Source organism: Mobiluncus curtisii ATCC 43063, assembly GCF_000196535.1.
Taxonomy (GTDB): domain Bacteria; phylum Actinomycetota; class Actinomycetes; order Actinomycetales; family Actinomycetaceae; genus Mobiluncus; species Mobiluncus curtisii.
This window is the reverse complement of record NC_014246.1, coordinates 287,839-345,509: the sequence shown is the minus strand read 5'-3', so window position 1 is coordinate 345,509 and position 57,671 is coordinate 287,839. Positions and strand designations below refer to the sequence as shown.

The window sequence follows — 57,671 nt, the reverse complement described above, 5'->3', positions numbered from 1 at the left end:
CCCAGCTGCGTCACATCGCCGCCACTGCCGGGATTATTTGGTATCCCGAGAGTCACTATGACCTGGTCAGGGTGGGGATTTCGGGATACGGTTTGAGCCCGAATCCTGAAATCGCGTCATCGTGGCAGCTGGGGGTGCGTCCGGTGATGCGACTGGAAACGAACGTGGTTCAGGTGAAAAGGGTTGAAAAGGGCGCCGCAGTTTCCTACGGCGGGGAATGGGTGGCGCCGGGACCGCGCTGGTTAGGGCTGTTGCCGGTCGGATATGCCGATGGTTTGCACCGCCTGGCAAAGAATCGCGGCGAAACCTGGATTAAAGGTCGGCGCGCCCCGATTGTGGGACGGATTCCTATGGATCAAATCGTGGTTGACCTGGGTCCGGCGGTGGACGATACGGGGACTTCCGTGCCGTGTCCGGTTGAACCCGGCGAGTTGGCGATTATTTTTGGCGACCCGAAGGATCGCCTGCTGGGGGGAATTCCGGGAGTTCCCGCGCTTCCAACTGCCGATGACTGGGCGGAATGGACGGATACCATCAACTATGAAGTCATTACCAGCATTTCCCCCAATGTGCCGCGGGTTTATGTTAAAGACGAACCGGAGCGCTGAATACAGAGAGCTGACGCCGGGGCTGTTGAATTACTGAGGAGGAACGATGAGTCACGAGGGAAACCTGTTGCTGGAAGTCGAAACGAGGTCCGCAGCTGACACCCGTCTGTTGGGGCAAGCGCTGGCACCATTTCTGCAAGCTGGCGATTTGGTGATTCTGGAAGGGGATTTAGGAGCTGGAAAAACCACTTTGACCCAAGGTCTTGGTGTGGGATTGCAGGTCAACCAGCGGGTCACCTCCCCGACCTTCATCCTGGCTCGCAATCACACCAAGTCCCCCGACGCGCCGGGACCGAACTTGGTTCACGTGGATGCCTATCGTTTAGCCGGTAGCGACGATGTAGAAACTCTGGATTTGGAATCGGCACTTGAAACCGCGGTGGTGGTGGTGGAATGGGGGACCGGTAAGGTGGAGGACTTGAGTGCGCACACTCTGAAACTCTCCCTGAGCCGTCCTGAAACCGCCGAAGGTCCCATTACGGGAACCATCGTGGATTTGCCCGAAGATACGACTTGTCGAGTTGTTTTTCACGGTCTGGAGGGAACTTGGGACCTGTCAGGTTTGGTGCAAAAGTGGGAGGCTCTGCGGGCACAGGAAAACGCGAGTCTCGAACCAGGTGCGTCCGCTGAAGTTTGCCATGCTGAGGTGGAATCGTAAAAAGCCTGATAGGAATTCTATGCTAAGCGTTCTTCCGGTGCGTCGCGGGCATAAGTCCGTACTGGTCGGGATCATCGTGTTGCTGAGCGCGGTGGTGATGAGTTTTGCTGCGCCAGGTACCGGGCAGGCAGTAGCTGATACCGCGCCCAGGTTTTCGGTCGGTAGTGCAACTGTGAGGGCAACTCCGGACGGTGAGATTCTGGAGGGGCTGGCGTCGCGGGACTTCCGGAGCGACCTCCCTGATGATGTCCGGGTTTGGTTTAACAGCAAGGCCGCTACTCTAGGGCAATCCTTGCGGGGATACCTCCCGGATAACGCGAAAGTTTCTCCAGATGCTCAGATTGAAGTGGGAATTCCGACCCAAGTGGCGACCTGGTCTGCTCGATTGCTGCGGGGCACCTACAATTCGGAAAGCGCGGTAACCCCGATTGATATGTGGGTCGCCCCGGTGAGCATCGAGAACCGCGAACTTGGGGTGGTGGTCTATACGGAGGAAGAAAAAGACCTGTATCCCCTGCGGCTACCATCACGCGCTGACGCTTTGGCTCCCAAAACCACTGCCGGGGTTCCGGAACCGACATTGAGTTCACGTGAAAATAATCCGCAGGTTATGAGCGGGGTTGTTTTGGAACCAAAAAATTCTCATCTTCCTGTCCGGCTTGACGAGCCGGGTGCCAGCTATGCGCTGCCTGAGTTGGCGCATGAACTATTGACCACAGCGCCGGATGCTGCTCATCACAATCGTCCTGTGTATGACCCAATCATTCACGGTTGGTTCATGTTAGATGAGGAACGTTTGTTGCCGGTTTCTAACGCAGCGCGTGCCCGCGTGGTCGGTGCCGTGACTTTGGCGCAGGTCCAAGAAGCCGTGCAATCTTGGTGGGGGACTGTCAACCCCACTCCCACGCCAACAACGGAAGCCTTGCCGACCAGCAGTAATACTCTGGTGTGGGTGGTAGTCTTGGCGGTCGCCATTGTGGGTATCGCATTGTTGGTGGTGTGGTTGAGTTTTCGGTGGCAATCCCGCACCGAGGAATCGGCAGAGGTGCTCTCTCTGCCGGATCTGGAACTGATTTTGGTGCCGATGTCTCCACCTACTTCCGCCGTCCCGACTTTAGCTGTGAATGGTTCTGCGGGAGAAGCGCATTAGGATTGTCTCTGTGAGTTACCTGTTTATCGATACCTGTGCCGGGGCGGGGGTTGCCCTGGTGAATCCCGAAGACCCCAGCGAGACGCTGGTGAAAGTTAATCCTGATGGAAAAGCTCAGGTAGAAGCCCTTTCATCGCTGGTTGCTGACGTAGTCCAGGAGGGGGGCAGACCGGAAAAAATTGTGGTTTCGCGCGGACCTGCTCCGTTTACCGGGTTGCGGGTCGGTCTGGTTACAGCTCGTACCTTGGGCTTTGCTTGGGACGTCCCGGTCTTGGGGGTGGATGAGCTTTTGCTGCAGGCTCAGGCAGCCGCTGGCGTGCTGTCCGGCGCTGATTGCCCCTCTCGGGCACGGGGGGAGACTCCACGCTGGATAGTTTCCCTAATGGATGCCCGCCGACACGAAGTCTATGCTGGGCTGTTCAGACCGAATCCGGCGGGCGGACCGGTGTCGCAATGCGGGACCGACTGGGTTGGTTCGGCGGGACTTCTCAAGGATATTACCCAAGGGTGGGACCGCGACTTTACGGGGTTTGCTGACGGGAGAGTGTTCTTGGTCGGCAACGCTGCCACCCAAATCACGGGGCAGACCGTAGACGTAAGGTTTGCTGACCTGGCTCGAGCGGCAACCTCCCTTGTGAATGGGGCAGCAGGGGATACCGAAGCCCCACAGGAACTGGCTTTGCAGAGCACCGAGCCGCAGTACCTGCGCCGCCCGGACATTCAACAAAAGTCATAGCCGAAGCCAAAATCACTGGTGAGCCATGCTTCGTGACGGGGTAATTGCAGATGCAGTATGCCTGGAGGGAGCCGAACGGGAGTGCTTCGGGGCAGACGCCTGGGAACGGGAGGCGGTGGCGTCCCTGCTGGTGCATCCGGATGTCAGTGTTAGGTTGAGTTTTAGCGAGTCTGGGGATCTGGCAGCGTGGGCGGTGTGGGGTCTGGGAGAGATGAGCGTTCCGCTACGGGACCTCCCTCCCGCTGACCGCAATCAGGCGATTCCAACTGAAGCTCGTGGAGACAGATTGATACGAGTCTTATCATTGGCGACCCGCCCGAATTGGCAACGAAAAGGCTACGCTACGCAGCTGTTAACAGATGGTCTGCGCCGGGGGCGAGATTGGGGATACGTCGGAGCTGTGTTAGAGGTTCGATCTGGCAACAAGGCAGCTCAGAGTCTCTATATAAGTCAAGGATTCCAGGTGCGGGCACAGTTGCCGTTCTGGTTTCAAAACCCGGCAGAGAACGGTCTCATCATGGTGAAAATGTTTTTCTAAACTCAAATGTTTCGAAAAAATTTTATCCCCGTTGCTTACGTGCTGACATGCGCAACTGGATAAATAGGGACTTTCGACCTGAGCATACAGGTAAATTTGCAGTTCAAGACCATTTTAAGGGTTGTAAAACGAAACTTTTGACCTGATTCAGCCAAGCCGCCCTCAGAAAATCTTATAGGCTCGACATCGTGGCCAATACAACATTAACTACAGATAACAAAGCAATCAAGACCACCGTTATCATCAAACAAGCCATGGCGATTACTGGCGCGTTTTTTGTGGGGTTCGTGATTTTGCATGCCTACGGGAATCTCAAAGTGTTCTTCGGGGCGACCGTGTATAACGATTATGCGCTGCATTTGCGCACATTTCTCATGCCCATACTGCCCTATGAAGGGTTGCTGTGGATTCTCCGGGGCTTGCTGGTAGTTTGCGCCCTGGTGCACGTTATTTCCGCTATTGTCCTGTGGCGTCGCGCCAGACTCGCGCGCGGTTCTCGCTACATGGTTAAAAAGTCGTTGGCGACTGCTTACGCGGGACGCACCGTCAGATGGGGTGGCATCATCCTGTTGCTGTTCTTAATTTTTCACTTGGCGCACTTCACCATGAAGTTTGCCAAGGTTGGCGACGCGGCAGCCTACGCATCGCACCAGGTATTCCTGGATCCGATGGGAAATGTCGTTGATGCTGCCGGACCGGGGATTATCTCCGTGATGGAAGGTAATCCCTACGCCATGATGTACACAACCTTCTCGAATTGGTGGATGGTGTTGGTTTACGCCATCGCGATAGGCGCGCTGTGCTTGCACATCGCTCACGGCGTTTGGTCCGCGTTGCAATCTATGGGCTGGTTGCGTCGCAACACCCAGTACACGGTTCAGATTATTTCAGGCTTGATTGGTCTGCTGGTGTTCGCAATGTTCCTGGCTCCGCCGGTGGCTATTCTCGCCGGAATGCCGATGCTGGCGTGAGGAAGGTAAGGAAAGACAATGACTGAACTGATTGACGGTTACTACACCGAAGGCGATAAAATCGCCGATACTCGGGCACCGATGGACGTTCCTATCTCCGAGCGCTGGTCCACCCGCAAGTTCCGTGGCGGTCTGGTGAACCCCACAAACCGGCGTAAGCTGCACATTATTGTGGTCGGTACTGGTCTGGCAGGCGGCGCCGCAGCTGCTTCCTTGGGTGAACTTGGCTACCACGTGGACGCATTTTTCTATCAAGACTCGGCGCGACGGGCTCACTCGATTGCCGCTCAGGGCGGTATCAACGCTGCTAAGGGCTATCGCAACGACAACGACTCGGTCTTTCGACTGTTCTATGACACGGTAAAGGGCGGTGACTATCGTAGCCGGGAAAATAACGTTTACCGTTTGGCGGAAGTCTCTGCCGACATCATTGACCAATGTGTTGCTCAGGGTGTGCCTTTCGCTCGCGAATACGGCGGCTTGCTTGACAACCGTTCTTTCGGTGGCGTGCAGGTCGCGCGGACGTTCTATGCGCGTGGTCAGACCGGTCAGCAGCTGCTGATTGGCGCCTACCAGGCATTGAGCCGCCAGGTTAAAGCCGGCACGGTCATCGCGCATGAACGTCACGAAATGATGGACCTCATCATCAAGGACGGTAAAGCCCGCGGCATCGTGACCCGTGACATGACCAACGGACAGGTCGAGACGTGGATTGCTGACGCGGTGGTGCTGGCCAGCGGCGGCTATGGCAACGTGTTCTTCCTGTCTACCAACGCGATGGGTTGCAACGTTTCTGCCGCGTGGATGGCATATAAACATGGCGCTTACATGGCAAACCCGTGTTACACCCAAATCCACCCGACTTGCATCCCACAGCATGGCAACTTCCAGTCCAAGCTGACGCTGATGAGTGAGTCGCTGCGTAACGACGGACGTATCTGGGTGCCAAAGAAAGCGGAGGATTGTTCCAAGGATCCTCGTGAAATCCCCGAGGAAGATCGTGACTACTACCTGGAACGTATCTACCCCTCCTTTGGAAACCTGGTGCCTCGCGACATTGCGTCTCGGCAAGCCAAAAACATGTGTGATGAAGGTCGTGGTGTCGGACCCAAGATTAACGGGGTGGCTCGCGGTGTCTATTTGGACTTCAGCGAGGCCATCGAGCGCATGGGGCGGGATAAGGTTTCGGAAAAGTACGGCAACCTTTTCGACATGTACCAGCGTATTACCGGAGACAATCCTTACGAAGTACCGATGCGTATCTACCCCGCAGTGCACTACACGATGGGTGGCTTGTGGGTCGATTACGACCTGATGAGCAACATCGAAGGTCTGTACGTGGCAGGGGAAGCGAACTTCTCGGATCACGGCGCGAACCGTTTGGGCGCCTCTGCTTTGATGCAAGGTTTGTCTGACGGTTACTTCGTGTTGCCGGCGACGATTTCGGACTACCTGTCTCACGGCGCGATGCCGAAGTTGAACCAGGATGACCCGGTCGTTCAGGAAGCTCGGGAGCGTGTCACCAGCAAGGTGGAACGGTTGATGTCCATTCAAGGCACCCAGTCGGTTGATTCTTTCCATAAGCGTTTGGGTCAAATTATGTGGGAAAAGTGTGGCATGGAACGTACCGATGCGGGCTTGCGTGAAGCTATTACCGAGATTCGCGAGCTGCGCGAGGAGTTCTGGAAGGACCTGCGCATCCCTGGACGTGCCGACGAGCTAAACCAATCCTTAGAAAAGGCCTGCCGCCTGGCAGACTTCCTGGAACTCGGTGAGCTCATGTGTATTGATGCCCTGCACCGCAAGGAATCCTGTGGTGGTCACTTCCGTGCTGAATCTCAAACGGAGGAAGGCGAAGCGCTGCGTCACGATGACGAGTTCCTTTATGTGGCGGCTTGGGAATACGGCGGGTCTGATGAGGCTGCGCCTATCCTGCACAAAGAGGACCTCATTTACAAAGATATTCAGCTGAAGCAACGGAGTTACAAGTGAACATTACATTACGAGTTTGGCGTCAAAAGGGTCCGTCCGACAAGGGCGCGCTCCATGAGTATCATCTCACTGACATATCCGAGGATGCTTCCTTCTTGGAAATGCTGGATATTCTCAACGAGCAGCTGTTCGCTCAAGGTGAGGAACCGGTGGCTTTCGATTCGGACTGCCGCGAAGGCATCTGCGGGATGTGCGGTATTGTCATCAACGGCGTGCCTCACGGTCCGCACAAGAACCGCACCACAACTTGCCAGCTGCACATGCGTACCTTTAAGGATGGCGACACGATTACGGTAGAGCCTTACCGTTCGCGGGCTTTCCCGATTCTGCGCGACTTGGTGGTGAGCCGTGCCGCGCTGGATCGCATCATCCAAGCCGGCGGTTATATCTCGGTCAATACGGGTTCTGCCCCTGAAGCTCACTCGGTGCCGGTGCCGAAGCCCGATGCGGATCGAGCATTTGAAGCTGCGGTCTGTATCGGCTGTGGCTCGTGTGTGGCGGCTTGCCCGAATGGCTCGGCTATGCTGTTCACTTCTGCCAAGGTCACTCATCTGGGGTTGCTCCCGCAAGGCAAGGTGGAGAACTACGAGCGTGTGGTGGCGATGTTGAACCAGCACGATGCAGAAGGCTTCGGCGCTTGCCAGAATATCGGCGAGTGTGCGGCGGCGTGTCCGAAGCAGATTCCCATGGATTGCATTAGTTTCTTGAACCGTCAGCTGGGCAAGGCCTTCTTAAAAGGCAGATAAAACCAGCGCGGTGAAGTAATCGAGAAATGTGGCGCCCCGGATTCTGGGGCGCCACATTTGGCTTAGAATCGCGTTTTCACGGGCAAATTAAGCAATTAGGATTTTTTTAAAAATATCTCTGTACATTCTGAGTGAAAGACTGTACACTTGTACCATCAGGTGATGGAGAGATGCCTTGGCACCGCTACAGAGCCCCTCATTGGGTTCCAATGGGGATAAATACCAAAGTTGGCAATCCAACTTTGCATTTCGTGAATTTTGCACGGAATGAACGCCGGGAGCAAGCCGAAGATGGTCAACTTCCAGCGAAATATTGAACAACAACAAAGCAGATGCGCGAGGCAGCGCATCGTAGCAAAAGGAGACAGATATGGCGAAAATCGTTAGTTCTTGGAACGATTTTGATCCTTTGAAGCGCGTGATTGTCGGTCGTGCCGACAACTCCATGATTCCCCCGGAGGAACCGGCGACCTCCGAGAAGGTTCCTGTCGATTCCGAGATGCGCGGTATGTGGGGTATGCGCCCGCTCGAGACCGTGGAAAAGGCTAATGCTCAGCTCGACAACTTGGCAAAGATTCTGGAAGATCACGGCGTTATCGTTGACCGTCCCACCCCGTTGCAGTGGAACCAGGCCATCGGCACTCCGGATTTCCGCAACGACTCCATGATGACCTGCATGCCTCCTCGCGACATCTTGCTCACCATTGGTAACGAAATCATGTCGGCTGCGAACTCCTTCCGTTGCCGTTACTTCGAGTACTTGGCATACTGGCCCTTGATGAACCAGTACTTCGAGGAAGATCCTGAGTTCAAGTGGACCCAGGCTCCTCGTCCTCGTTTGACCGACAAGTCCTACAAGCACAACTACTATGATGAGAGGATTTCTCTGGAGGAGCGCTTGGAGCGCACCGCCGCTAAAGACTTCGTGACCACCGAAGTTGAGCCCTTGTGGGATGCTGCTGATGTGATGCGTCTGGGCAAGGACCTGTTCATTCAGCATGGTTTGACCACCAACCGCAAGGCTATGGAATGGTTCAAGCGCTACTACCCCGAATTGCGCGTTCACGCCGTGAACTTCCCCGGCGACCCCTACCCGATTCACATCGACGCGACCTTCGTGCCGCTGCGTCCGGGTCTCATCATCAACAACCCGCACCGTCGCCTGCCCGAAGAACAGCGCAAGATCTTCGAAGCGAACGATTGGCAGATTGTGGATGCGGCTCAGCCGTCTCACACCACCCCGCCGCCTCTGTGCTACTCCTCCGTGTGGTTGTCCATGAACTGCTTGGTTCTGGATCACAAGACGGTTATCGTCGAGGCTTCCGAGACCAACCAGCTCGAGCAGATGGACAAGCTGGGCATGAACGTGATTCCGGTTGCGTTCCGCGACGCTTACCCGTTCGGCGGCGGTCTGCACTGCTCCACCGCGGACGTTTACCGCGAGGGCACCTGCGAGGATTACTTCCCGAACCAGGTTGCTGATCCGACTCTCGTCTAACTCGAGTTAGATTCAATCTAGAATTAACACGATGACAGTTCATGTTGGGGCTGCGGAAAGATTTTTCGCAGCCCCAATGTGATATAAGCGTGAAGTAGCGCTGATTATTCTTTTCTACTAAATACACATATTGTGAGCTCCTCAAAGAAGAGGAGGACGAGTTGATAATTCGCAAAGGTCGTGATGACAATGAGCACTGAAAATAACTATGTAATGAACACAAAATTGGGTGTCATTACCATGCTGATTTCCGCAACAGGCATGGGGTTGGTACCACTGTTTAGCCGGTGGGCTACGCGTACAGATATGTTTGACGGAACTAAAGGCTTAAACGCCGGGAACAGTGTCGGTGCCCTCATGGCAGCCGGCCGTATGACTATGGGCATTATCTTTTTCGTGTGCATAGTCCTGTTAACAAAAAAGGTTCAAGTCTGGAAAGAACTAAAAGTTTCCCCTGCCATCATCATGGGTGGCGTGATGATTGGTCTGTCCTTGGGCTGCTATGTAACCTCGACTTTGCTGACCACTGTGGCTAACGCCGTGCTGCTCATCTATATCGGACCGGTCGTCTGTATTGTGTTGGCTCGGATATTCCGTAAAGAGCCCATGGGCGCGGTTCAATACATTTGTCTGGTGGCGGTGTTCACCGGTATGTTGTTCGGTAACCAGCTGATTGGCTTTGGTGACAAAGGATTCTTCGTCGATTTCAACTTGGCAGCCTCCACTCCTGAATTTCCTCTTGCCGGTTTGGGTAACATTTTTGGTTTCTTGTCTGGTATTTTCTATGGCGCATCGATGTTCTTTAATGGCTACCGCAAAGATGCAGACACAGCAGCCCGCGGTGTGTGGAACTTCATTGCTGCCACAGTAGCGTCTGGTAGCTTGGCGCTGATACTGCACCTAGTCGGCACTATCGGTCACGTTCCCGGTTGGGCGCTAGACCTCCATTTGACCCCCTTTAACTGGGTGGGCACGGTTCTGCTGTGGATTATTTGTGGACCTATCGCATTAGGGTTCCTTTTGGTTGCGGGTCGTAACTTGCCGGCTGCAGATTACGGCATTATTGCCTACTGGGAAGTACCCGTTGCTTTGTTCATTGGTTTGCTGATATTTGGCGAAGCTCTGACCATTAACACGGTTCTAGGCTTTATACTGGTAGTAGGAGGAGGAATGTACCCGAGCATCAGTATGCTGCGCCAGAGCCGAAAGAACCGCAAGCAGAGTCGTTTATCGGGCGCGGATCAACCAACAGAGGTTGTGGACGCGACCGTATCCTGACCTTGGGATTCGGATTTAATCCAATAACCAGTTCGGGATTGATATGTCAGATAATAACCAAACCGAAAAAATGGAAACAGACGATACGATAGTACGTCGAGTACTATCGTCATCGTTCCTGGGAAACTTTGCGGAATGGATGGATTACGGTTCCTATTCGTATCTTGCTACTGTAATCGCTGTAGTATTCTTTCCAGATGGGGATGCTAGCGTCAAACTCCTAGCGACTTACGCTGTTTTTGCGCTCTCCTTCTTGGCACGCCCCATAGGGGCATTCTTCTGGGGTTACATGGGTGATAAGAAGGGGCGCAAGTGGTCCCTGACGGCTTCAATCTTGGTGATGACGGGTTCTACCAGTCTCATTGGTTTGATTCCAAGCTACGCAACCATTGGGATAGCCGCTCCACTGCTGCTGCTGTTGTTGCGGCTTACCCAAGGGTTCTCCGCATCTGGTGAGTACGCCGGAGCGGCCATCTTTATCGCAGAATATGCACCGGTTAATCGTCGAGGCTTCTATTGTTCCATGGTTCCGGCATCTACTGCTGTCGGACTCATGTGCGGTTCATTCCTGGCAACGATTCTCACGTTGACCATGTCGGACTCGATGATGCAGTCAATAGGGTGGCGAATACCGTTCTTGCTGGCTTTCCCACTCGGGGTAGTGGTACTGACTCTCCGGCTCCGCCTGGAGGACTCCGAGGTGTATTTGCGGATGCTTGATAATCTCAAGGAATCCGGCAAAAAGATGTCTTCACCGCTGCGGCTGCTGTTCACTAAGCACCTGAAGGAAACTCTGATTTGTTTCGGGGTTTCCTCCCTCAATGCCATCGGCTTCTACATGGTGTTCACGTACCTGCCGGTCTACATTGAAACTGAAGTGAAGCTCGGCACAGTTGAAAGTAATATCATCACCAACATCACGTTGATTGCCTACGTGTTGATGATATTTTCATCAGGAAAGCTATCGGACAAATTTGGACGAAAGAAACTGATGATTGCGGCATCGGTATCTTTCATACTGCTTACCGTGCCGGCTTTCCATATTCTCAATACAGGTCAAGCTGTTGTTATTCTGATTATTGAGCTGATTTTGGCATATTGCCTCACGCTTAATGACGGAACTCTCTCATCCTTCCTTTCGGAGACTCTCCCTACGGAAGTGAGATACAGCGGTTTTGCCATTTCGTTCAACCTGGCTAACACGATTTTCGGCGGCACGGTTGGTTTCATCTCCACCCTGCTGATAAAAACCACCGGAAATTCTATCTCGCCAGCATACTATATGTGTGTTATCGCAATCTTCGCTCTCATCTGTATGATTTTCGCCAAGGAATACAAGGATAAAGAGCTGAAGTGACGCGTAACATTATTTCGGCTTTGTCCCATCATCAACTCGATGATGGGACAAAGCCGAAATTTTTTTGGGACACAGCGGATGTCTCGCCATTGCTCTCTGATTCAGCTAGGAGGTAATCATGTCGAGTAGCCATGCTTCGAGCAACCCTGGCGGTCAGACCAGTGAGCCACAGCGCTTGGAAAACCAGAACACCTTGCTGGCTTCTGCACTGACGCAGGCTCAAAGTGAGTTGAAGAACCTGCGGAAAGAGATTCAGCGGTTACAAGAACCGCCTCTCACTCACGGAACTGTCGTTAAACTCGTCGATTCTGCCCAGCGACTCGTGGATGTTTCTGTCATGGGACGGCGGTTTCGTGTCACTCTGGGCAACACGATTACTTGGGGGAGACTCCAACTCGGAGACACCATTTTGTTGAACGACAAAATGGTCGGCATCGGAAGAGAAACTGCTGCCGATACCGGAGTGAGCGCGGTCATCCTCGAACACGTGGACGAAGACCGCATCCTGGTTACGGTCAATAACGATAGTGTTCGTTTGCTGCGACTGAGCGACCAGCTCCGTGGCACGAGGATTCGTCCCGGCGACACTCTGCTGGTGGACCTCCAATCGGGATTCGCTCAGGAATATCTGGCACGCCCCGAGATTGAGGGACTGGAGCTTGATGACGATCCAGGTGTGAACTGGAATCAAATTGGCGGATTGGAATCCGTCTTGACGCTCATTCGGGAGACCATCGAACTGCCGATGACCCACCCCGAGCTTTACGAAAGCTATCAGCTGCGTCCGCCTAAGGGCATTTTGCTTTACGGTCCACCGGGCGTCGGGAAAACCATGATTGCTAAAGCAATCGCCACCTCTCTGAGCGAGATGCTTGGCAAAAAAGCCCACTTCCTCAACATTAAGGGTCCGGAGCTGCTTGATAAATACGTGGGGGAAACCGAGCGCCGAGTCCGTGCCGTGTTTTCCCGGGCTCGGGACAAATCCGCAAACGGGGTTCCGGTTATCGTGTTCTTCGATGAGATGGAGGCTCTGTTCCGGACCCGCGGTACGGGCGTCTCAAGTGACGTCGAGACGACCGTCGTTCCGCAACTTCTCGCCGAGATTGACGGGGTGGAAGAGCTGCGCAATGTGGTGATAATTGGCGCTTCTAACCGTGAAGACCTCATTGATCCGGCAATTGTTCGTCCTGGTCGGCTGGACATGCATATTCGCATCCCGCGCCCCAATAAAGAAGCTTGCGCCGAAATTCTCGGAAAATATCTACGTGAGAATCTGCCCTATGCATCCGGAGCTCAGCCTGCTGCCTTGCGGGATGAGGTCATCGACAGAGTCTTTACTCGCGACGACACCACTGCCATCCTGCGAGTGACACGCAGATCTGGTAAGGAAGAGACCTGGTATCTCTCTGATTTAGTCTCCGGGGCAATGTTGGCTTCGATAGTTGAAAAAGCTAAGGCACGGGCGGTTCAACAAGCACTCCGGGGCGAGCCGGGGATTCGTCTCGAACACCTGGTGGCGGCAATACGGGATGAAACTGCAGCTCACCAAGACCTGCCGGGAGTTTCAGACCCCGAAGAATGGGCCCGGATTGTGGGGCGTTCGAAACGGTTAGACCCCATTGTAGACATCACCCCGATTCAACAGGACTAAAATCACCGCGGGAGACCGCACAAAGGAGGAGACACATGCTGAGTGTAAAACGCATCATGTCGATAGAAACTGAATATGCCTTGAGCGATTTTCCCGGCAGTGAAGCGCCGGCAGCTGCTGAGACCCAAGCGGCAGAGCAAGCCGAAGTTTTGGCACAACGTTTGTTGCGTTCTTGGGCACTGGAAGAAGCGAAAACACCGGGAGTGCCGGTGACTAATCACGTACCCGACCCGGCAGGTGCAGCTGTCTCATGGCGGATGCTCCCCGGAGCCGGTACCCGTTTCGACTATTCAGGAGAACATCCGGAACTCGATGCCGAAGGCAAAGAACACCGGAACTTACCTCCTGAAGCAAGGACGAACGAGGAACTCGGTGCCGTCCTGACCGGCGTGAAAACGCGCTGGATTACGAAAGTCGATGCGTTTGGTCAACACTACTACCGCGGCAATTCCACTATTGCACCCAACGGAGCGAGACTTTACGTCGACCACGGTCACCCCGAGTATTCTGCCCCGGAATGTCTCGGACCTCTCCAAACCGCGCTTTACGACCGCGCTGGAGATGAGATTATGGTTCGTGCCGCTCAGGCTCTGCGTGACAATACTTCCCCTGACGAGGCTGGGGCGAGGGCTTTAATCTTAAAAAACAACGCCGATGCGCACGGTTCGGCTTGGGGGGCACACGAAAATTACCTGGTAGAACGCAGCGTGGAGTGGCAACTGCTGGTCGACCTCTTCATGCCGTTCTTGGTGTCTCGCCCGATTTTTTGCGGCACGGGACGTCTCGGGCTGGGGCAAAACAGCGAAACCGCGGGATTCCAAATCTTTCAACGTGCGGATTTCATCGAAACCGAAGTTTCCCTCATGACGACACGGGAACGTCCTATCGTCAATACCCGTGATGAACCCCACGCGACTCGCCGCTATCGGAGGTTCCACGTCATCACCGCGGATTCCTCGATGTTCCCCTATTCCACGGCGTTACGCACCGGGACTGCCGCGCTGCTGTTGAGCCTGGCAGAAAACTTCCCCGAACAGGCTCGTGAACTCGCTGACAGATGGGCGCTAGCGGATTCAGTGGCGGCAATCAAGGCTTTTTCACGCGATGTTACGTTGCAACAAACCTGTCCTCTGAAGGCGGGGGGAGCTGCCACCGCGTTAGAAATTCAGCAAGGGTATCTGGAGTTCATTCGTGAAGTTGGGTTCGAGGCGGGCTCGGGAGGATACCAGCAGGCAGACAGCGAAACCAAGTGGGTTATCGAGAACTGGGAACGGGTCTTGAAATCCCTCAAGACAGGCTGGCATGAAGCCACTGCCCTCGTGGAGTGGTGTGCGAAACTCGCTCTCTTGGACCGTAAGCGGAATCAACTCGATTGCGGCTGGGATGACCCCAGATTAGCCTTGTTGAATCTGAGATTTTCTATGGTCGATGAGGGCATGTCTCTGGCTCGTGCTCTGGAAAAAGGCGGCTTCGAGTCTCTGTTTGCCCTTGATGAGATTCAGCAGGCATCTCGGGAAGCCCCGGCAGAAACCCGTGCTGGAGGTCGCGCTGAGCTGCTCCGGCGGTTCCCTGACCAGCTCTGGGCGGCTTCTTGGATGGCGATTTTGGTTGACATCGGGAAACCACAGTTGGTGCGGGTGCAATTCCCCGATCCGCACCATCCCACCCGCCATGAAGTCCAGAAAGCCGTGGAAATGTGCGAAGCCAAGCTGGGCTCCGAAAGCGAGAATCGGGAGAAACTCGTTACGGAAGTCCTGCAGGCCCTGGGGGTAGAATTGCCCGCGGATTTGAAATATTACTCTTGGGACGAGGGCTACTACGCCAGCGAAAGTTTTAAAGAACAATTTGAGAAAGGGAAATGAGATGGCGAAACAGATTCAAGAGAGCCACTCCACCAGCGAGAACGAATCGGTCGAAGAAGTCGAACTGGCTCCTCAGAATAAAATCTCAGAAGACAAACTAGACGCGTTAATCGAAGACATCGAAGATGTCTTAAACGTCAACGCCTTGAGCTTTGTCCAAAACTTCAAACAGCAGGGCGGACAATGACACGTCTCGGAAGGGTCTGTGGACTCGAAACTGAATATGGCGTTACCAGCGTCTATGTTTCTGATGACTCCAACACAGAGGAATCGCCCCTCGGTGTAGAAGAAGCAGTGAGAGAGATTTTTGCCAGTACGGAACGATCTGTGCGGGTTCCTCACGGGTTTCTCTCCAACGGGGCGAGGCTCTATGTCGATATTGGAGAGCACCCCGAATATGCCGGTCCCGAATGCCTTGATCTCGAAGACGTCGTGGCTCAAGACCTGGCGGGTGACGCGATTATCCAAGATTTAGTCGATATTGCCAATAATAATTTGCGGAATCGCGGTATCCGGATTCACGTCTTAAAAACGAATGCCGACTCTTGGGGAAACAGCTTTGGCTGCCACGAAAACTATCAATATGGGGCGCACACCCCGATTTCTCTGCCGGCTTTCGTGTCATTCCTGGCGGCTCGACAGATTCTGTGCGGAAGTGGCTGCATAGACGAGGAAGGGAAATACTGCTTTAGCGCGCGAGCGCAATACATTACCGAGGCGACTTCGGCTGACCCTACGCATCACAAGGCTTTCATCAACACGAAAGAGGAACCGCACGCGGATGCTTCCCACTGGCGTCGTTTGCATGTGACCTGCGTGGATTCAGCCATGCTGCCGGTGACGGTTGCCCTGCGAGCTTTTTTGGCGGATCGATTTTTGAGCCTTTTGGAGAGCGGAAAAGAGGAGGAATTTATCGTCCTCGACGATCCCGTGACAGCGGTGAAAACCTGGAATTACGACCCAAATGTGCGGATGTCGGCACACCGTGGGGACAGCGCAGTCGAGGTGAGCTGCCCAGACCTTTTGCGAGAAAGCATAGAGTTATTACCGGAGGAAGACGACGAATTCGGTTTGCGGGATGTGGCTACCCGTGGCTTAGCAGCCCTGAGTGAAGGCGATTTCGCGGCTCTGAGCAGTGAGCTTGATTGGTCACTGAAATATCAGTTACTTTCCCACGTGTCCGCTGGCGAGACGAATTTTGGTGGGGTCAGAGCCCGGCGCGCCGATTTAGTATTCCACGATTTATCGAGGCAATACGGGCTGCGTGAGAAACTCTTGAAATCGGGAAATGTGAAGTTACTGGTAAATGAGAGTAGCATTAACCGCGCTAAGACAATTCCTCCTGCCAATACGCGCGCATTTTTGCGTGGAAAGGTGGTAGAAGCTTGTGACCTAGCTGGTAGGACAGCGTCGATTGGATGGTCTCACGTCCGGTTGGACGACCCGCCCAGCCCGCAGATTGACCTGCTGAATCCGCTGGAGACTGAATCTGCGGAGGTCTCGCAATTGCTTGAAAGAATTGAAAAATTGGGACGAAAATAGACCGACCTGACTAAACGACCGGAAAATTTATTTCACTAGCAGACTAGGGGAGGACATCGCGCGCTTGAGTACTGTCAACGATTCTAAAAAACCAGATACCAGGACCAGAATCTTGAAAGCAGCTTCGCAGATGCTGCGCCAGTCCTCTCCTAGCGCACTGACCTATCGCGCTCTGGGGAAACAAGCCGGATTGCCCCATTCCACGATTGAATACCATTTCCCCACGCGCGATGACTTGTTGATGGAAGCAGCGAGCCTGAACGTGGAGGTCTGGGTGGGACGGGCTCGTAAAATCCGTGACGACGCGGTGCAGCTCTCCTCAGCAGAATTGCGTGACAAGTTGCCTGAGGTTTTAGTAGCCGCGGTACTTCCGCAGACTACTGACACTCAGTACATCCGTACCTACTTTCTGCACGCACTAGTTTTGGCTGAGCATCAGGTAATTGTGGAAAAGAATCGCGAGGGACGTGCTCGGTTTGATGAATATGTCGCGGATATTTTAAAAGCCGCTGACTGTTCATGTTCGCCTAGTGTCGTAATCTCTACTATCGACGGTTTGGCTGTTGAAGTGGTCTCCGAGGGGGGCGTGTTTCCGAAAGATGTGGTGGAAAAGCTCCGCTGTTTCTTGTGTTCCTGTCCCGCGCTGTCCGCGTGTCTTCAAGCCTTGGCTTCACCCCAGGCTTGCACCTGATAAGTCTCGAGCTTGATTTCCGGTCCGAATTTAGCCCCGCCCAGCCCGGCTTTATACATTAGCTGCGAGATAAAGTCATGCACATCGGGCAGCTCGCTCCAGACCTGGGGTAGGAAAGTCGCCCGGTGAAAATCACGACGCAAAATGACCCCGTCTATACCGGGACGCAGCCGGGACAGGTAGGATTCATTGCTTTCCCCTTCGAAACGTTCGAGCGGCTTGGGCTCGGTGAGGACAGAAACCTCAATCTGAATCTGGTCGAGTTCTGAGGCCTGCAAAGGCGGAAAACGTGGGTCTTCAAAAGCGGCAGCCAAAGTATTTGCGGCGATGTCCTCGCCGAGCATTCGGTGCGGGGCAAGTGAACCTATGCATCCGCGCAGTTGCCCGTGATTCGTCAGGGTTACGAAGGAAGCGCCGATGGAGCGCAACAGCAGTTGCAACGCGCGATCTGACGCGCTAACTTTACTGATGGCGTTGATTGAACCAATCTGATTATCGTCCTGGAAAGCGTCGGTCAAAATCTCACGGGCTATCTGGGGCAGCAAAGCTCCGTAACGATCCGGAATTCCGGATTCGTCCTCAGGTGAGTTGTATTTCCAAAAAGCCACGGAGGAATAACCAACGACTCGTGATTTATCCCCGGCGGTGTCTCCGGAACTGGCATTCATCAACAGTTGAGGATGCCACTGCACCCGACGTGCCAAACGAATCAGCCCGGACCAGGCATAAGCTCCGCAGGCTTGGCGCGGGTCGAGGGGGTACTCCAACGACATGACTTGAGACAAAGTCGCGGTGTCGAGTTTGCGTGCCTCATCGTAGCCCAGGTAGTGGGACAAATCCGAGGATACGATAATCAAAGTATCGTCAGGATTTTCCCCCGGAATCGAAAGTAGTGTTTGTAAACTGTCACAAACATCTTCGGGGGTGCAATCTCCAACTGCCATGGGGACGATGGCAAAATCTACGTCTCGGAAAACGGTCTGCAGGAAAGGCAACTGAACTTCCAAGGCATGTTCATCCACATGGGAGGGCTCGAAAAACTTCGCGACGGAACTATGCTCCACCAGGTATTGCTGGGCGACTTGATCCACCGGAACTTCCCCCAAGGGGGTGACAAAAGCAGTAGCTTCGCTCAGCGCGATACCGTGACATCCAACACGGTGAGTGGGACCGGCGATGATGACGCGTCGGGGACGTAAAGTTGAGACGAGCTGGAACCCGACCGCGGCGATGAGACCGGAATAGATGTATCCGGCATGAGGAACCTGTACCCCCATTAGCTGACGGAGAGGTCTGCCTTGTGAGTTTCGCGAAACATCGTTGGTGATGAGGGCAGTGGCTTTTTTCAGCAGTTCGTCTACCGTTCTTTGCAGCTCACCAGGATCCTGGGGGTAAAAAGATCCTGCTACTGCCGGCTTACGTACGAAACTCATGATTCCATTATTCCCAAAAATAGCAGGCGAGGGGGCAAAACTCGCCCCTTTTTATCGGTCGAGTAAAAACGGGGGCTCCAACCCCAGGCAGGGGCTAATTATTGTAGGTTGTTTTTTAGCTTAAGGGCGGGAAAGTTCACGTTTAACACCCAAAAGGGTGAATAATTCGAGAGAATAAAACCGGGTCGGGCTACCGGCACAGAACCGAGGGGAGAAATACAGATGGGCGGGTCCGCAAAGACGGCAAAAACTGGAAAATCTAGCGCGAAACCGAAATCGACGCAGTCGGGTCAGGAAAAACGCATCGGCATTCTCACTTCGGGAGGGGACGCACAGGGCATGAACGCAGCGGTACGTTCCGCGGTGCGTTCCGCCATAGTTTTGGGAGCCAAGCCGTTCGCGATACGCGAAGGCTGGATGGGTGCAGTCCAGGGTGGCTCCTGCATTCACGAACTGAGTTGGGGGGATGTCTCCAATACGATTTCCAAGGGCGGTACCATCATCGGTACAGCTCGTTGCCCGGAGTTCCGGGACTGGGAAGGGCGGCTGAAAGCCTGCGAAAACCTGGTTAAAAACGGCATTGACCGGCTCGTTTCTATCGGCGGTGACGGGTCGTTGCGGGGGACGGAGGAACTGCGCCAAGACTGGCCCAAGCTCTTGGCACAGCTGGTAGAGGAAAAACGTCTCAGCCCTGAGGAAGCCAAAGCTCACTCGTCCTTGCGAATTGTCGGCTTAGTCGGGTCTATTGACAATGACATGGCGGGCACAGATATGACTATCGGCACTGATTCTGCCTTGAACCGAATCTTGGCAGCGCTGGATCAACTCTCGTCCACTGCCGCTTCGCATCAACGCACCTTCGTGGTGGAAGTCATGGGACGAAACTGCGGTTATTTAGCTTTGATGAGCGCTGTAGCGGGTGGTTCTGACTATGTCTTGTTTCCCGAAAATCCTCCGGCTCCCGGCTGGGAGGAAGACATGTGTACGGTACTCAGCGAAGGTCGCAAGCACGGGCGGCGCGACTCCATCGTGGTCGTGGCGGAAGGGGCAAAAGACCGGGATGGTCAGCCCATCACTGCGCACTATGTTGCTGAGGCCATAGAGCAGCGCACTGGAGAGTCCGCGCGAGTTACCATTTTGGGACACATTCAGCGGGGCGGGACGCCCTCGGTTTACGACCGGTGGATGCCCACCCTGCTGGGGTACGCTGCGGTACAGGACGTCATCGAGGCACAACCGGGAGATCCTGCCAAAGTCATGGGGGTGCGTTACAACCGAATTGCCCGACTCGACCTGACTCAGACCGTGGCGGCGACCTCAAATGTTCACGAACTGATTAAGTCCGGAGAATACGACCAAGCTATCGCCTCACGGGGGACTTCCTTTACCGATATGGTAGAGATTTTCCGGGTTCTGTCCACCCCGCCCTCACTGCTGAAACCTCTGCTTCGCAAGGCGAAAAAAGTTGCGGTGATGCACGTTGGTGGCTTGGCTCCGGGGATGAACATGGCGGCTCGAGCCGCAGTTCGATTCGGACTGCAGCGCGGCTTGGAAGTCTTAGGGATAGAGGGTTCCTGGCAGGGACTCATCGACGGCAAAGTCCACAAACTGCGGTGGAAAGATGTAGAGGGCTGGGACTTCCGAGGCGGAGCCGAGCTGGGAACCAAACGGGAAGTGCCCACGGTAGAACAGTTCTATGCTATCGGTCGCTCGATTGAAAACCACCATATTGATGCGCTGGTGCTGATCGGGGGATATAACGCGTACCTGTCTGCCCAAGCCATCAGCGAGGAACTGAAACATTATCCAGCTCTACAAATACCTATGGTCATCGTCCCGGCCTCCATTGATAACAACCTTCCGGGAGCCGAAATTTCTATCGGGACTGACACCGCGCTAAACAACGCAGTATGGTCCATGGATTTGATGAAAGAATCAGCAGCCGCTTCAAAGCGTTGTTTCATCACTGAAACTATGGGTCGCCACTGTGGCTATCTGGCCCTGATGAGTGGCATTGCTGCCGGGGCAGAGCGGGTTTACCTGGAAGAAGAAAACATCAGCCTAGAGACGCTGGGCAAACACGCCACTGAAATGCGTGAAGCTTTTGCAAAAGGTCGTCGCCTCGCCCTGGTGGTTCGCAACGAACTGGCTGGGGGACATTATGACCTGAAGTTTATGGCCAACGTGTTCAAGCAGGAATCCCTGGGACACTTCGACGTTCGTATAGATTCGGTGGGGTATCTGCAGCAAGGCGGGGCGCCCTCGCCTTTTGACCGGCTTCTCGCGGTACGTCTGATGTGGGAGACTATGCGTCACATTGATGTTGCCCTAGATTCTGGACAGTGCGCCATTGAATATATCGGCGAAGAAAATGGTCAGATGTCATACCACGACATTTCTCAAATGGAGAAACAAGTCAATCCAGAGAAACGTCGCCCTATCAATCAATGGTGGATGGGGTTGCGACCGCTGATTGAAGTGATGGCCAGTTCGAATCCGCCAATCAAAGACTTCCCCCTGCCGGTCATCGACATGAGCGGACCGAGGTCGTAACTTTAGTGTTTTGCACAGAATCGCAACACAAACCGTAAAAACAGGAACATAACCCCCGGGGAACAACCCCAGGCAGACTATTGAACAGAAGGGAAACCTTAATGGAAACGAAAGATCCGACCACTCTGGCAGCATGGAAAGACCTCACCACGATGGCTGCGGGATTCCACCTGGATTTGCGGAAAGCCTTTGCCGCAGACCCCGCCAGGGCAGAGAACCTGTCTTTTGCGGCGGCAGATTTGCACGTGGACTTGTCAAAGAACCTGATTACCGGGGCAGTTTTTGAAAAGCTTTTAGAGCTTTCTGCCCAAGCCGGGGTGCGTGACTTGAGCGAAGCCATGTTTAATGGTGAACACATCAATAACACGGAAAACCGGGCTGTGCTGCACACCGCGTTGCGGGCTCCCGCGGGGACTCAGTTGATGGTAGACGGCAAGGATGTCATCGCTGAAGTACACGAGGTCTTGAGACGGATTTATGATTTTGCTGACTCGGTGCGTGACGGGTCTTGGGTCGGGGTTAGCTCCAAACGCATCCAGACCGTAGTTAATATTGGTATCGGCGGGTCTGATTTGGGTCCGTACATGGCTTATGAGGCGTTGCGACCTTTTGTGAAGCCCGGTCTGGAATGCCGTTTTGTGTCCAACATTGACCCCACCGATATTTCGGAAAAAACCCGCGACTTGGACCCGGAAACGACCCTGTTCATCATCGCTTCCAAGACCTTTACCACCTTGGAAACCATCACTAACGCAAAAGCCGCCCGCGCCTGGCTGCTGCGTGGTCTGCAGGAACGCGGTGTTATTGATGAAACTGATGCCGCCGCAAAAGACGCCATCTCCAAGCATTTCGTGGCGGTGTCCACCGCTCTGGAAAAGGTCGCAGCCTTTGGTATTGACCCTCGCAATGCTTTTGGTTTTTGGAACTGGGTGGGGGGACGTTATTCCGTGGATTCCGCGGTGGGAACGTCGCTTGCGGTAGCTATCGGTCGGGAAGGATTCGAAGAATTTTTGGCTGGTTTCCGTGCTATCGATGAGCATTTCCGCAACACCCCGCCAGCGTCGAACGTGCCGTTGCTGATGGGCTTGCTTAACGTGTGGTACTCCAACTTCCTGCATGCCCAAACTCATGCGGTGTTGCCGTATTCCCAATATCTGCACCGTTTCCCCGCCTATCTGCAGCAGCTCACGATGGAATCCAACGGGAAACGGGTGCGTCGAGATGGTACGCTGGTCAGCTACGATACCGGTGAAGTGTTCTGGGGAGAACCCGGCACGAACGGTCAGCACGCCTTTTATCAGCTGATCCACCAGGGAACTCGGCTGATTCCGGTGGACTTTATTGCGTTTGCCCGTCCGACTTGGGATCTCACTGACAGCGAGACGGGGAAACGTCAGCACGAGCTGTTCTTGGGTAATTTCTTTGCCCAGAGTGCGGCGTTGGCTTTTGGGAAGACTCCCGACGAGGTGCGGGCGGAAGGTACACCGGAAGAATTGGTAGCGCACCGAACTTTCCCCGGAGACCGTCCGTCTACTTCCATCATGGCACCTGCCCTCACTCCAAAAGTGCTGGGGGAGCTTATCGCTCTGTACGAGATGATTACGCTGGTTCAAGGCGCAGTCTGGGGTATTGACTCTTTCGACCAGTGGGGCGTGGAACTGGGCAAAGCGATGGCGATTAATCTGGGACCAGCCATTAGCGGGGATGCCGAGGCGTTGGCACAGGCGGATGCGTCGACCCGAGAGCTGCTGGAATACTATTTCGCACACAAGTAAGCCGGTGAAATTCTGCGTTTTTTCAAGGGCTTTGGTTTACCCTCAGCGTGGCTTTTTGCGCTAAAGTAATGAATGCTGACGCTCAGAGTGGAAGCGTTTAACACAATGCAAAGGAGTTAAATCAATGGCTAAAAGTCCTGTAAATGTTACCGTCACCGGTGCTGCTGGCAATATTGGGTACTCGCTGGTATTCCGTATCGCCTCCGGTGAAATGCTTGGTCCGGATCAGCCGGTTCGAATCAAAATGTTGGAAATCACTCCGGCTTTGAAGGCTGCCGAGGGCACTGCCATGGAACTGAATGACTGCGCTTTCCCTCTGTTGGATGGTATCGATATTACCGATGACCCGAATGTGGCGTTCTCAGGCTGCAACTTTGGTCTGTTGGTAGGTTCGATGCCGCGTAAGCAGGGCATGGAACGCGCAGATTTGATTAGCGCCAACGGCGGTATTTTTGGTCCGCAAGGTAAAGCCATCAACGATAACGCCGCTGATGATGTACGTATTTTGGTGGTGGGTAACCCGGCGAACACCAACGCGGTCATTGCTGCGGCCTCCGCTCCGGATGTTCCCGCTTCTCGCTTTAACGCCATGATGCGCCTGGATCACAACCGCGCTCTGAGCCAGCTGGCAGAAAAGCTCAACGTGCCGGTGTCCAGTGTCAAAAAGATGATTGTCTGGGGCAACCACTCAGCTGACCAGTACCCGGATATTTCTTTCTGTGAGGTTGACGGCAAGCCGGCATGTGGCTTGGTTGACGAAGCTTGGCTGGATGATTACTTCGTCCCGACCGTGGCAAAGCGCGGAGCTGCCATTATTGAGGCCCGGGGCAAGTCCTCCGCGGCTTCAGCGGCTGCTGCGGCAATCGATCACATGCATTCTTGGGCTTGCGGTACCCCCGCGGGCGACTGGGTCACCGCCGCTATTCCTTCAGCTGGTCAGTACGGCGTTCCCGAGGGTCTTTCCTACGGTTTCCCCGTGACCTCCGACGGCAAGGAATGGAAGGTTGTGGAAGGTCTGGAAATTTCAGAAAAGACTCAGTCCAAGATTAAGTTCAATGCGGACAAGGCGGCTGCGGAAATCGACACCGTAAAGTCCCTGGGCATTATGTAAATCTCCGATAAAACATCTCGGTGTGGGAGCCAGATTCTGGCTCCCACACCGATTTAACACCATTGCGGATGCGGTTAGCCTGCCATCCGGGGGCAGGATTGCTTTACAAAATCGCGAAACTCTGGGGTCCCATCCGTAGCGTGGTCCCCGTCAACTGGGCGGAGCCGATACTGAAACGCACCGAACGCTCTTGTGACAAATCGTATTCCGCGTCAGTGTGTGCGGGATTGACCGCCACAATCAGGCTTTGCGCGGCATTTTCCCGTTTGAAAACGAACAGACGTTGATTTGGCTCCGCAGAGAGGACGCTGAAGCCACTGTCGGCTGCCAAAGCCGGGAGTTCTCGTTTGCATTCCAACACGCGCGTCACCGTGTGCCACAAAGAATCCGGCTGGGCGCGCTGTGCCGCCACGGTGGGAGCATCCGCGCTAGCATCGACCGGCAGATAGAGATCCGTTGCTGGAGCAGTGGAAAATCCCAGGTTGTCAGTACTATCCCACTGCATCGGGGTGCGGGCTCCGGTACGCACGTAACCGCCCTCTTTGGTGGGGAGCAGCTGGTGACGCAAACCAATTTCGTCTCCGTAATAAATAAATGGCACTCCCGGCAGGGTCAGTATTGTCGCCCACGACAGACTGAGTTCGCGTTCGCTCAGACGAGGCGCAGCCCGCCAGGTGTCGTGATTGCAGGTAATGAGGCTAAAGAATGCTTCGGCTTTCTCAGAGTCACGCAGTTGTGGCTCGTATTGCTCCAAGAAACCACAGATGTCGGTGGGTGCGTCCGCGTTGAAGTAGCTCAGGTCGTTTTCCCGCACATACGGGGTGTTCGTGTTGCGTAGCAGGATGTTGTAGCCGTTCGGGTGATTGTCCCACCGCCAATCTAGATAAAAGTCCATGTCAAACCCGGCTTGCACCGCTTCGTGGGGCACCCCCCACTCGGCGACAAACGCGGCTTCGGGGAATTCAGGGCGAATCTGGTCAAACATGTAATGCCAGGTCTTGATAGTGTACGGCTTACCTTCGTCATCATGTTTCACCAGGGAATTTGCCATGTCTACCCGGAATCCGTCGGCGCCGGCAGAGAGCCAGAAGCGCATGACGTCCACCATCGCGTCACAGGTCTTCCGGGCAGCTTCACCTAAAGCCTCGTCTTGCCAGGGATACTTCGGGTGCGCCCAACCGTAGTTCAGCGCAGGCTGGCATTTGAAGAAATTGAGGATATACGTCCCATCGCGTTCAGTTTCTCCACCGATAAAGGGATAGCCGTCGCCTCCGGCAATCCAGGAGTCGGTCCACACGTAGCGATTCGAGAACTCGTTGGGCTCGGGACGGGAGCTGGATTGGAACCAGGCGTGTTCCTCGGAGGTGTGCCCCGGTACCAAATCCAGCAACACGTGAATCCCCCTGGCGTGCGCTTGCTCGAACAAACGTACCAAATCCTCGTTAGTGCCGTAGCGGGGAGCCACCAGCTTGTAGTCACGCACGTCGTATCCCGCGTCCTTGAAAGGTGAATCGAACAGGGGATTGAGCCACAGCGCGTTAATTCCTAGCTCTTGGAGGTAGTCCAAGCGGGAGATGATGCCGGGAACATCCCCGATGCCATCTCCGTTAGAGTCCTGAAAACTCTGGGGATAAATCTCATAGAAAACCGCGTTATTCAGCCATTTGGGACGGGGGTATGAGGTGCTCACAAAAATCCTTTCCTTGGGATGCGGTAATAGATAGGTCACAAAGACCTCAAAATATCTTACAGAACGCTCTCGTGGTTGGGGTGAATCTGGCGCACCAAAGATGATGTAAACACCCTGTAAATTAGTGACCTGGTGACGGGGAAAAAATATTAAAAAAATATTGAGATTTCCCCAAAGCCGCAGGGAAGAAAATGCTAGCATCTAGATTAATGTTTGCTTCGAAAAGCGGAGGGTATTTTGCCCGTCATTTTGCGGAGCTTTCCGAGCCGGGGAGAAATCCTCCTCGCCTGTCGAAAGGAAAATTAATGTCCATGACGTGGAAGAAAGCTTTTGGTCTGATTGCCGCCTCTGCGGTAGCCCTGTCCATGAGTGCTTGTGGCGGTGGTGCTGGCGGGAATAGCGCTAGCGGTAAGACTGAAGATGTGTCGCTGTCTGTGTGGGCTCCCCAAGAGGATCAAGCGGACGGTAACAGCTGGCTGGCAAAGATGGAGGAATCCTTCGAGAAAGCTCATCCGGAATACAAGATTACCTGGAAGAATGACGTTGTCTCTGAGGGCGATGCCAAGACTAAGGTAGAAACCGATCCGACCGCTGCCGCTGATGTTTACATGTTCGCCAATGATCAGCTGGGCGGTCTGCTCGACGCTGAGGCTATCGGTGAGTTGGGTGAGAACGAAGCCAAGCAGGTTAAGGAACAAAACGAAGCCTCCATGGTGGACTCGGTCACCGGCACTGATGGCAAGATTTACGGTGTTCCTTTTACTTCAAACACCTGGTTCATGTACTACAACTCAAAGAAGTTCTCAGCTGATGATGTGAAGTCTTTGGACACGATGCTCGAGAAGGGCAAGGTGTCCTTCCCGCTCGACAACTCTTGGTTCATCCAGTCTTTCTACACCAAGGGTGCAGGACTGACGTTCTTTGGTGATAAGGGCAACGATGCCGCCAAGGGTATCACCTTTGCTGACGGTGATGCCGCCGCTACCGCGGTGACGAAGTATCTGGTTGGCTTGGCCAATAACCCGAACTTTATGGATGATGCAGAAGGCTCCGGTCTGGGCGCGCTGAAGGCTGGCGACACCGATGTGGTGTTCTCCGGGACCTGGGACGCCGCCAGTGTGAAGGAGGCCTTGGGTGATGGTTACGCAGCTGCCAAGCTGCCGACCTACAAGCTGGACGGCAAAGATGTCCAGATGGAGGCTTTCGCTGGCTCCAAGGCTGTGGCTTACAACCCGCACGCCAAGAACGCCAAGGCTGCCGCTCAGTTCGCAGCATTCCTGGGCTCCACTGAAGCTCAAAAGGCTCACTACGAGATGCGTGGTATTGTCCCGACGGACAAGTCTCTGGCTGACTCCATTACTGATGATGACTTTGCCGCCAAGGCTCAGCTGGAAGTTATTTCCGAGGCTTCCATCCTGCAGCCGACCATTTCTGCGATGGGCTCTTGGTGGGATCCGGCACAGGCTTTCGGCAAGGGTATCCTGAACAAGGAAATCACCGAGGCTACTGCGGAAGCTCAAACCCAGAAGTGGTCTGAGCAGTTGGCCAAGATGGTTGGCTAAATAACTACATCTCGAAGCTGTCGGGCCACTGGAAAGAGGCGCTTTCTTCCAGTGGCCCCGCAGCCCGGTCGGGGCTTTTACTGTCGGCCTTTTCATTGAGAGGGAAACCTAAATGGACGCAACGCAAACGTCAAACCGCGAGGCAAGGTTACGTAAGAAACTTGGAAAAGACTACGTTTCGCCCTCGCCCTATAGCTTAAAAGTTGCCTTCCGGGAAGGCGACGCAATCACCAAAGCGTCCGCCGTCATCTTCGGACTGGGTAACCTGACGCACCGCCAAATTGTGAAGGGCGTGATTTTCCTACTCTTAGAGATAGCGTTCTTTGCCTTCCTGTTTACCAACGGTTTAGGATTCCTCGCGAAACTTCCCGGACTTGGTGACCAGGAACAAGGTAAAGTGCTGGTCAACGGCTATTGGGAGTACAGTGCCGGGGATAACTCGGTCATTATCCTGCTCTACGGTGTAGCCACGATACTCATTATTCTGGCGTTTATCGGCGTGTGGAATCTCTCGGTCCGCTCGGCATACAAGGCCCAAGTACTGACCGCAAAATCCGGTCGGGCGCCCTCAATACGTGAAGACATCGCGGACTTACTGGACAATCGTTCCCATGTCGGTTTCTTGTTCCTGCCGACTCTGGGCATCCTCACTTTCAGCGTTCTGCCGTTGATATTCATGATTTCCATGGCTTTCACCAGCTACGACCACAAGCATCTGGTGCTCTTTGACTGGGTTGGATTGAAAAATTTTGGGGCGATTTTTGCAAACTCTTCCGGAGACGTGAACCTGCGAATCTTTAGCTCCGTGCTGATTTGGACCCTGATATGGGCGATTTTCGCGACCTTCTTAAATTTCTTCCTGGGCATGTTTATGGCTATGCTCATCAACCGCAAGACCACTCGCTTTAAGAATTTTTGGCGAGCGTGTTTCTCTATGTCCATCGCGGTGCCGCAGTTCGTATCCCTGCTGGTCATCAACCTGATGCTGCAGCCCCAGGGTGCCATTAACCGGCTGTTGATGGACTGGGGATGGATTGACCAAGCGTTGCCCTTCTTCACAGATGCCACCTGGGCTCGTGTCACGGTCATCGTGGTGAACCTATGGGTCGGTATTCCCTTCACGATTATGCAGATTACGGGCATTTTGCAAAACATTCCCGCCGACCAATATGAAGCTGCCAGGATTGACGGCGCTAACTCTTGGGTGATTTTCCGCAAGATTACCATGCCCTACATCATCTTCGTGCTCACCCCCTACCTGATTACGACTTTCACGGGTAACGTCAATAACTTCAACGTTATCTACCTGCTTTCGCGGGGCGCGCCCGTGCCAGTCGGGGATTCTGCCGGCAAAACCGACCTTTTGATTACCTGGCTGTACAAACTCACAGTTGATAAGAACGACTACAACCTAGGTGCGGTCATCGGTATTATGACCTTCATCGTACTAGCGGTGGTGTCGCTGATTACCTACCGGAGATCCGGTTCCTTTAAGAATGAGGAGGCCTTCCGATGAACACATCCGCTCCAAGCACAGCAGTTGAGGTCACCCCTCGTGCCGGGTCCAAGACTTCTATCATGGGCAGTCTCAGCAAACGCCGCATGGTTGGGGACATCGTGGTGCACACGTTCCTGGCTATTATGGCAGTCATTTGGATGCTGCCGATTGTGTGGGTAGTTGCGGAGTCTTTTAACAAGGATCCCGCCCCTTACACCAAGACGTTCTTTCCCAAAGAATTCTCGCTGGATAACTACATTAAGATTTTCACGGATCGTTCCGTCATGGACTTTCCCCGGATGTACCTGAACACCTTTATCATTGCCTGCTTCACCTGCGTGATTTCCGTGTTCTTCGTGCTGATGGTGGCTTACGTCATGAGCCGGATGCGGTTCCGTCTGCGTCGCACTTTCATGAGCGTGGTGCTAATCCTGGGTATGTTCCCCGGCATTATGGCTGTTTCCGCGATTTACTTCATCTTAAAGGCGGTGGGGTTGACCGGTGGTGGGATGACAATTCTCGCTTTGATTCTGGTGTATTCCGCTGGTTCCGGCGCGGGCTTCTATGTCATGAAAGGGTACATGGATACCATCCCGAACTCTTTGGACGAAGCGGCGATTCTGGACGGCTGCACTCGCTCACAAGTATTTTGGAAGATTATCCTGCCTATCTGTAAACCCATGATTGTCTACCAGGCCATTGTGAGCTTCTTGGGACCGTGGTTGGACTTCGTGATGGCGAAAGTCATCGCCCGCACCCAATCTGACTACACCGTGGCATTGGGCTTGTGGCTGATGCTGGAAAAGGAATACATCCATACCTGGTTTGCTCGTTTCGCGGCGGGGGCAGTGCTGGTTTCGGTGCCGATTGCCATCCTGTTCATCGTTATGCAGCGCTTCTATCAGGAGTCCATGTCCGGTTCGGTGAAGGGCTAGATGGCGTCGTCTACCAACGGTGTGCCGGAAACAGGACCGGAGCGGTTGCGTGGTCTGAGCAACTTTCGTCTCAAGGTCATCGCCGGAGTCTTTCTGTCCTTCCAGGTGGCGTCCACTACGGTGATTCCGTATTTTTTCGGAACGGATTTGAAAAATAACTTCGGGGCGCTCACCGCGGTGGTGCTCAGCGAAGTGGTTTCGTGGTGTGCCGTGCCGATTTATGCGTGGCTTCTCGCGGAGGGGTTCACGTGGACCGCTAACCGCTGGCACTATTTGTGGCGCTTGGTGATTCTGGCTCTGGTCTGTGAAGTTCCCTACGACCTGGTGACTTTCCACCGACCCGTGGATTGGGCTTCGCAGAACCCGGTGTTCGGTCTGGCTCTGGCGTTGCTGGTGCTGATTCTCATCGATTTCATTCGCCGCCGGTGGTCGGGCGCACAAGCCTGGATGGGCGCGTTGGCGGTGGCTGGTGCCGGAGTGCTCTGGGCGTTGCTGTTGCATTTGGGAACTCGTCAAGGTGTCATCAATATTGGATGCTTGCTGATTGGCTTCGCGCTGATTTTCTATCTGTTGAGGTTGCGGGAAAACACCATGATGATGACGGCTGGCTTGCTGGGGGCTGTGAGCCTGGTGACACCGGCGATTGGAGTGGCTTTTCTGCACTACCGTAATGAGACCTTGGGCTACCGAAATAGCAATACTCGATGGTTTTGCTACGCGGTCTATCCGCTGCTGCTCATGCTCGGGGCAGCTTGGGGGACTCTGCTGGTTTAGGTCGGTGTGGATTGCTGGCTAGCCATGACTGGTCGGGAGACAGGCTTTGACCTGACAAACATTTCTCAAATCCCGGTGCTGATGAGTCCTGACAGGAAAAACGTAATGTTCCAGCTCTTTTTCATTAAGACCCACAGGAATGTATGAGAGAATGTTAATTGTCCCTGACGGGTAATGACGCCCTCCGGGAAATAATGACAATGAAGTTAACTGATTGGAGTTTCAATGCGAAAGCTCATTGCGGCTGCGGGCGCGCTGGCGCTCGGTCTAACTATGACAGCCTGCTCTCAGGCCTCTGACGCCGGCAAAGACGGTGGCGACGCTGCCGGCAGTGCCTCTCAAGTTGGAGTGGTGACCTGGTGGGAGCAAGGCTCTGAGAAAGAGGGCTTCGATGCCTTGAAGAAAGTCTTTGCGGAACAGCACCCCGATGTGGAACTGGTTAAGCAGTCCGAGTCCGGTGGTGGCGGCTCCAATGCAAAGCAGAAGTTGGCTGCTGATTTGGCGGCAAAGAATCCGCCAGACACCTACCAGGCACACGCTGGCGCCGAGCTATCCTCGGATATTGCCGCTGGGTACCTTGAGGATGTGTCTGCTCTCTACGATGAGTTCAAGCTGCGCGATGCTTTCCCGGCTGACCTGATTGATTTGCTCACCGTGGACGGCAAGATTTACTCCATCCCCTCCAACATTCACCGCGCTAACGTAGTGTGGGCCAATGTTGAGGTCATGCAAAAGGCTGGCTTGGATCCCAAGGCTCCGCCGAAAGATATCAAGGGCTGGATTGCCGATATGGAGAAGCTTAAGGCCGCCGGTGTGAAGTACCCGATTACCGTCGGCGCCACCTGGACCCAGCTGGAACTGCTCGAAACCGTGCTGATTTCGGACTTGGGTACCGATGCTTACAACGGCTTGATGAATGGCAAGACTGACTGGAAGGGTGCGGAAGTCAAGGCTGCCCTGGAGGACTACGCCAAGATTCTGACCTACGCTGATCCGTCCCTGCTCTCAGAGGACTGGGAGCCTGCTATGAAACCGGTCATTGAAGGTAAATCTGCCTACAACGTGATGGGCGACTGGGCGCCGCCGGCTTGGGAGAACGCCAAGATGACCTGGGGCAAGGACTACGTGACCTTCCCCGTTCCGGGTAATGAAGGCGTCTTCGACTTCCTGGCTGACTCCTTCACCCTGCCGGTAGGTGCGAAGCATCCCGACGGTACGAAGGCGTGGCTGAACACCATTTCCTCCAAGGAAGGTCAGATTGCCTTCAACTCGGTCAAGGGTTCCATCCCGGCTCGTTCCGACCTGACCGACGATGAACTGTCTAAGTTCTCGGACTACCAGCGTTCCGCGATGGAATCCTTCGGTAAGGACACCATCGTTTCCTCTATCGCTCACGGTGCGGCCCTGCCTCTGGCAGCCACCGAAAAGATGAAGAGCGCTCTGGGCAAGTTCAACTCCAGCAAGGATGTTGCGGCTCTCCAGAGTGAGCTGGCTGCTGCGGCTGCTGCAAAGTAGTCCGTAAACAGGCAAATGTCTCTACGCCGGCGGGTTTTCATAACCGTAAAAACCCGCCGGCGTAAGACTGAACTGGGGAGCACCCACCGACCTTGTGCAGTCGGTAGAGGCGAGTGAAGAACCTTGCGCACACCGAGGTGAACCCCGCAAATTTCAATCACATCGACCACTAATTAGGGGACAAAATGTCAGGCAACGTCGCCGTTAAGACACCTGAAAAGGCTCGAACACCACAGAAGCGTCAACGGACGCGCAGTTCAAACGGTATTAAGCAGTGGGGACCCGGACTGTTACTGGTGTCACCATCTATCATCCTCGTGGCAGTTTTTGTCTACGGCTTGTTGGGCTCTAACTTGTTCACATCCCTGCAAGATAACCACTCTGCACCACAAGTCTCGGGGGTGCAGCCGGTTAACTTTGTGGGGTTTGCAAACTTCGTGGCGTTATTTGCGGACAAGGATTTTCAACACTCCCTGATTAACCTGTTGATGTTCACGGTAATGTTCCTGGTGGGTACGTTATTCTTCGGTTTCATCTGGGCTTGGCTGTTGGATAAACCGATTAAAGGGGAGGGAATCTTCCGTTCCGTATTCCTGTTCCCGATGGCGGTATCGTTCATCGCCTCCGGCGTGGTGTGGCGCTGGATGCTGAACTCCGCGCAAGGTGAGAACGCTTCCGGTTTGAACCGTTTGCTCCAGATGATTGGTCTGGGTGGGCTGCAAAACGACTGGATTTCGAACCCCACCTTTGGGGTGCTGGCGGTGGGGATTCCTGCCGTGTGGCAGCTCTCGGGCTATGTCATGGCCCTGTTCTTGGCAGGATTCCGGGGAATTCCTGATGACCTGAGGGAAGCCGGGCGCGTGGACGGTGCTAATGAATGGCAACTATACCGTTACATTATATTTCCGCAGCTCGCACCCGTAGCGCTCAGCGCCGCCATTATCATCGGGCATATGTCACTGAAATCTTTCGACTTGATTATGGCAGTGGCGGATCAGACCTTCTATCAGACCAAGGTCCCTGCCATTGATATGTATAACTTCATGACTGTTTCTGATTACTCGAACGCGGCCGCGGTCGGCACGGTGCTGTTGGTGATTGTGGCGCTACTGGTCGTGCCCTACTTGATTCACGATGCGAAGGAGTCCAGCCGATGAGTTCCGCCACAGCAATCGACGCGGGTGCTGCCGCGATTACGACAAAAAAGGTCAACGTTAACGGTTCGGTAGGAAAGAAACGAGGTGGGGTGAATGTCGGCAAAGTCATTCGCTACGTGCTCTTGATTTTCTTCCTCGCCATGGTCCTCATGCCGGTGTACGTGCTGTTGATTACATCTTTCAAAGGGGCGGGGGATGCCGACCCTTCCCGGACTTGGTATCTGCCTGCGGAATGGAACACCGATAACTGGGCGCGAGCCTGGGACCAGTTGCAGGGCGGGCTGTTGCGCTCCCTGATGCTGGTGATTCCGTCCTCGATTATTTCGGCAATGCTCGGTTCCGCTAACGGTTTCGTCCTGTCTCGCTGGCGTTTCCCCGGAGCGAACGTGGTGTTCACCCTGATTTTGTTCGGCATGTTCATTCCCTACCAAGCCGTGATGATTCCCATGATGCGCATGGTGGTGGCGTCCCAGATTGGTTTCGGGATTCACACCCTGATTTTGATGCACATCATCTATGGCATCCCGATTACGACCCTGATTTTCCGTAACTATTACGAGAGCGTCCCGCGGGACCTCATCGAGGCCGCGCGTATTGATGGGGCAGGAATGCTGCGCACGTACTTTAACGTGGTGCTGCCGATTTCCATTCCGTCTTTCGTGGTGGTGCTGATTTGGCAGTTTACTTCCGCGTGGAACGACTTCCTGTTTGCCCTGTTCTTTGGTGGCGGTTCCCAGCGCGGTCCGGTCACGCTGTCCTTGAATGAGTTGGCGCACGGTTCGATTATGGCTGACTACGGCGGTTCCATGGCAGGCGCCCTGATTGCCTCCGTCCCGACGCTCCTGGTCTACATCGCGCTGGGCAAGTACTTCGTCGGCGGCATGATGGCTGGCTCCGTGAAGGGGTAATCCAGGCCGTTTGCCGTGGTCGCGGAGCTAAGTCGGAGGAGCGAAATTTTCGTTAACCACCCCCAGTTTATGATGAGAAACAAATGATGGAACTCTAACTGGGAGGCGCTATGAACATTGCTAACAGAGCTGATTGGTGGGAGGAGATGTGTTCCCCACAGGCCAAGGCCTTGTGGGCGAAATCCGGCGACGAACGTGCCCACCTATCCCTTCCACAGCACCTAATCGATGCTGCCTGCGTGGCACAGTGGCTGTGGGATAACTGGGTTTGCGACGTGCTAAAGGCTACGCTTGCCCGACTATGGTGCTTGAACGAATCGGAAGTGCGCACGCTTTACTGTTTCTATGCGGGGACCCATGATGTCGGTAAGGCAACTGTGACGTTCCAGCGACAGATTGAGAATCGCCCCGACGCTGCTTGGCTGCTGCCGCCACTAGAACAGGCGGGGTTGTCGTTGGACTGGCCGCGCGGCGAGGGTTCGAACGTCTCATTCCCGCACGGGACTGCTTCCGGTCTGCTGTTGCGTAAGTGGCTGGAGGAACAGGGAATCTGTAAATTCTTGCGGGTGGTTCTTTCGGCAGTTCCAGACGCGCACCACGGTTTCACCTCTAATCCCATGACGCTTAGGCTGCGGGAGGACGGCATCAAAAAACGTGAAACTCAGTTTGACACCATCGCTTTCCAGCTGTTGGACGGAATGGCTGAAATTACTGCAATCGCCCCCGTTCTTGAGCGCTTGCAGGACAGCGGTGAGGTTCCGACTGCTCCTGCTCTGCAGCTGATGACCGGTATGGTGGTGATGGCAGACTGGATTGCGTCTAACGAGGATGCCTTTCCTTACGAACCGGTTTTACCGCAGGTTGAGCGTGTTTCGCGGGCTATGGACTACATTCAACTGCCTGCACCGTGGCGGCCGCAGGACATTTCCGACGATTTACCGGAACTCTTCCGCAAAACTTTTGCATGGGGGACAGATATTACGCTCCGTCCCGTACAGCGGGCTGCGGTTGAGGCTGCTATGGATGCCCCCGATCCTACTCTGATGATTATTGAGGCTCCCACCGGTGAAGGGAAAACGGAGGCGGGGCTGGCTGCGGCTCATGTGCTGGGCGAAAAATTTGGCTCTCTGCCTGAATTGGTATATGTGGCGGTGCGGGATACCCGTTCGGTGTCTCTGGTCAACGCTTTTGAAGAACCTGTTGCCTGCGAGCGGGGGAGTCGTGTCCAAGCTGCTGTTGAGGTCTTGGCGAACGAGGAAACCGCTATCGAGGATGCCTATGGGATGAAACCACTGGCTGCGTTCGTGGTGGATCCGAAAGATTATGCTGCGAAGCTAGAGGATATTGCTCACAAGGTCACTGTGCCGGAACTGACTTCCCTGATTGTGGAAGTTCTGGCTTCCCAGGAAGTAGCATAAGCGATGTCCTATTCACTTCTATTGTTGCTGAAAGGACCTCTGCAATCCTGGGGTGATGAATCGCGTTACACCACGCGCGCGACCGGTTCCACTCCCTCCAAATCTGGAGTTATTGGATTGCTTGCGGCTGCTCAAGGACGCCACCGAACCGATCCGTTAGAAGATTTGGTTCGATTGGACTACGCCGTGAGGGTCGACCAATCAGGGGCGCTGTTGCGTGACTATCAGACTTCGCAACCATGGCAAAAAGATCCTAATGCATCGGCTAAATTGGTTTCTCGGTATTTCCTATCAGACGCTGCTTTTGTAGCTGCAATAGGTGCCGAAAACCGCTCGATACTGGAAGGATTGCAAGGAAATCTGTACCAGCCTGCCTACCCACTTTTCCTAGGGAGACGCTCGTGTCCCGCCCCAGCAAATCTTGATTTAGGGATTGTCGAAGGCAACGTGGTCACTGCCCTTATGGAACACGAGGAATGGCACGCGACTTTGTCTCATAAGAAAGAACGGGGTGAGGAAGTCCTGCTGCCAATCTATCGGGATGGTAAACCTGGCGAAGCTGGGACACCGCGCCAGGACGTGCCCATTTCGTTTTCTCAAGAGCACCGCCGTTACGGCTGGCGAACAGTTGTTTACGCCGGTGCCAAACAAATAAAAAACGAATACGGCACCAGCCTAGATCCTTTCTTTGAGGCGGTGATTTCCTGATGGCTACCTTCACGAAAATTCTGCTCAATCCGGCTCGCCGGCAGGGAAGAAAGCTATTGACTAATCCACAAGCAGTTCATGCGGCGGTATGCGCGTGTTTTCCTCCTGATATGAACCAGAATCAGGGGCGCGTCCTGTGGCGCTTGGACCAGCGTTCCCACGAAAATATTCTGTATATCGTGGGACCGGAAAAACCAACGGCAGTACATATCGTAGAGCAGGCTGGCTGGGATACGCGTCCGGCACAGTCCGCGGAATACGACCGATTGTTGGGACAGCTAAAGAAAGGTCAACAATGGAACTTTGAACTGGTTGCTAACCCGACGAAGTCTCTGAGGCGAGGTGGGGAACAACGCGGCAGAGTGGTCGCGCTTTTGAGCGCACCGGATCAACTTGCCTGGCTTCACTCCAAAGCAGAGTCTATGGGAGTTAGTTTCGGCACGCTAGAGGAAAGTACTGCTCAAGTGGGAGAGAGGGAATCAATCTCATTCAAAAGGAACTTTTCCGCTGAAAGCAGTCCCAAGGTGCATTTAGTCAAGGTCCGTTATCGAGGATATCTCGAGGTAATTGACGCTGAAAAGCTCCGTCAAACTTTAGTTGGGGGAGTAGGACGCGCCAAGGGATACGGTTGTGGGTTGCTAACCCTGGCACGCATTCAGTGAACAGTCATGCTGAACACTCCGGGCAGCACGCCCTTGCAACGCCAAAGTCTTTCCCGGATGGAGGATCGCCTGTCTTTTCTTTACGTCGAACGGGCGATCCTCAACCGGGAAGGCAACGCTTTGACCATTCAAGACTCCAGAGGCATAGCGCATATCCCCGCAACCCAAGTGGGAGTGGTGCTCTTAGGACCAGGGACAAAAGTTACCTACGCTGCGATGGCTTTACTGGGTGACGCCGGTTGCTCCGCCGTTTGGGTCGGAGAGAAAGGAGTGCGCTACTACGCCCACGGAAGACCTGCTGCCAAGACTTCTCGAATGGCTGAAGCCCATGCACGACTCTGGGCGAATCAGCGTTCTCGGCTGCGATGCGCCAGGCGCATGTACAGTATGAGGTTCCCCGGTGAGGATGTCTCGAATTTGCCCCTTTCCCAGTTACGTGGGCGAGAAGGTGCCAGAATGAAGAGGATTTATGCGGAACAATCCAGACGTACCGGAGTTCCGTGGACACGGCGTTCTTATGATCCGAACGATTTTGGTGCGGGCGACCCCATTAACTGTGCACTGACTGAAGGGGCTGCGGCTCTCTATGGAATTGCGCATGCGGTTGTGGTCGGTTTAGGTTTTATTCCTTCCTTGGGAATTATTCACAGTGGCACCGATCGTGCTTTTGTCTATGATGTTGCGGATTTATACAAGGCGGAGATCTCTATTCCGGCTGCCTTTGAGGCTGTTGCCGCCAGCGCGGAGGGGGATGAATTGAATGTGCGAAAAAGGATTCGCGACAAAGTAGTGACTACCAGGCTCATGCAGCGAATGGTCAGGGATTTACAGTATGTCATGGAGATTCCTACCGACGACGCATATATAGATGCAAATCTGTTGTTGTGGGATGAACTTGAAGTCATCGCTGCGGGGGTTAACTGGGCGGATGAGGATAGTGTGCTCCGATGATGGTTTTAAACGTGACTGCAGTTCCAGCAGGGCTTCGCGGAGACCTCACAAAGTGGCTAATCGAAATTGCGCCTGGAGTATTTGTCGGAAACCCTAGTGCGCGTGTACGCGATCTGCTATGGGAACGCACGGTAGCCCTGTGCAAAGATGGACGCGCTCTGCTGATTTTTTCGTCCAACAACGAGCAAGGAATGGAGTTCCGCACCCACCGCCACAGTTGGATACCCACAGACTTCGATGGGGTAACCCTAATGATGAGACCATCGGGGGATGGACAACAGTATTACTCGCGCAGAACCGGATGGTCTATAGCCAGACACCAGGGAAGAAAGCGCAGAGGTGTTTAGATTCCGTTCGGATATACAAAGCTCCTGCGGATACGGATTTGGATTGTATTAAGTACAGCACGGAACCGATTTCAGAAATTAGCAGTTGTATGTACACTGGTTAAATACGTAGTGAATTAGCTGTTCACTAAGTGTGGTCCCCGCACTCGCGGGGATGAGCCCTTGTTTCATGGTGTTCCATGAGGTAATAAAGAGTGGTCCCCGCACTCGCGGGGATGAGCCAAACGGCTAAATACCAACGAAACGGGGAAAAGGGTGGTCCCCGCACTCGCGGGGATGAGCCCCGCCGAGCAGATAAACCGCTGGATGGTAGAAGGTGGTCCCCGCACTCGCGGGGATGAGCCCCACACCCTCGCCATCAGCACCGACGGTAGCACGTGGTCCCCGCACTCGCGGGGATGAGCCCATCGACACGCCGGGATAAATGGTTAATTCTCTGTGGTCCCCGCACTCGCGGGGATGAGCCCCACGCTAGAGAGCTGCAGACCGGCTCACAAGAGTGGTCCCCGCACTCGCGGGGATGAGCCTAATTTGGCGCGCCGCGCCTTCGGCGCCGGCGGGTGGTCCCCGCACTCGCGGGGATGAGCCGCACGCTTTGGTGAAATGTGGCGCCGGCGATGTGTGGTCCCCGCACTCGCGGGGATGAGCCCTACTACCAATCTGGGCGGGAGCCCTCGACCCTGTGGTCCCCGCACTCGCGGGGATGAGCCCTCATACTGTCTCCCTATCACTCCAATAGGAAAGTGGTCCCCGCACTCGCGGGGATGAGCCCACGGTTAACCTTTTTATCCCGCATAATGTCGAGTGGTCCCCGCACTCGCGGGGATGAGCCTCTGCGTCATGCCACCGCCGATGTACTTATCCCGTGGTCCCCGCACTCGCGGGGATGAGCCCCCGGCTGGGGGGTGGGGCTGCGTGATGGCAGTGTGGTCCCCGCACTCGCGGGGATGAGCCCAGCCCGCGAACGTTTTCACGGCTATGGCTATGGTGGTCCCCGCACTCGCGGGGATGAGCCCATCAGCGCGGCTGCGTCACCCCCCGCCTGTACGTGGTCCCCGCACTCGCGGGGATGAGCCCGGGGGTATCCGTACCCGAACTATACGGGCGAGGTGGTCCCCGCACTCGCGGGGATGAGCCCGCTCAGCGCCGGATAATGTTTTCATTCCTTCTGTGGTCCCCGCACTCGCGGGGATGAGCCCAAATCTCTATCCCCGGACGCTCCGGCAACCTAGTGGTCCCCGCACTCGCGGGGATGAGCCGTCCTCTCAAACCCGGTAGGTGCGGTAAGCGGTGTGGTCCCCGCACTCGCGGGGATGAGCCCCTTCTGCCTGCCTGTACCGCGGTTTCGTTCGTGTGGTCCCCGCACTCGCGGGGATGAGCCTCCGAGCGGGTAAACGATAACGAGGGCGCTTTGGTGGTCCCCGCACTCGCGGGGATGAGCCTGATTATGAGCCAGCGGGATCCAAAACCCTTACGTGGTCCCCGCACTCGCGGGGATGAGCCCACGGCAGGGATTCAACCCAGGCTGCGACCGCGGTGGTCCCCGCACTCGCGGGGATGAGCCTAGCAGCCCGTACCTGGTTCTCTAAAAGCTCAAGTGGTCCCCGCACTCGCGGGGATGAGCCTGTTCTTGGCTGAGAAATGGAAGAAACGCCTTGGTGGTCCCCGCACTCGCGGGGATGAGCCCCTGGACACGTGCAGATAATGCGCCATGTTCTTGTGGTCCCCGCACTCGCGGGGATGAGCCTACCTCTACAGCCTCGGTGAGGCTGATACCTAGGTGGTCCCCGCACTCGCGGGGATGAGCCCGTCTCCGTTTGGTGAAGAATTGCCAACCGGGTGTGGTCCCCGCACTCGCGGGGATGAGCCCACGCCCGCAACCGACAACTAATCGAAGCCAGAGTGGTCCCCGCACTCGCGGGGATGAGCCGGCGTCGCAGTACGAATTCGTATTCGGTGGTTTCGTGGTCCCCGCACTCGCGGGGATGAGCCGATTGCCTAAAGCGCTGCTGACGTGCAAAGTTAGTGGTCCCCGCACTCGCGGGGATGAGCCCAACGGTGGCTGTTTTGGTGCTGGTATTGCCCAGTGGTCCCCGCACTCGCGGGGATGAGCCGCTCACCGGCTTTAGCCATAGCGTCGCGGGGTGGTGGTCCCCGCACTCGCGGGGATGAGCCCCCGGACAGGGACTTTCACCTCATCATCAGACCGTGGTCCCCGCACTCGCGGGGATGAGCCTATTTGCACATGGGAAGATTTGTTTAACGCGGAGTGGTCCCCGCACTCGCGGGGATGAGCCCATCCAAATCAGATTCTCAGCCTGTTCCACATCGTGGTCCCCGCACTCGCGGGGATGAGCCCGTGCGTTGAAAACGTTTGCTCAGTCGCTTATCGTGGTCCCCGCACTCGCGGGGATGAGCCCATGTTAATGCGAGAGCCCGACGGGGCAATCTAGTGGTCCCCGCACTCGCGGGGATGAGCCCCCCAACGCCTACCACGAATACAGGAAAACCTAGTGGTCCCCGCACTCGCGGGGATGAGCCTATCGCCGCCGGCGGTAACCAGCTGCAGCTGGAGTGGTCCCCGCACTCGCGGGGATGAGCCCCCGAAGCCCAGGTCGCGTTCGACATCGCCAGGGTGGTCCCCGCACTCGCGGGGATGAGCCCCCCACTTCTCCAGAGTCTCAAAATAGAATCGAGTGGTCCCCGCACTCGCGGGGATGAGCCCCTATTTTGAGCAGGCTTTGATTCGTGGGTCTGGTGGTCCCCGCACTCGCGGGGATGAGCCGTAAGCGGGGAAGTTTATCCACCACCAGAGGGCGTGGTCCCCGCACTCGCGGGGATGAGCCCAAACGGGTTATAGCGCTACGCAAGGGCGCGGTGTGGTCCCCGCACTCGCGGGGATGAGCCGCGCTTATCGATGCAAAAGATTTTGTTGAAGCGGTGGTCCCCGCACTCGCGGGGATGAGCCCCATTGCACAGAACGGAACGCCACTTTTTCCGTAGTGGTCCCCGCACTCGCGGGGATGAGCCGGGCAAGCGCGGTTATTGCAAAACCACCGTGTGGTGGTCCCCGCACTCGCGGGGATGAGCCTGCGGTTCTCGACGAACTGGAAAGCGTGGGTGTGTGGTCCCCGCACTCGCGGGGATGAGCCCGAGCAAGACACCGTGCGAATGTATATTCAAGAGTGGTCCCCGCACTCGCGGGGATGAGACTGAGGGTCGCGTCTTGAACAGGGATAATTCTCAGTGGTCCCCGCACTCGCGGGGATGAGCCTAGGGGTTCGGATTGCTCCCACTGGTTTGTCTGGTGGTCTCCGCACTCGCGGGGATAATCCCAATGTTGCCTAACGTGCCTCTGTTCGGCGCTGCTGCTGAAGACCGCGCCAGTCTGCGCCAACGAGTCGTGGAAAAGCTCCAAACCCTGTTTGATCGCTTTTACGTGCTGTAAAGTTCTTTGCAATTTGCGCTGGCACGGTATTAGCCACAGTTTCTATCGTGTGCAGACTAGGCTCCGAAGGTCACAGAGATGACGAAATGTATTTCGTCGACTCCAGGTCATCCGTGACCTGTCCGTGAGTCGCGCAGGTGATTCCTGCTGATGGCGTCCGGAATTTGGTCATCTCTGTCAGGTTAAGAGTCTGATTTCGATGCATGATTAAAATTTCCGTCAGAACCGTCACTCTTACAGCTCACATACGCGGGAGAAAAATCAGCACACTTCACTTACCGAAACCAACGATGGGTGCTAGCTGCAATTGGACGGAATCATTGTGCCCAGAAGCGGGGTTGCTCTGCGTGTATCACCATTTCGTGCTGCCGGTCGTGCGGATTAGCCATTTTACAATCGCCGCTACTGCGGCACCCTGTGCCCAGCGGTCGAAGCTACCTGAGCGCCGATGAACTCTGATCCGGGGATCGTTAGGGCGACCATATGATTTCAAATGTTTGTCAAAGTTATCAGCCCATCGTGATTCCAGGAGGCACACGCCCTCTCCGTCTAAAACTACGTCAAGTACTAACGCCGCTGAGGCTACCGTTTGCACATAAATAGCTAGATTCTCAGTGAATTCTATAATTGCGCGGCGGCATGATTTATCGCCATAATCTGCCAGATTGATGAGTTCTTCAGCGGAAGTGGGGGCAGAATCGCTGTTGGTGATTGCTCTACCGGTCTGTGCGCGCGATAAAACTGCTGGCAAAGTTAAAGCGCCATTAGCACAACCCACGTGCCCGTATTGGCAGACCCCGTGAGCTCCTGCCAAAGGGATGTGAGAAGTGGTTCCCAGTCCGCTGAGAGGAGAACGCACCGCTCTTAAATTGTGTACCATGCCGTTCCCGATGCCAGCCCCAATAGTGGCAACCACAAAGTCTTCACATTTGCGACCGAGTCCGAACCATTGCTCTAACATGGTCAAGCCGGTGACATCGTTAACGAACTCAATATCCGGGTGTGACGATGAATTTATTTCGTGGGTTATGCTATGTAAATCAACGTTTTGCCAGCCTAAAAACCGATTTTCTTTAATCCTAGAGGAATCTATTTTTCCCCCTAAGGAAATCCCAATTCCCTCCAACTGGGAATCATCTTGATTTCCGATTTGTCTACGAATGACAGCGCAGAGCTGGTGTAAGCAATCTTCGGGGGCGTGGCTTTCTACCGGCACTGCTTCCCGCGACAAAATCCGTGCGTTGGCGTCCGTACGCACACAATGAATCATCGTTCCCGTCAGATTAACCCCGATGAAAGCATGTTGATCTGGGGGCACCGCTAATAGTTGGGTGGGGCGCCCCATGCCGGTTTTTGAGACTCCAGAACGCACTTCGGTAATCATCCCGCTCTTCATCAACGGACGTACTAAACGCGTCAGCGTAGCGGGAGATAGTTCTAGGTCTCGGGCGGTGTCGGCACGAGAAAGGGGACCGTGCGCCAGAATGTGGGCAGCAGTAGCTAGTGACGAGTCGTCAAAAAGTCGCGTCATAGTTTCCCTTTCCCTCTGGGTAGCAGCGGTCTTTACACTGAACCGGAACAAAATATGTGGAAAGTGCTTCAAAACTCCTTGTTCCCAGTTTACATATGCGCTACTATCTTTAGTAGTGAAAATATGTCGGCGCGAGGTGGCGGCGGCTAAAAATCCTGGGAGGGTTCAATGGCGAATTTTTCACGTTTAATTCATTTACGCAATGGGGGAACATCGCTCTGTTTACGCATTACAGAACGGGGAGTTCCTCAGGTTATTTATTGGGGAACCGATCTCGGGTATCTCAGTTCGGCGCAGTGTGAAGAAATCTCAAAGTCGCAGTATTCTGCGGTGGTCTCGGGGACTTCAGATATTCCGCCGCTCTTTTCTTTAGTTCCGCAACAAAGTGAGGGGTGGATTGGAACTCCTGGTCTGATTGGATCTCGGCAGTCAGGGGCACTCTTTTCTGCTTTCATTCCGATTGATGTCCAAACCGATGGTCAGGGAACCAATGGAGCGCCCTCGGAAGTAACGGTAACTCTCCATGACGAAGAAGCCGATATTAATTTAACCATTGCGGTAGAAGTCACCCCCTCTGGGGTCATCCGCGGGCAAGCGAAAGTGATTAATACCGGAGCTGACGGCTACGAGGTTCAATCGCTACTGCTGGGGCTGCCCACTCCGGCAAGTGAAACCTATGTATTGGACCAAACGGGGCACCATCTGCGAGAACGTGATATTCAAAAGCATGAGTTCACTATTGGCTCCCACCAGCGAGAAATTAATGTTGCTCGCGGACATACTATTTCCAGCATTCATGGCACCTGCCAGCCGAATACCTCTTGGCAGGACGGACTCGTTCACTATGTGCATGTGGCGTGGTCGGGCAATACTCGCACTATCGCAGAAAAAGACACGCAGGGTTATCAGGGCATATTGGCGGGAGAATTGCTGTTCCCTGGCGAGGTGGTACTCAAACGTGGTGAAGAGTACTGCTCACCCTGGATTGTGGGAACCTGGGGACACGGTCTCGATGAGGCAGCAGCTCGGATGCATAGTTTTGTTCGCAGTCGGACTGCCCATCCTGCTACCGAACGCCCCGTTACTCTCAACGCTTGGGAAGCGGTCTACTTTGACCAGTCCTTGCCGCGTTTGCTGAAATTGGTAGATTTGGCAGCCGAAGCCGGGGCAGAACGTTTTGTACTCGATGACGGATGGTTCTCGGGACGCCGTGACGATACCTCAAGTTTGGGGGATTGGACTGTGTCCGCAGAAGTGTGGCCTGACGGTCTTTCTCCGCTGGCTGACGCGGTCCACAGTAAAGGGATGCAATTCGGCTTGTGGTTTGAACCCGAAATGGTGAATCCTAACTCCCAAGTGGCGCGCGAACATCCAGATTGGATGCTTTCTCCACGTACCCACCGTCCGCAAGAAGCGCGCTATCAGCAGGTCATGGACCTGACCAATCCCAAAGCCTTTGAGCATGTTAAGGGGCAAATGCTGGAAGTATTGGATTCAACGCAGATTGAATATATTAAGTGGGACTTCAATCGTGACCTCTACGAAGCGGTTTCTCCCACTACCGGTTGTCCGGTGTACCATCAGCAAACACTAGCGACCTATCGCTTACTGCGAGATATTAAAGAAGCCCATCCGCATCTCGAAATTGAGTCTTGTGCAGGAGGGGGAGGACGCATCGATTTAGGGATAATGGAATATGCGGTGCGAATTTGGGGATCTGACTGTACAGATCCGATTGAGCGTAAGCAGATAGAAGCGGGTACCTGTTTGCTGCTTCCCCCAGAGCTAATTGGCTCCCACGTGGCTTCCCCCGTGTCGCACCAGACCGGTCGAACCTTAAATTTGTCGTTGCGCGCATCTAACGCATTGTTCTCTCACATGGGAATTGAATGGGACTTGACAACGGCTAGTGCGTCAGAGCTTAAAGAACTCGCCAGCTGGGTAGCGCTTCACAAGGAGCTGCGCCCAATGTTGCACTCCGGACGAGTCGTTCATCTAGATCACCCTGACCGGGGATATTGGGTGCATGGGGTAGTATCCGTTGATCAAACGCGTGCAGTCTATGCGGTGACCCGTTTACATAGCTCTCCCCAACGCCCTTCGCCGGCACTATGCCTGCCGGGTCTGGAAGCCACAACTACTTATCGAGTACGTGAAATGCTCCCACAAGGTGTCGAATCAGAAATCGGTAACGGACAGGGTTCCGTCCCTTGGTGGGGAACAGGCTTAGAGCTGCCGGGGAGTGTCCTTGAACACTCTGGAATTCGTTTCCCGGATTTAAATCCCCTGCAAACAGTGTTATTAGAAGTATCTGCTAGATAATCCATTTTTTATCCAATTTTTTCATGTTAAGAAAGGAGACCAGGATGGAAACATCCTCAGATGTTGTTTCGACGAGGAAACAACGTCCCGTGATTATTTCACGTCAAGCGCGATACGCGTTGATATTTCTGATTCCTGCCGGAATTGGTTTATTTTTCTTTTACCTTTTACCCGCAGTGCGTGGATTCTATTTTTCATTCACGGACTATGCGGTGCTAACCCCGGCCAGGTGGACAGGGCTGGCAAACTATCAGCGTCTGATTTTTGATCCTCTGTTTTGGAATGCCGTAAAAGTGACGGTTTACTATGTGGTGCTAAACATCGGTTTCCAAACCATTATTGCTATTGGGCTGGCAGTGTTGCTACAGAGATTGACAAATTCAACGCTAATTCGAGGGATGGCTTTGCTTCCCTATTTCATAGCGAACGTAGTGGTAGCTTTGGTTTGGTACTTCATGATGGACTACCAAATCGGTATTGTCAATGAAATGCTTAACTGGATTGGTCTCGACCGAGTGGCTTTCTTTGGAGAATCTGCCTGGGCGATTCCCACGGTTGCTTTTGTGAACGTGTGGCGCCACATGGGTTACACGGCACTGCTGATTTTTGCGGGTTTGCAAACCATCAATCGAACGGTGTGGGAGGCTGCTGATATTGATGGAGCTGGAGAGATACGCAAATTCTTCTCCATCACTTTGCCTCTATTGCGACCGGTGCTAGCAATGGTCATGGTCGTTACCATCACCGGATCATTCCAAATCTTCGATACTGTTGCGATTACCACCAAAGGTGGTCCGATTAATGCTACTCGCGTCATTTATTACTACATTTGGGATTTGGCATTTGGGCAACTTGACTTTGGATACGCCTCTGCTATTGCCATGGTGCTGTTCGTTCTGTTATTTGGAATCTCACTCATTCAGCTGCGGCTGATGCGTGCCGGCGAATCAGATGAACTGTGAGGAACTAAAAATGACTACCACAACTTTGAAAACTGCTACCAAACAAACGGATAAACACCCCCATATGGGGCACACCGGAAAAATTGGCTCAAAGAAACATCATGGGCTGGGATTTTATTGCGCCTGGGGCTGCTTGATTATTCTGTTGATTATTACGGTGTTCCCCTTCCTTTGGATGTTGCGATCTTCTCTCATGACCAACACTGAGCTGTTGGCACATCCTGGAACTATCTGGCCAAAGAATCCGACTTTTGATGCCTATCGGCGAGTATTCGGTATGACCACTCCGGAAGAATCTCTGACCCAGGGGGGAGCTGGTGCCTCTATAAACTTCTGGTTATATCTGCGTAACTCTTGCATAGTGGCCTCTACAGTAATGGTGGGACAAACCTTGTTCTCAGCTATGGCGGCCTATGCTTTTTCACGATTAAGGTGGAGAGGTCGGGAAGTAGTATTCGCGATTTTCCTATCAGCGTTGATGGTTCCGGCAATTTTTACTGCTATCCCGAACTTTGTCTTGATTAAACAGCTGGGACTGCTAAATACTTTTGCCGGCATTGTGCTTCCCACTTTCTTTATGACCCCTTTCTCTATATTCTTCCTCCGGCAATTTTTCCTGGGAATCCCGCGAGAGATTGACGAGGCTGCCATGATTGATGGGGCAGGTCCCTTCAAGGTGTTCTTCCGGGTTATCTGCCCTATGACTTCTGCCCCGATTATCACTCTAGCGGTTCTTACCTTTATCAATGCTTGGAACGATTACATGTGGCCTCTGCTAGTGGGACAATCTGATCGGGTCCGGGTATTGACGGTTGCCCTGGGAATTTTCCGGTCGCAAAAGCCTCAAGGTTCACCAGACTGGACCGCACTGATGGCGGCGGCTCTAGTGTCCGCACTTCCCATTATCATTTTGTTCACCATCCTCGGAAAGCGGATCGTGAACTCTGTTGGATTCTCAGGAATTAAGTGAGGCTCGACATGAAAAATTCTGTGATTGCTGTATCCGGGCGACGGTTTATGGTCGCAGCTCTTGCCGCTGTACTGGCTGGCATCTTAACGGTCGGATTAACTTCGTGTAGCTCTCAAGTCAGCGGTAAACCAGGGCAAACCACCCTGCGGTATTGGCTGTGGGATTCCGGGCAACTTCCCGGATACCGGCAATGCGCGGCGGATTTTGAAAGAGAAAATCCCGATGTGCATATCCAAATTGAACAGTTCGGATGGGACGATTATTGGACGCAAATTACTGCCTCGATGGTGGCTGAAAATGCGCCCGATGTATTTACTGACCATACTTCTCAGTTCGGTAAGTACTCTGCTTTGGGGCAGCTTCTAGATATCGACCCTTATGTTAAGCGAGATAACTACGACTTGAGTCATTATGCGGCAGGTCTGGCCGATCAGTGGAAATCAGCAGATGGAAAACACCGATATGGTCTTCCCAAAGACTGGGACACCGAGGCTATTTTCTACAACGAAGACATGGTTAAGGCAGCTGGTTACACCAAAGACGATTTATGGAAACTCGAGTGGAATCCTCAGGACGGAGGCAGTTTTGAGAAGTTTTTGGCTCGTCTGACCGTTGACGTGAATGGTGTTCACGGCGATGAACCTGGCTTTGATAAGAAACATGTGAAAGTTTATGGAACCGGTTACAACGACACTGGTGGCGGTCTCGGTCAGATTCAATGGTCACCTTATGCCCTGTCCAATGGAGAATGGAGATGGACCGAGAAAAACCCTTGGGGAATGCACTTTAACTACGATGATCCGAAATTCCAAGAAACTATCGGATGGTGGATTTCCTTAATCAAGAAAGGCTATATGCCGCCGTTGTCAGTTGCTACTTCAGGAGTGGGGACGGTAGAGTCATTGGGGTCGGGATCGTACGCGACCTTGTTAGAAGGTTCCTGGAATATTTCTACCATTGATAACGCAACTGATTTACCGATTCAAGTCGCTCCGACCCCGATTGGACCTGATGGACATCGCGCTTCAGTTACTAATGGTCTGGCAGATTCAATTTGGGTGGGAACTAAGCATCCTCAAGAATCTTGGCGCTGGGTTAAATATCTGGGGTCAGCAAAATGCCAGGATGTGATTGCTGAGCAGGGTACCGTATTCCCCGCCATTACTACGTCGACCGATAAGGCGATTAAAACTTTCGAAGATATGGGATATGACGCTCGCGCCTTCTCAGTTCATCTGGAAGACAAAACTACCGTCCCCTCGCTGGTGGTTGATCGTTGGGCGCAGGTCGATGCCCTCATGAAACCGGCAATGGCCAGCGTGATGTCTTTTGAAAGTGAACCATCAAGCCTGACAGAAGCGAACCGACGGGTTAATGCGTTGATGAGCGCAAATCGGGGGAAGCGTTAGGTGATGTAAAAGGAAGGTTTCATTTTCGGGCGCCCTTATCGCTGTTGCGGTAGGGGCGCCCGACTCTTACCTGCTGCCTGACCGACTCAATTTGCTCATAATCTGTTAGGTTTTGTAGGGTTTCGCAGTTTGGTTGGTAATCATTGAGACGCTAAGGTTGCGCGAGCTAGGTTAAATTCTGGCTAGGTAAATCGTTAATCGCGTTAATCTGTCGGAGTTCCTTTAAATCGAATTTAGGTGTTCGTTCGTAGGTCAGCAGTCCGTTGACCTCTTGCTCGACATCCGTGAGCTGGGTGTAACAGAATCCTTGCACGTATTGCGAAGAACGTAAGGTTGAAATTAGGCGACGATAAGTGGCTAAAAATTCTGCCGCTGAAGATACACCGAGGTAACTCCAATCTGAATTCTGATTGTTGGCAAATCCGATACCTCCGCATTCAGTAATCAAGATGGGCTCTCCGCGGTAGCCAAACCCCGCAGCATACACGGGATGACCGCTGACAAATTGGGACACTAACGCTTCCTTGGAAGTTAAAGTTTCACAAAACTGGGTGAATTCGGAATCGTCTGCATCCTTACCCAGCTTGTAATTGTGGATGGCGCAGATATCGGTGATTGTTTGATCCCAGCCATCGTTGGAACTTACCAGACGAGTGTCGTCTAGTGACCGCAAGAGGTGGTACAGGGCTTGTGCCCAATGTTGCTGTCGCTGATTCGAATGAATTTGTGGGACTCCCCAGCTTTCATTCAAAGGCACCCATGCCACGATACACGGATGATTACGGTCGCGTTGATAAACAGCTTTCCAAGAATCAAAAATAGCTATTTGTGACTCTGTGGTGAATAGCGGGGTAGAAGAACATTCTTCCCAGACTAGAAACCCAAGTTGGTCTGCCCAATAGAGAAAACGGGGATCTTCAAGTTTTTGATGCTTGCGGCAACCGTTGAATCCCATCTCTTTCGCAAGCGAAATATCCAGTCGGTAGTCATCATCGGTAGGGGCGGTGAGCAGGCTTCGTGGCCAATAGCCTTGGTCAAGAACTAGCTTTTGATAGTAGGGCTTATTATTTAAATAAATAATTCCATTCTCGGTATGGATTTTTCTCATTCCAAAATAGCTGCTGACGGAATCTAGCTCGAGATTTGAATTAATATCCGATAAGGTTAGCTCTACTGTAAATAGATTGGGGTATTCGGGGCTCCATATGTATTCATCGGCACCATGAAATCCGGTACGAAAAATATCTGACCCGAAAATATCCACAGAAAACTTCAGCGTGGGACCGACGCATTTGATTTGTGTCTCGACGAATAATTTATCTTGGTAATGAATCTGTACCTTTAGCCAGGTATTTGAGGAGCTGGTTTTCGTATGCACTGTGAACTCAACAGATCCGCTGTCCAGGTCTGGCTTAATGGCTAAAGACTCAATGCGTTGTTCGTTGACGACTTCCGTCCAAACTGTTTGCCAGATTCCACTGCTCCGCGTGTACCAGATTCCTTTGGGTGTGGATTTCCAGAACTGTTTCCCGCGCGGTATTTCTTGGTTAGTCAGCGGGTCATAAACGCGTAAACAAAGGTTTTGAGTGGTTCCTTCGGTAAGGAAAGGTGTAATGTCGACGGAAAACGGAGTTTCACCGCCGGTGTGCTCTTTTACCATTTGCCCGTTTAAAAAAACTTGTGTTTGATAATCAACTGCCCCAAAATGCAGTAATAAATGCTGTTGTGGGGTTAAACTCGGAGCATCAAAGTTGCGTTTGTACCAGATAATGTCATGTTGCTCCCGAGTATTAATACCACTCAGCTCGCACTCATACACAAAGGGAACATTAATCTGCATAGGGAAAGGAGAGTCTGGCATATACCAACGCTCCCGCAGACCCTTATCGTCATCGTCAAAGCGGAAATCCCATGTCCCATTTAGATTCTGCCAATTTTCTCTCTCGAATTGGGGGCGAGGATACTCGCTGCGCAAATAGTTCATAAGATTCTCCCAGGGCTGGATCTAGTCGGTATTCTTACTGCTTATATAAAGTTGTTGACAGCAGTTGATTATATTTGGTTTTAAACTGTAAATTTTTGCAGCTTTATTTTACCGGGTTTTGTTGGGGGATTGGTGTGAGTAGCGGGGTTTTTATTTGTCTGCCTGGTTTCTGACCTGCTGTTACAAGTTCATTTGTCGGGCTGAGGTATGCAAAAATAGATTCGTGAGTAAGGCATCCCTCTCCACCTGCCCGTGCTTGGGGTAGGACCATTCTACGTTTCTGGTATTTTCATCGTCACGGTCTCCGCAACCATTTTCAGATATCTGGGATGGCTGAGGATTGGGACGATTGATAACTTATGGATTCGAATACTTTTGATTCTGATAGCCATTGTCCTGATGGTGGAGTCTGTAATCGTGTGGTGCTTAGCGGTGTTCGGCTCGCGCATGGTAGAAAGCGTCAAAACCGGTCAATTGATGACCACTGGAATTTACGCGTGGGTGCGACATCCTGTCTACACAGCTTTCTTCCTGCTCAACACCGGTATTCTGATCTCACAAACAAACTGGTGTTTGATGGCCTTGCCGTTCGTTTATTGGCTCGCATTGAGTATTTTATTGAAACGCACCGAAGAACGCTGGTTGCAGCAAAAGTTTGGTGCTCAGTACGCCAGATACGCAGCTCGCGTAAATCGTGTATTACCCTGGCCACCCCGTGGACCCGAAACCATCTGAAGGCGAGTTTTCACCCACTTCAGCAGGGCAGGGTAGGTGACATTGGTCTTCTCGATGATATATGGGAGAAGTTTTTCGGGAACCATTGTCGCGACCGAGCCTCAAACCCGTGCCTTTGTCAGATAAAAACCGTGTGGGCTAAGGAAAACCCCAGCCCACACGGTTGAATTTTAGTCACAGAGCGCGGCGTTCAAACCTTGCGGTAGAACCCCTTGAGTGCGGTGTGCTTCATCACGGTACCAATGAGCACGCCGAGGCGCCCCAAACCGAGACGAGCCGCGTGGAGATCGATGAGCTCGACGAGGTTCCCGTCCGGGTCGCGGAAGAATGCCCAATCAGCACCGGAAGAATGCACCGGTTCATTCATGAACTCCGCGCCTTCCCGACGCAGGCGGTTCACCCAACCGGGCACGTTGGAGACATGGAAGGCGATGTGGGAGTATCCGGGTCGATTCCAAGTCTCGCGTTCGTCCGTCACCACGGGCGGATCGAACTCGAACAATTCCAGGATGTTGCCGGAACGGGAACACATGAAGCCCAGGCGAACTCGCTTAATGCCCTCCACGTGATACAACCGCTCGACAGGCTTCAAATCATCGCCAGTGATTTCCAGATAGTTCATCAGTTTCAGCCCGAACACCCGGTCATACCATTGGACGGCGCGCTCGAAGTTCGCCACGGTAACGCCAACATGACCAAGACCCCAGTTGATACCGATGCTGTTCATTTTGTTGCGACATTCCCGCTGCTTGCGTTCCAGGAATTCTTCCTTGCCCAGCTTTTTCAGCTCTAGTGCGTTGTCCACAGCCAGCTTTACGCCGTAACCCAGCAGCACCAACGCGCCGAGTTTGGTCGCTTTCCGGCAGGTTGTCTTCATAAAACGTCGCTTGCAACTGACTGTTTTGGCTGCTTTACTTCGCATAGTCACCCACCGCCATCATCAGCGCGCCGAGTTCGGCACCGTATTCGGGCGAACCTTCCATCGACATGCGACCCGATGCCTGGGCATCCAGAAGGTCATCTGTCTGCAGTAAGGTCCCTAATGCGGAGGTTACCGAGTCGAAGCGCATCGTAAAGAACGCGGCGCTGCGCGTGTATTCCCCGCGAAATGCCTTTGACTTCCCGGCTTTGATGCGGATGTATGCACCCAGTTCGGGATGTCCATCCACGACATAGGCGTAAACGCGATCCGGCGAAGGATCCGTCCACGCATGCACACCGGGATGCCCCGCCTTATTCAGCTGGCTCATGCCGGTGGTCAGCAGGTAGAACATGCACTTCGTCAGCAGTTTCCGGTCATCCTCAATCTTGGGTGCCGCCGTTGCGCCCAGCAGACTGGACATCGCCAACAGAGCCTTCACGGTAGCGACCAAAAGTCCTGGATTGCTCAGCCCCCCGCGAATCTTGGGCAGGTTCACCTTGCCTTTAAAGAAGTCGTTGAGCTTCTCGGGGGAAGGGAACTCGATTTCCACGTTCGGCAGCGGGTGTGCGCCCAGCTTCGGCGTAATGCTCGCACCGTGAATAATCAGGTGTGTGGCGTAACGTTCCGGACGTCCGTCTATCGACGTGCCTGCCGGGGTCAGACAAGAAATCTGGACCACGCCTTCCTTGCCTTTAAAGGCTGCCGCCAACTCCGGCTTTTCGGCGACAATTGGTTTCAACAGCGGAATGACCGCGTTGAGAAACACCACGTTGGCGTACCGAACTTCGTCGTCAATGCTGGGATTGGGGCCCATCGGGAACGGCTTGGCTTTCGTTTTCTTTTCACAAGATTCTCCGCATGCCTTGTCGGTCTGAGTTGCCTGAGGCGGGGCGGAGCTTTGTTTCGTTTCTTTAGTCATGGCGCTCTACCTTAGAACTCGTCTTCCCAGTCGTCGTCCTCCTCGAAGTCCATGTGCATGACTTCACGAGCGGCGGCCACACAACCGTTTTCGTCCCAGCCGTAATGAGAGTACAGGTCCTCAGGCTGACCGATGACCGAGAATTCGTCAGGGATACCGAGCTTCTTTAACACGAAGCCCTTGCGGGTGGTAGCGCCAACATCAGCGACCGCGGTTCCCAGACCGTTGATGATGTTGTGATCCTCAACGGTGATGATACGCCGAGTTTCGGTAATCGCCTTGGCGATGGCATCTTCATCAATCGGCTTCAGGGTGTGAATGTCCAGCACGCGCACGCTCAGACCGTCCTCCTTGGCGAGGATGTCAGCAGCTTGCAGGGCGCGCCACACGCCAGATCCGGTCGCGATAAACGTGAGGTCCGTGCCTTCTCGCAAAGTATTTGCCTTGCCAAACTCGAAAGTAGGAATCTCGTCACGGTAGACAATCTGGTCAAATCCGCGGTTCAGACGGATATAGACCGGACCCTGGTGCTCATAAGCAGCCTGTACGCAGTACGCAGCCTCCAGACCATCAGCCGGACACATGACCACCAGGTTCGCGAAACTACGCAGAATAGCGATGTCTTCGGTGACATGGTGGGTCGTACCGGCAGCCCCGAAAGACAATCCTGAGTGCGTACCAATAATCTTTACATTGAGATTCTGGTAGCAGATGTCGGTGCGGATTTGTTCGCAAGCGCGCAGGGCTGCGAACGCCCCGAACGTAGACACGAACGGTAGCAGCCCCGCTTTTGCTAACCCTGCAGCGATACCGAACATATTTTGTTCCGCGATACCTACGTTATAGAAACGCTCGGGGAACTCTTTGGCAAACACGGAAATCTTGGTGGATTTTGCCAAGTCTGCCGAAAGCCCCACGATGGTGGAGTCTTCTTTGCCCAGTTGCACCAAAGTCTGACCGTATACCTCCGCGGTGGTCAGATTAACCGCGTCAATCGAAGTGTAAGTTAATCCTCCAGCCATGTTTAGGCTCCCTTCACTAGCTCGAGTCGTTTCTGCAGGTGTCGCTTGAGAGATTCGACCGCCTTGGCATACTTTTCGTCATCAACAGCGCCGTAGTGCCAGGTGTAGTCGCCTTCCATGTAGTCGATGCCTTCGCCCTTCACCGTGTCCATCAGCAGCATGGTGGGCTTACCCTTGATAGTGCGCGCCCGATCAAAAGCGTCGACCAAATCGGGTATCGAGTTACCTTTGACCTCAATGACTTCCCAGTTGAAAGCGCGCCATTTGTCCGCGAAAGGCTCCAGACCCATGACATCGGCAGTCATGCCGTCAATCATGGCGTGGTTGACATCTACGATGCCTACCAGGTTGTCTACCTTAAACTGACCGGCGCTCATAGCGGCCTCCCAGATGGAGCCCTCGTTGCATTCACCGTCTCCCATCAGGCAATAAGTACGCCATTCTTTGCCAAGCTGACGTGCCCCGAGTGCCATGCCCACAGCCAGAGACAGACCGTGACCCAGCGAACCTGTAGAAACTTCCAGACCGGGAACCTTGCCCGCATCCAAGTGAATGCCCAGGTGCGAGAGGATATGCGAATAGGTCGGCAGCCAATCCTTGGGGAAACACCCCAAGTCGGCGAGGACCGGTCCCATCCCCACACCGATGTGCCCCTTGGAGAGCACGAAACGGTCGCGATCAGGGTCGTCCATCTTGTCGGCGCTGAAGTTCATCTCGTGATGATACAGAACCGTCAGTACATCCATGGAGCTCATGGCACCGCCAATGTGACCGCCACCTGCCCAATTCACCGTATCGAGGGTGAGCAGACGCAGCCGATTAGCGGTTTCTTCGAGTTCCTTGTGTTCTTTAGCCGATAAAGCCATCTTTCCTCCTTTGCTTAGGCTTGAGCCAGAATCTCACGTGACTTGTTTTTCACTACGCCCATCGCTTCGTCAGCCACGTCTGCGATGAAGTCGATGTCCTTGTCGGTGAGAGCCGTGTTCGTGAAGTGGTTGTGGTGGTTCGTCATGAACACGCCACGCTTCACGCATTCACCCACGAAGGCCTGGTGCAGCAGCAGGTTGGGGTCTGCTTTGTCTTCGAGACCTCTGATTTGGTGGAAGAACAGGGCAGGTTCGCCACTGAAGCGGTAATCAAAGCCGTGATGCTTGGCAATCTCGGTCAGGCGCTCAATGATTTTCACGCCGTGGTCGTGGCAAATCTTTGGCGCATCGATTTCACGCATCTTGGTGATACAGGCGATAGCCGCTGCCATCGGCGGGGCACTCATCCAGTATGAACCGGTACACATCACGGAGGCGGCAGCGTCCTTGAGGGACTCGATACCGGTCACTGCCGAGATATTGTGTCCGTTGGCGATAGCCTTGCAGAAGCACTCCAAATCGGCTTTGAAACCGTAGTGGTAGTCGGAACCCTTCATATCCAGGCGCCACCCGCAGCGCACATCGTCAACGATGAGCACGATGCCTTCGCGATCGCAGATAGAACGAATCTTGTTCCAGTAGCCAGCCGGTGGCAAGATGCTGTCCTCAAAGACCGGATGGTGGTACGGGGTGGCGATAAAGGCGGCAATCTCGCCCTTGTATTCAGCCGCGAGACGTTCCACCGCGGCGGTGTCGCCCCAATCCACCAGCAGTTTGTCCTCGACTTCTTTCTTGCCTACGCCGGGGGCGCCCCAGCCTTGGGTCCATCCAATCACGCCGTGGTAGCCGCCATTGACAGCGATGAACTTATCCCGTCCGGTGGCGGCGCGCGCCACCATCAGGGCGTAGTTTGTGGCGTCTCCACCGTTCTTGGCAAAGAACGCCCAGTCTGCCATATCTACTGTGTCCACCATCAGTTCTGCCAGATCGACCATGAGAGTGCCGGGCTGCACTGCACAGTTTAGAATCTTTGCCTGTTCCGCAGCGGCCTTGTCCACGTCGGGGTCGTTGTAGCCCAGAACCATCGGACCGTAAGCGCACATCAGGTCAACGTATTTGTTGCCGTCCACATCCCAGAAGTAGGCACCTTGTGCTTTCGAGGCGAATAGGGGGTAAGCGCTGATAGGCATGAAACAGCCTTCCGCCGGTCCCAAGTGCCCGTAGACGCCACCGGGAATGACCTCAACTGCGCGCTCGTACCATTCGTGGCTCTTGGTGTGTTCGTAAGTTTTCATCATTTTGTATAGTCCTTCCTCACGCGCGTTTTCTAGCTCAAGTAGAACGGCACCATGCCGAGGATCTTGTTCATGTTGTCCAACAGGGGAACATATCCGCCCAACTTAATCAGCTCACGACCGATAGCGGGATAGGACGCGAGCTCGCCGCGCAGGACCTGACCGGTGGTATCCAAATCAGAAAAGACCATAAAGGCGTGACGTCCGTTGGGGCCTGCGGCCTTGGGCGCATCGCCGTCGACGATGCGCGCGTGATGGTCATTGATAACCATGGTCAAAGCGGGACCGTTGGCAATCTTTAGTCCGATGGTGCCGTCGCGCATTCCTTTGGCGACCTGGATACCCTTGGGGTCCTGGTTGGCAATCTCCGCCATCGCATAGACCGCGACGTGCAGGGTCAGCAGGGAGTTGATTCTGGCGAACTCGGGGTCCTGCAGCAGTTGGGGGGTCGGCCGCAAGTAATAGGAAAGCCGGTCCGTAATCTCGGTGAACGTACCTGTTAGGTACTTCAGTTTGGTGAAGCCCTTGAGTGGTACCGGAATCCCTTTGCCGTCGAACATTTTGTTGACCATGCTCGGCACGGGGAAACCCAAGCTGATATCAGCCGGTCCGCCACCGGGGAAGAACTCAATTTTGCCGTCGCCCAGTTTGAGCCGGACTGAACCGACGTTCGCTGCCTTGAATTGTAAGGTCAGCGGGACATGTTCCAAGAGCTGTTTCGACTTGGGATCGAGCTCTGGGAGCTTCTCGAGTGTACGCAAAACTGCCCTAAGATTGACGGCAGCCATAGCAGTTTGATTCATAAACCCACCTCGTCGTGTGTTTTGTGTTTACTTGGCAAATGCAATTATAGTGTGGAACCTGTTATTTGTGCAGCGGTTTTCCCGAGTGTTTTTCGTTATTTAACCCAAACTGCTCCCTTATTTTTGATACCGGGAGGTCCGGCGGAGATACCGAATTCGTTCCCGGAGATTTGCCGGCTAAAATGGGCGCGTACCCTCCCGCTGAAAA

The 57,671-nt window shown here is 54.0% G+C and carries 47 protein-coding genes and 1 CRISPR repeat array (1 of these 48 running past the window's edge); of the genes, 36 read left to right on the top strand and 11 right to left on the bottom strand.

Going from position 1 to position 57,671, the window contains the following annotated elements; translation table 11 throughout:
* From alr to HMPREF0573_RS01325, 16 genes are all read left to right on the top strand, one after another.
* Positions 1-608, top strand: the end of a protein-coding gene (alr, locus tag HMPREF0573_RS01400) for an alanine racemase (protein ID WP_013188702.1). The gene continues 721 nt to the left of window position 1, outside the view; only the last 608 of its 1,329 coding nucleotides appear in the window; its start codon lies beyond the left edge, outside the window; the stop codon is at positions 606-608.
* Between the two features lie 46 nt (positions 609-654).
* On the top strand, positions 655-1,266 hold the full coding sequence (gene tsaE, locus HMPREF0573_RS01395; RefSeq protein WP_004008290.1) for a tRNA (adenosine(37)-N6)-threonylcarbamoyltransferase complex ATPase subunit type 1 TsaE: 612 nt from the start codon (positions 655-657) through the stop codon (positions 1,264-1,266).
* Between the two features lie 19 nt (positions 1,267-1,285).
* Positions 1,286-2,416, top strand: coding sequence for a hypothetical protein (locus HMPREF0573_RS01390; protein WP_013188701.1), 1,131 nt, complete (start codon positions 1,286-1,288; stop codon positions 2,414-2,416).
* 10 nt (positions 2,417-2,426) lie between these two features.
* A complete protein-coding gene (tsaB, locus tag HMPREF0573_RS01385) occupies positions 2,427-3,152 on the top strand; it encodes a tRNA (adenosine(37)-N6)-threonylcarbamoyltransferase complex dimerization subunit type 1 TsaB (protein WP_004008288.1) in 726 nt (241 codons plus the stop codon).
* A gap of 25 nt (positions 3,153-3,177) precedes the next feature.
* Positions 3,178-3,690 (top strand): GNAT family N-acetyltransferase, encoded by a 513-nt coding sequence (locus HMPREF0573_RS01380; RefSeq protein ID WP_013188700.1) that lies wholly within the window; start codon positions 3,178-3,180, stop codon positions 3,688-3,690.
* 188 nt (positions 3,691-3,878) lie between these two features.
* Positions 3,879-4,661: a succinate dehydrogenase cytochrome b subunit gene (locus HMPREF0573_RS01375; RefSeq protein ID WP_004008286.1), complete on the top strand. Its 783-nt coding sequence runs from the start codon at positions 3,879-3,881 to the stop codon at positions 4,659-4,661.
* 18 nt (positions 4,662-4,679) lie between these two features.
* Positions 4,680-6,653 carry a fumarate reductase/succinate dehydrogenase flavoprotein subunit gene (locus HMPREF0573_RS01370; RefSeq protein ID WP_004008285.1) on the top strand — a complete coding sequence of 658 codons (1,974 nt, stop codon included), beginning with the start codon at positions 4,680-4,682 and terminating at the stop codon, positions 6,651-6,653.
* Positions 6,650-7,399 carry a succinate dehydrogenase/fumarate reductase iron-sulfur subunit gene (locus HMPREF0573_RS01365; protein WP_004008284.1) on the top strand — a complete coding sequence of 250 codons (750 nt, stop codon included), beginning with the start codon at positions 6,650-6,652 and terminating at the stop codon, positions 7,397-7,399. The genes HMPREF0573_RS01370 and HMPREF0573_RS01365 overlap by 4 nt, the downstream gene beginning before the upstream one ends.
* 370 nt (positions 7,400-7,769) lie before the next feature.
* Positions 7,770-8,897, top strand: coding sequence for a serine/threonine protein kinase (locus tag HMPREF0573_RS01360; protein ID WP_004008283.1), 1,128 nt, complete (start codon positions 7,770-7,772; stop codon positions 8,895-8,897).
* A gap of 213 nt (positions 8,898-9,110) precedes the next feature.
* Positions 9,111-10,175 (top strand): DMT family transporter, encoded by a 1,065-nt coding sequence (locus HMPREF0573_RS01355; RefSeq protein ID WP_236589539.1) that lies wholly within the window; start codon positions 9,111-9,113, stop codon positions 10,173-10,175.
* Between the two features lie 43 nt (positions 10,176-10,218).
* Positions 10,219-11,532, top strand: a complete 1,314-nt coding sequence (locus HMPREF0573_RS01350) for an MFS transporter (RefSeq protein ID WP_013188698.1) — start codon at positions 10,219-10,221, stop codon at positions 11,530-11,532.
* A gap of 118 nt (positions 11,533-11,650) precedes the next feature.
* Positions 11,651-13,183, top strand: a complete 1,533-nt coding sequence (arc, locus tag HMPREF0573_RS01345; RefSeq protein WP_013188697.1) for a proteasome ATPase — start codon at positions 11,651-11,653, stop codon at positions 13,181-13,183.
* Positions 13,184-13,218: 35 nt separating this feature from the next.
* Positions 13,219-15,045: a proteasome accessory factor PafA2 family protein gene (locus HMPREF0573_RS01340; protein ID WP_013188696.1), complete on the top strand. Its 1,827-nt coding sequence runs from the start codon at positions 13,219-13,221 to the stop codon at positions 15,043-15,045.
* Between the two features lies 1 nt (position 15,046).
* Positions 15,047-15,232, top strand: coding sequence for a ubiquitin-like protein Pup (locus tag HMPREF0573_RS01335; RefSeq protein WP_004008278.1), 186 nt, complete (start codon positions 15,047-15,049; stop codon positions 15,230-15,232).
* On the top strand, positions 15,229-16,587 hold the full coding sequence (locus tag HMPREF0573_RS01330; protein WP_004008277.1) for a proteasome accessory factor PafA2 family protein: 1,359 nt from the start codon (positions 15,229-15,231) through the stop codon (positions 16,585-16,587). Before HMPREF0573_RS01335 ends, HMPREF0573_RS01330 begins: the two co-directional genes overlap by 4 nt.
* A 64-nt stretch (positions 16,588-16,651) precedes the next feature.
* Entirely contained in the window at positions 16,652-17,278 is a 627-nt protein-coding gene (locus HMPREF0573_RS01325; RefSeq protein WP_004008276.1) for a TetR/AcrR family transcriptional regulator, read from the top strand.
* Here HMPREF0573_RS01325 and amrB read toward each other — a convergent pair.
* Positions 17,245-18,711: an AmmeMemoRadiSam system protein B gene (gene amrB, locus HMPREF0573_RS01320; RefSeq protein WP_013188694.1), complete on the bottom strand. Its 1,467-nt coding sequence runs from the start codon at positions 18,709-18,711 to the stop codon at positions 17,245-17,247. The genes HMPREF0573_RS01325 and amrB overlap by 34 nt on opposite strands.
* Before the next feature lie 222 nt (positions 18,712-18,933).
* On the opposite strand from amrB, the gene HMPREF0573_RS01315 reads away from it, so the two are divergent.
* The 3 genes from HMPREF0573_RS01315 to HMPREF0573_RS01305 all read left to right on the top strand — a co-directional run bounded on the left by HMPREF0573_RS01315 (position 18,934) and on the right by HMPREF0573_RS01305 (position 24,150).
* Positions 18,934-21,264, top strand: a complete 2,331-nt coding sequence (locus HMPREF0573_RS01315; protein ID WP_013188693.1) for a 6-phosphofructokinase — start codon at positions 18,934-18,936, stop codon at positions 21,262-21,264.
* 101 nt (positions 21,265-21,365) lie between these two features.
* A complete protein-coding gene (gene pgi / locus HMPREF0573_RS01310; RefSeq protein WP_013188692.1) occupies positions 21,366-23,039 on the top strand; it encodes a glucose-6-phosphate isomerase in 1,674 nt (557 codons plus the stop codon).
* Between the two features lie 124 nt (positions 23,040-23,163).
* Positions 23,164-24,150, top strand: coding sequence for a malate dehydrogenase (locus HMPREF0573_RS01305; protein WP_004008272.1), 987 nt, complete (start codon positions 23,164-23,166; stop codon positions 24,148-24,150).
* Positions 24,151-24,253: 103 nt separating this feature from the next.
* Here the strand turns inward: HMPREF0573_RS01305 and HMPREF0573_RS01300 are convergent, their stop codons facing one another.
* A complete protein-coding gene (locus HMPREF0573_RS01300; protein ID WP_036324982.1) occupies positions 24,254-25,840 on the bottom strand; it encodes an alpha-amylase family glycosyl hydrolase in 1,587 nt (528 codons plus the stop codon).
* A 311-nt stretch (positions 25,841-26,151) separates the two neighbouring features.
* Between HMPREF0573_RS01300 and HMPREF0573_RS01295 the strand changes: the two genes are divergently transcribed.
* The 12 genes from HMPREF0573_RS01295 to cas2e all read left to right on the top strand — a co-directional run bounded on the left by HMPREF0573_RS01295 (position 26,152) and on the right by cas2e (position 38,275).
* Entirely contained in the window at positions 26,152-27,402 is a 1,251-nt protein-coding gene (locus tag HMPREF0573_RS01295; RefSeq protein WP_231294261.1) for an extracellular solute-binding protein, read from the top strand.
* Between the two features lie 112 nt (positions 27,403-27,514).
* Positions 27,515-28,918 (top strand): carbohydrate ABC transporter permease, encoded by a 1,404-nt coding sequence (locus HMPREF0573_RS01290; protein ID WP_013188690.1) that lies wholly within the window; start codon positions 27,515-27,517, stop codon positions 28,916-28,918.
* Positions 28,915-29,835, top strand: coding sequence for a sugar ABC transporter permease (locus tag HMPREF0573_RS01285; protein WP_004008268.1), 921 nt, complete (start codon positions 28,915-28,917; stop codon positions 29,833-29,835). Before HMPREF0573_RS01290 ends, HMPREF0573_RS01285 begins: the two co-directional genes overlap by 4 nt.
* The gene (locus HMPREF0573_RS01280; RefSeq protein ID WP_013188689.1) at positions 29,836-30,609 is read left to right on the top strand and encodes a TraX family protein; all 774 of its coding nucleotides are present in this window, start codon (positions 29,836-29,838) and stop codon (positions 30,607-30,609) included.
* A 225-nt stretch (positions 30,610-30,834) separates the two neighbouring features.
* Positions 30,835-32,124 (top strand): ABC transporter substrate-binding protein, encoded by a 1,290-nt coding sequence (locus HMPREF0573_RS01275; protein ID WP_004008265.1) that lies wholly within the window; start codon positions 30,835-30,837, stop codon positions 32,122-32,124.
* A gap of 185 nt (positions 32,125-32,309) precedes the next feature.
* Positions 32,310-33,281, top strand: coding sequence for a carbohydrate ABC transporter permease (locus tag HMPREF0573_RS01270; RefSeq protein ID WP_013188688.1), 972 nt, complete (start codon positions 32,310-32,312; stop codon positions 33,279-33,281).
* The gene (locus HMPREF0573_RS01265; protein WP_004008263.1) at positions 33,278-34,189 is read left to right on the top strand and encodes a carbohydrate ABC transporter permease; all 912 of its coding nucleotides are present in this window, start codon (positions 33,278-33,280) and stop codon (positions 34,187-34,189) included. The genes HMPREF0573_RS01270 and HMPREF0573_RS01265 overlap by 4 nt, the downstream gene beginning before the upstream one ends.
* A 110-nt stretch (positions 34,190-34,299) precedes the next feature.
* Entirely contained in the window at positions 34,300-35,607 is a 1,308-nt protein-coding gene (locus tag HMPREF0573_RS01260; RefSeq protein WP_013188687.1) for a CRISPR-associated endonuclease Cas3'', read from the top strand.
* A gap of 3 nt (positions 35,608-35,610) precedes the next feature.
* Complete coding sequence (gene cas5e, locus HMPREF0573_RS01255) at positions 35,611-36,315, top strand: type I-E CRISPR-associated protein Cas5/CasD (protein WP_013188686.1); 705 nt, start codon at positions 35,611-35,613, stop codon at positions 36,313-36,315.
* Positions 36,315-36,977 carry a type I-E CRISPR-associated protein Cas6/Cse3/CasE gene (cas6e, locus tag HMPREF0573_RS01250; RefSeq protein ID WP_004008257.1) on the top strand — a complete coding sequence of 221 codons (663 nt, stop codon included), beginning with the start codon at positions 36,315-36,317 and terminating at the stop codon, positions 36,975-36,977. Before cas5e ends, cas6e begins: the two co-directional genes overlap by 1 nt.
* A gap of 6 nt (positions 36,978-36,983) precedes the next feature.
* Positions 36,984-37,928 (top strand): type I-E CRISPR-associated endonuclease Cas1e, encoded by a 945-nt coding sequence (cas1e, locus tag HMPREF0573_RS01245; RefSeq protein WP_004008256.1) that lies wholly within the window; start codon positions 36,984-36,986, stop codon positions 37,926-37,928.
* A complete protein-coding gene (cas2e, locus tag HMPREF0573_RS01240) occupies positions 37,925-38,275 on the top strand; it encodes a type I-E CRISPR-associated endoribonuclease Cas2e (RefSeq protein WP_041797867.1) in 351 nt (116 codons plus the stop codon). Before cas1e ends, cas2e begins: the two co-directional genes overlap by 4 nt.
* 133 nt (positions 38,276-38,408) lie before the next feature.
* A CRISPR array of direct repeats spans positions 38,409-41,610; the repeat unit is 28 nt; unit sequence GTGGTCCCCGCACTCGCGGGGATGAGCC.
* 183 nt (positions 41,611-41,793) lie between these two features.
* On the opposite strand, the gene HMPREF0573_RS10015 is transcribed toward cas2e, so the two are convergent.
* Positions 41,794-41,928, bottom strand: a complete 135-nt coding sequence (locus tag HMPREF0573_RS10015; RefSeq protein ID WP_013188678.1) for a hypothetical protein — start codon at positions 41,926-41,928, stop codon at positions 41,794-41,796.
* A 147-nt stretch (positions 41,929-42,075) separates the two neighbouring features.
* Positions 42,076-43,254, bottom strand: coding sequence for an ROK family transcriptional regulator (locus tag HMPREF0573_RS01235; RefSeq protein WP_236589543.1), 1,179 nt, complete (start codon positions 43,252-43,254; stop codon positions 42,076-42,078).
* A 168-nt stretch (positions 43,255-43,422) separates the two neighbouring features.
* Here HMPREF0573_RS01235 and HMPREF0573_RS01230 point away from each other — a divergent pair, with 168 nt between their 5' ends.
* The 4 genes from HMPREF0573_RS01230 to HMPREF0573_RS01215 are packed head-to-tail and all read left to right on the top strand — an operon-like array spanning position 43,423 to position 48,917.
* The gene (locus tag HMPREF0573_RS01230; protein WP_041797864.1) at positions 43,423-45,576 is read left to right on the top strand and encodes an alpha-galactosidase; all 2,154 of its coding nucleotides are present in this window, start codon (positions 43,423-43,425) and stop codon (positions 45,574-45,576) included.
* A 23-nt stretch (positions 45,577-45,599) separates the two neighbouring features.
* A complete protein-coding gene (locus HMPREF0573_RS01225; protein WP_004008248.1) occupies positions 45,600-46,538 on the top strand; it encodes a carbohydrate ABC transporter permease in 939 nt (312 codons plus the stop codon).
* Positions 46,528-47,508 carry a carbohydrate ABC transporter permease gene (locus HMPREF0573_RS01220; protein WP_013188675.1) on the top strand — a complete coding sequence of 327 codons (981 nt, stop codon included), beginning with the start codon at positions 46,528-46,530 and terminating at the stop codon, positions 47,506-47,508. Before HMPREF0573_RS01225 ends, HMPREF0573_RS01220 begins: the two co-directional genes overlap by 11 nt.
* Before the next feature lie 8 nt (positions 47,509-47,516).
* Positions 47,517-48,917, top strand: a complete 1,401-nt coding sequence (locus tag HMPREF0573_RS01215) for an ABC transporter substrate-binding protein (RefSeq protein WP_236589547.1) — start codon at positions 47,517-47,519, stop codon at positions 48,915-48,917.
* 166 nt (positions 48,918-49,083) lie between these two features.
* Here the strand turns inward: HMPREF0573_RS01215 and HMPREF0573_RS01210 are convergent, their stop codons facing one another.
* Positions 49,084-50,901, bottom strand: a complete 1,818-nt coding sequence (locus HMPREF0573_RS01210) for a glycoside hydrolase family 2 protein (RefSeq protein ID WP_013188673.1) — start codon at positions 50,899-50,901, stop codon at positions 49,084-49,086.
* A 252-nt stretch (positions 50,902-51,153) separates the two neighbouring features.
* On the opposite strand from HMPREF0573_RS01210, the gene HMPREF0573_RS01205 reads away from it, so the two are divergent.
* Positions 51,154-51,636: a methyltransferase family protein gene (locus HMPREF0573_RS01205; RefSeq protein WP_013188672.1), complete on the top strand. Its 483-nt coding sequence runs from the start codon at positions 51,154-51,156 to the stop codon at positions 51,634-51,636.
* Between the two features lie 190 nt (positions 51,637-51,826).
* On the opposite strand, the gene HMPREF0573_RS01200 is transcribed toward HMPREF0573_RS01205, so the two are convergent.
* Genes HMPREF0573_RS01200 through HMPREF0573_RS01175 form a run of 6 tightly spaced genes read right to left on the bottom strand, consistent with a single transcriptional unit; the run spans position 51,827 to position 57,463 of the window.
* A complete protein-coding gene (locus HMPREF0573_RS01200) occupies positions 51,827-52,513 on the bottom strand; it encodes a VOC family protein (RefSeq protein WP_004008243.1) in 687 nt (228 codons plus the stop codon).
* Positions 52,514-52,547: 34 nt separating this feature from the next.
* Positions 52,548-53,477 carry a hypothetical protein gene (locus tag HMPREF0573_RS01195; RefSeq protein ID WP_013188671.1) on the bottom strand — a complete coding sequence of 310 codons (930 nt, stop codon included), beginning with the start codon at positions 53,475-53,477 and terminating at the stop codon, positions 52,548-52,550.
* 11 nt (positions 53,478-53,488) lie between these two features.
* The gene (locus HMPREF0573_RS01190; protein ID WP_004009971.1) at positions 53,489-54,499 is read right to left on the bottom strand and encodes a transketolase family protein; all 1,011 of its coding nucleotides are present in this window, start codon (positions 54,497-54,499) and stop codon (positions 53,489-53,491) included.
* Positions 54,500-54,501: 2 nt separating this feature from the next.
* Positions 54,502-55,365 carry a transketolase gene (locus HMPREF0573_RS01185; protein WP_004008240.1) on the bottom strand — a complete coding sequence of 288 codons (864 nt, stop codon included), beginning with the start codon at positions 55,363-55,365 and terminating at the stop codon, positions 54,502-54,504.
* Between the two features lie 14 nt (positions 55,366-55,379).
* Complete coding sequence (locus HMPREF0573_RS01180) at positions 55,380-56,663, bottom strand: aminotransferase class III-fold pyridoxal phosphate-dependent enzyme (protein ID WP_013188670.1); 1,284 nt, start codon at positions 56,661-56,663, stop codon at positions 55,380-55,382.
* 29 nt (positions 56,664-56,692) lie between these two features.
* Positions 56,693-57,463: a hypothetical protein gene (locus HMPREF0573_RS01175; RefSeq protein ID WP_004008238.1), complete on the bottom strand. Its 771-nt coding sequence runs from the start codon at positions 57,461-57,463 to the stop codon at positions 56,693-56,695.
* Positions 57,464-57,671 lie beyond the last annotated feature (208 nt).

Coding starts and splice junctions, on each gene's coding strand:
- tsaE (WP_004008290.1), top strand. CDS start 655: ATGAGTCACGAGGGAAACCTGTTGCTGGAAGTCGAAACGAGGTCCGCA.
- HMPREF0573_RS01390 (WP_013188701.1), top strand. CDS start 1,286: ATGCTAAGCGTTCTTCCGGTGCGTCGCGGGCATAAGTCCGTACTGGTC.
- HMPREF0573_RS01380 (WP_013188700.1), top strand. CDS start 3,178: ATGCTTCGTGACGGGGTAATTGCAGATGCAGTATGCCTGGAGGGAGCC.
- HMPREF0573_RS01370 (WP_004008285.1), top strand. CDS start 4,680: ATGACTGAACTGATTGACGGTTACTACACCGAAGGCGATAAAATCGCC.
- HMPREF0573_RS01360 (WP_004008283.1), top strand. CDS start 7,770: ATGGCGAAAATCGTTAGTTCTTGGAACGATTTTGATCCTTTGAAGCGC.
- HMPREF0573_RS01355 (WP_236589539.1), top strand. CDS start 9,111: ATGAACACAAAATTGGGTGTCATTACCATGCTGATTTCCGCAACAGGC.
- HMPREF0573_RS01350 (WP_013188698.1), top strand. CDS start 10,219: ATGTCAGATAATAACCAAACCGAAAAAATGGAAACAGACGATACGATA.
- arc (WP_013188697.1), top strand. CDS start 11,651: ATGTCGAGTAGCCATGCTTCGAGCAACCCTGGCGGTCAGACCAGTGAG.
- HMPREF0573_RS01340 (WP_013188696.1), top strand. CDS start 13,219: ATGCTGAGTGTAAAACGCATCATGTCGATAGAAACTGAATATGCCTTG.
- HMPREF0573_RS01335 (WP_004008278.1), top strand. CDS start 15,047: ATGGCGAAACAGATTCAAGAGAGCCACTCCACCAGCGAGAACGAATCG.
- HMPREF0573_RS01330 (WP_004008277.1), top strand. CDS start 15,229: ATGACACGTCTCGGAAGGGTCTGTGGACTCGAAACTGAATATGGCGTT.
- amrB (WP_013188694.1), bottom strand. CDS start 18,711: ATGAGTTTCGTACGTAAGCCGGCAGTAGCAGGATCTTTTTACCCCCAG.
- HMPREF0573_RS01315 (WP_013188693.1), top strand. CDS start 18,934: ATGGGCGGGTCCGCAAAGACGGCAAAAACTGGAAAATCTAGCGCGAAA.
- pgi (WP_013188692.1), top strand. CDS start 21,366: ATGGAAACGAAAGATCCGACCACTCTGGCAGCATGGAAAGACCTCACC.
- HMPREF0573_RS01305 (WP_004008272.1), top strand. CDS start 23,164: ATGGCTAAAAGTCCTGTAAATGTTACCGTCACCGGTGCTGCTGGCAAT.
- HMPREF0573_RS01295 (WP_231294261.1), top strand. CDS start 26,152: ATGACGTGGAAGAAAGCTTTTGGTCTGATTGCCGCCTCTGCGGTAGCC.
- HMPREF0573_RS01290 (WP_013188690.1), top strand. CDS start 27,515: ATGGACGCAACGCAAACGTCAAACCGCGAGGCAAGGTTACGTAAGAAA.
- HMPREF0573_RS01285 (WP_004008268.1), top strand. CDS start 28,915: ATGAACACATCCGCTCCAAGCACAGCAGTTGAGGTCACCCCTCGTGCC.
- HMPREF0573_RS01280 (WP_013188689.1), top strand. CDS start 29,836: ATGGCGTCGTCTACCAACGGTGTGCCGGAAACAGGACCGGAGCGGTTG.
- HMPREF0573_RS01275 (WP_004008265.1), top strand. CDS start 30,835: ATGCGAAAGCTCATTGCGGCTGCGGGCGCGCTGGCGCTCGGTCTAACT.
- HMPREF0573_RS01270 (WP_013188688.1), top strand. CDS start 32,310: ATGTCAGGCAACGTCGCCGTTAAGACACCTGAAAAGGCTCGAACACCA.
- HMPREF0573_RS01265 (WP_004008263.1), top strand. CDS start 33,278: ATGAGTTCCGCCACAGCAATCGACGCGGGTGCTGCCGCGATTACGACA.
- HMPREF0573_RS01260 (WP_013188687.1), top strand. CDS start 34,300: ATGAACATTGCTAACAGAGCTGATTGGTGGGAGGAGATGTGTTCCCCA.
- cas5e (WP_013188686.1), top strand. CDS start 35,611: ATGTCCTATTCACTTCTATTGTTGCTGAAAGGACCTCTGCAATCCTGG.
- cas6e (WP_004008257.1), top strand. CDS start 36,315: ATGGCTACCTTCACGAAAATTCTGCTCAATCCGGCTCGCCGGCAGGGA.
- cas1e (WP_004008256.1), top strand. CDS start 36,984: ATGCTGAACACTCCGGGCAGCACGCCCTTGCAACGCCAAAGTCTTTCC.
- cas2e (WP_041797867.1), top strand. CDS start 37,925: ATGATGGTTTTAAACGTGACTGCAGTTCCAGCAGGGCTTCGCGGAGAC.
- HMPREF0573_RS10015 (WP_013188678.1), bottom strand. CDS start 41,928: ATGCATCGAAATCAGACTCTTAACCTGACAGAGATGACCAAATTCCGG.
- HMPREF0573_RS01235 (WP_236589543.1), bottom strand. CDS start 43,254: ATGACGCGACTTTTTGACGACTCGTCACTAGCTACTGCTGCCCACATT.
- HMPREF0573_RS01230 (WP_041797864.1), top strand. CDS start 43,423: ATGGCGAATTTTTCACGTTTAATTCATTTACGCAATGGGGGAACATCG.
- HMPREF0573_RS01225 (WP_004008248.1), top strand. CDS start 45,600: ATGTTAAGAAAGGAGACCAGGATGGAAACATCCTCAGATGTTGTTTCG.
- HMPREF0573_RS01220 (WP_013188675.1), top strand. CDS start 46,528: ATGAACTGTGAGGAACTAAAAATGACTACCACAACTTTGAAAACTGCT.
- HMPREF0573_RS01215 (WP_236589547.1), top strand. CDS start 47,517: ATGAAAAATTCTGTGATTGCTGTATCCGGGCGACGGTTTATGGTCGCA.
- HMPREF0573_RS01210 (WP_013188673.1), bottom strand. CDS start 50,901: ATGAACTATTTGCGCAGCGAGTATCCTCGCCCCCAATTCGAGAGAGAA.
- HMPREF0573_RS01200 (WP_004008243.1), bottom strand. CDS start 52,513: ATGAAGACAACCTGCCGGAAAGCGACCAAACTCGGCGCGTTGGTGCTG.
- HMPREF0573_RS01195 (WP_013188671.1), bottom strand. CDS start 53,477: ATGACTAAAGAAACGAAACAAAGCTCCGCCCCGCCTCAGGCAACTCAG.
- HMPREF0573_RS01190 (WP_004009971.1), bottom strand. CDS start 54,499: ATGGCTGGAGGATTAACTTACACTTCGATTGACGCGGTTAATCTGACC.
- HMPREF0573_RS01185 (WP_004008240.1), bottom strand. CDS start 55,365: ATGGCTTTATCGGCTAAAGAACACAAGGAACTCGAAGAAACCGCTAAT.
- HMPREF0573_RS01180 (WP_013188670.1), bottom strand. CDS start 56,663: ATGATGAAAACTTACGAACACACCAAGAGCCACGAATGGTACGAGCGC.
- HMPREF0573_RS01175 (WP_004008238.1), bottom strand. CDS start 57,463: ATGAATCAAACTGCTATGGCTGCCGTCAATCTTAGGGCAGTTTTGCGT.